Consider the following 57,671-nt stretch of genomic DNA (forward strand, 5'->3'; position numbering starts at 1 on the left):
TTAGATAACTTTGTAGACACATTAGGCAAGCGCATTGCCCACTACCCTGCCCATGCGTTACAAGCTACAAAAGCCTTAGTGAACGAAATGGAGCAAATCCAGCCACAGGATTTTGGCCGTGAATATGGGCAGTTTTATGCCACTGCTACAAAAAACGGCATGGCTGAGCGCATGCAACAAGCCTTAGACAATGGTTTGCAAACGTTTGAAAAAGAAGTGGATGATTTAGCGAAGGTGACCGACCCGCTGCCGTATATGAATTAATATTCTTTTTAAATCATATGCAAAAAAATAACGACCTAAGTATGCTTAGGTCGTTATTATTAAATTATTTATGCGCTATCACCATTATGACATCCATTTTCTCACTCCCTTTTTTTATAGAAAAAGGCAAAGATATCGAACTAGAAATATAACCAGCCTGCTGTAAAGAAACCTCAACCTCTTTTTTTGAGAACCCTATATCGGAACTATCTGTAGTTTTTAACCAATCCCACTGAACAAGCAAGCCACCTTTTTTTAGTAACTGGTTAAGTAATTTTAGCGTTTGCTGGTAGTTAGGCACAAAAGCCAAAGCAGATGAAGCCACTATAAGATCAAAGCTCCCGTGTAAGCCTTTATTTGTATCAATAACGTTTTGGGTAAGCTCACTATTCATGATGGATACATTTGTAAGGCCTTTACCTGAGAGTATCGCAATCATTTTTTCAGATGGATCAACAGCTAATACAGATTGCGCACACTTAGATATTTTTTCAGTCAGTAGCCCCGTTCCACAGCCAAAATCCAACACGTTAAGGTTCTTTAACGTTACGCTATCTATTAGGGATTCATATGCCTTTTCACAATAGAAAACCACAGCTTCATTGGTGTCCCAGCCACCGGCATAATCATCCCAACTATTACTCATAACCTCTCCATTACGATATTATTTTTTGAGTCTAAACGTTATCAAGCTACCATGTATCGACAAAACGCATCTTCTTGCCGTCACGTTTTTGAGCCGGTGCAGATGAACGTAAACCGCGCAAAATACATTGGCGAGTCTCTGCTGGGTCAATCACTTCATCTAACTCCAAGGTGGCTGCCATACTGGTAGCCTTGCCTAACTCATAGGATTTATTTACTAATTTATCGAACAAGGCTTTTTGTTCTGCTGGGTCTTCAATAGCCGCAAGTTCTTTTTTGAAGCCTAAACGTACAGCCCCTTCAAGCCCCATGGCACCAAATTCACCCGTTGGCCATGACATGGTAAATACGCCTGCGTGGAAGCCGCCACCCGCCATTGCCATGGCACCAAGGCCGTAGCCTTTACGAAGTACAATGGTAAATTGAGGAATGGTCATATTGGCCATAGTCACAAACATGCGCGAAAAGTGACGTACCTGTGCGTTTTTCTCCGCTTCTGGGCCCACCATGAATCCCGGTGTGTCACATAAACTAATCAATGGAACATCAAACGCATCGCATAATTTAATAAAGCGCGAAGCTTTGTCAGCAGCTGGTGTATCTATAGCGCCGCCTAAATGTTTTGAATTACTGGCAATTAAACCAAATGGACGGCCTTCAATACGGATAAACGCAGTGATGATACCGTGACCAAAATTCTCACGTAATTCCAATACAGAATCGACGTCAGCCACGTATTCAATTACTTGGCGAATGTCATAACTGCGTAAACGGTTTTCAGGAATACAATGACGTAATAATTTTGGATCATGCTGCTGCCATTCATTCACACTACCTTGGAAATATGAAAGATACTGTTTGGCTTTGGCTACCGCTTGAGTTTCATCTTCGACTAAAATATCAATAACGCCATTAGTGGAATGTACTTGGCTGTCGCCCACTTCTTCTGGTGTATATACACCTAACCCCCCCCCTTCGATCATAGCTGGCCCTGCCATGCCTACATTGGAGTTTTTAGTGGCAATGATGACATCGGTACATCCTAATAGTGCGGCATTACCTGCAAAACAACGACCATTCACAATCCCCACTAATGGCACTAAACCCGATAGCGTTGCCATGGATGACCATGTGTCTAAATCTAATCCAGCCACCACTGGGTAGTCACTATCACCCGGGCGACCGCCACCCCCTTCTGTAAAGAACACAACCGGTAATTTTTGCTCGTTGGCCAGTCGTAACATGCGGTCGGTTTTTTTATGGTTCATCACCCCTTGAGTACCTGCAAATACGGTGTAGTCATAACTCATGACAATGCAGCGGGTTTTATCCTCGCTGAATAAATGCCCATTAATTGAACCAGTACCCGCAACCAAACCATCCGCTGGGCTCAACTGAATTAACTCTTCTTGCGTACGGCGGCGGCGTTGAGCCGCTAACGCTAATGAGCCATATTCTAAAAAACTATTGTCATCGAGTAAGTCATTAATATTTTCACGGGCCATACGCCCGCCTTTTGCGTGACGTTTCTCAACCGCCTTAGGGCGACTGTTATCTAAGGTTTTTGCTTTACGACCCAGTAACTCTTCTAGGTCTGGGCGAATATAGTCAATATCAAATTGTGCTTCTTCAGAGGTGCTTTGACCTAACTCCTCTGAAATTTCAATAACCGCTAACGCGTCACCTTCGAACGCAGCACTTCCCACTTGAGCTAAAACGTCTATCACTCTACCACTAGCCGGAGCGGTGATAATGTGCTCCATTTTCATGGCCTCTAATACAGCAACTTGTTGCCCTTTCAAAACAGTTTCATTGGGTTCTATACACAACTCAACCACAACGCTTTGCATAGGTGCTTCAACCGCCACCTCATAATCTTGCAATGTTTTTTGTTCACTGGCAGCTTGTTGATGAGCTGCGTGCTCACCCTGAGCTTCGATAAATAAAGGGTGATGGTGATCTATTGTATTGAGTAGACGTTCTAAATTTTGATCAATATACTGAGTTGATACTTTGTTTTCTTGCACCGCATTTTGACTTAACAAGCTTTGTAAAAAACGAATATTTGTTTCAACGCCGTTAATATGACATTCACGTAGTGTGCGTTGTGCTTTTCGTACTGCTTTACCAAAATCATCACCCGTTGTATAAACAATAAGTTTAGCTAAAAGGGAGTCGTAATACGGGCTGGTGGTAAAGCCTGCAAAGCCACAACCATCCACACGCACACCTGGGCCACTTGGCATTTCAAAATGCGTTAACTTTCCAGAAGTGGGAATAACACTACCATCAGCTTTTTGTTGTTCTGTGTTTATGCGCAGCTGGATGGCATACCCTTTTGGTTTAGCAATTTGGTTTTGAGTTAAATTTAATTCAATTAAACTTTCACCCCCTAATACACGTAATTGGCTTTGTACTAGGTCAACACCTGTAATGGCTTCGGTAATGGTATGCTCAACCTGCACGCGAGGATTGGCTTCCATAAAATAAAAGTCATCATGTGCATCTAATAAAAATTCAAACGTTCCTAAGCCTCGGTAATTTAATGCGCTGGCTAATTTCACAGCACTGGCACAAATGGCATCACGGGTGGTTTGTTTTAAACTTGGGCTTGGAGCAATTTCAATCACTTTTTGTTGGCGACGCTGCAACGAGCATTCCCGCTCACCTAGGTGTGCAACATTTCCTTGGCCATCTCCAATAATTTGAATTTCGATATGACGCGGTTCTTGAATTAATTGCTCAACGTAAACGGCGTCGTTTCCAAACGAGGCCAACGCTTCTGACTGGCAACGTGCAAATCCGTCATCTAACTCGACTGCACTTCTTACTGGGCGCATGCCACGACCACCGCCACCAGCAATGGCTTTGATCATAATTGCAGCATTGTCACCTAGGCTTTGATAAAACGCTTTAGCTTCATCCAACGTTACTTGATTTTTAGAGCCTTGCGGCAACGGAATATGATGTTTCATGGCTAAATCCCGTGCTTTGGCTTTATCCCCTAATGCATCTAGGGTGTCAGGGGTTGGGCCAACAAAGGTAATACCTGCGACTTCACAAGCCAAAGCCAACTCTTTGCTTTCACTTAAAAAGCCATATCCTGGGTGGATGGCATCACAACCATGGGTTTTAGCCCCTTGAATCATTTGGGCAATATCTAAATAAGCGGTAACACCCTTGCCTTTTAGAGCATAAGATTCATCAGCTTTGCGCACATGTAAAGCACCTGCATCATCCTCAGCAAATATCGCCACACTCAGCATTTCAAGCTCAGCTAAGGCACTGGTAATACGAATGGCAATTTCGCCTCTGTTGGCGATTAATACTTTGGATAAGGCCATCTTAGTTGCTCCTGAATCTAATAACAGCCAACCAGTTTACTTACTAGCCAGCCTAGAAATGCAAAAGCGAGATTATAGCATTATGGATAATAAATAGTCATTTTTAGCCGCCACACAATAAGCCAAGACTAGATGAGCCATATTTTAAAAATAAGCAAAGGTGAATCTTAAATTTGAAGAAATGAGACACTGGAATTAATAGATATATAGCAATAATTGGTGAAAGTAAGTCTTAAATAAGTGCTGCTAGCGTGAGTTATTGTGGTTATAAATAATCGGGATACCCCTAAACCACAATCACAAAATTAATACACAGGTTGTGCTAGAAGGTGATCGGCGATGGCAGAGTCCTTATCTATTTTTCCACTACACAAAAAAAGCATGAATATCATGCTTTTTTAACAAACGCAGCCGTCACCATCATTTCACCTGCACCTTCAACTTTACAATCTAACTGATGATCTTTTCCCTCTACTATTGTGCGGATTAATGCCTTGGTTCCGATTTTTAATACCTGAGAACTACCTTTTACTTTTAAATCTTTTGCCAGAGTCACTTTATCTCCTTCGCTCAGCAAGGTGCCATTTGCATCTTTAATATTTAATCTGGCATCCTCTAATTGCTCCTCTGGGTTCCACTCATATGCGCATTCAGGGCAAACTAAGTTAGCTTGATCTTGATAAACATATTCGGACTGACAACTTGGACACAGGGGTAAGGACATAACAAATCTACTTAATTTAACTATCTTTTAATAAAATATTTTACTTAATCATCATCTTGCATTGGGATTGAGCACTTACCAGAGGCAAGATCTAACAATTTCTGTTCGATACTTATTTTTTCAGCGTCAGACATAGATATTGATGCATTGTCAGCTTCGAATTTGAAAGCACCTTGAGAGTGATCAAATTTAATTTTCCCAAGAATTGTCCCGTTATTATTAATACAATCAAGTTCCTGCTGAATGGATAAGAACAACACCATCTCCAACCTCTTTTACTTCTAATATGATTTTTTTGCTATTTCAAAGTGATATCTACGCACTGCCTAGCTTCAAACACTAAAACGCAGAGTCAAAAAAAGCGAATCTAAGATTCGCTTATAGAAAACAAATTTAACTTGAAGCCTAAGCTTCTAAACCTTGTGATTTAAGGTAATCATCATAACTACCATGGAAATCAACAATGCCTTGCTCGGTGATTTCGATAATACGCGTCGCTATGGAACTTACAAATTGACGGTCATGGGATACAAAGATCAACGTGCCTTCATAGTTCTCTAGGGCAAGGTTTAATGATTCAATGGATTCCATATCCATATGGTTGGTTGGCTCATCCAATAATAAAATATTTGGAAATTGCATCATCAACTTACCAAATAGCATACGCCCTTGTTCACCACCTGAAATCACTTTAACTGACTTTTTAATATCGCTAGCACTGAATAACATACGACCAAGTTGACCACGAACTACTTGTTCGTCATCACCTTCGTTTTTCCATTGATCCATCCAGTCATATAGGTTCATATCTTGTTCAAAGTCACTTGAGTGATTCTGAGCATAATAACCAATATTTGCGTTTTCAGACCATTTAATGGTGCCGCTCTTTTGCTCCATTTTACCAGCAAGAGTGTGCAGCAAAGTGGTTTTACCAATACCGTTTTGACCAATCACGGCGATTTTTTCGCCTACTTCTACCATTAAGTTTACTTGTTCAAACAAGGTGTTGTCTTCGTAGCCTTGCTTTAACTCTTCAACCACCAAGGCATTACGAAACAGTTTTTTCTCTTGTTCAAAGCGAATAAACGGTGATTGACGGCTAGAAGCTTTCACTTCATCAAGCTTAATTTTGTCTAATTGTTTCGCGCGACTGGTTGCTTGCTTGGCTTTAGATGCGTTCGCACTAAAGCGGGATACGAAAGTTTTAAGCTCCGCAATTTGTGCTTGCTTCTTAGCGTTATTGGCCAGCATACGCTCACGGGCTTGTGTCGCAGCTGTCATGTATTCATCATAGTTGCCGGGATAAACACGTAATTCGCCATAATCTAAGTCGGCCATGTGAGTACATACACTATTTAAAAAGTGTCTATCGTGCGAGATGATGATCATAGTGCAATTACGATCATTCAGTACGCCTTCTAACCAGCGAATGGCGTTAATATCCAAGTTGTTGGTTGGTTCGTCTAAAAGTAGGATATCTGGATCAGCGAATAGTACTTGCGCTAACAATACTCGCAGCTTCCAACCCGGAGCGACCGCACTCATAAGGCCGTAATGCTGTTCTATGGGAATATCTAGACCTAAAAGCAGCTCCCCTGCACGAGCTTCTGCGCTGTAACCATCCATTTCAGCAAATTCTGTTTCTAAATCGGCCACTCGCATACCGTCTTCTTCGGTCATATCTGGGTTGGCATAAATGGCGTCACGCTCACTTTTCACTTTCCAAAGCTCGGCATGGCCCATTAGTACAGTGTCGATAACTGAATATTCTTCATAAGCGAACTGATCCTGATTCAACTTCGCCATACGCTCGTTAGGATCAAGGCTAACCGTACCTGTGGTTTGCTCTAGCTCACCGCCTAAGATCTTCATGAATGTGGATTTACCACAGCCATTGGCCCCGATCAGACCATAGCGGTTGCCTTCACCGAATTTAACTGAAATATCTTCAAATAGGGGTTTATCCCCAAACTGCATGGTGATGTTAGCCGTTGAAATCAAGTTAGACACCTAAAGGGTTAATTAACGTTTAAAATGGGCGCGAAGGTTACCCTTTGTTGCCTATTTGATCAAATGGTAATGGCATTTAGAAGGGTTTTTGCTCGGTTTCTAAGAATGTAGCGTAATATGCAATCCTCCCTTGAAAGTATACGCACTAAGTATTAACTTGAAGGGGTAGGCATCGCCTATTTTGTATTTACGTTTGCTAATGGATTAAATCATGATCAAAGTTATCATTGAGCGCAATATCGCAGAAGGCCTTGAGTTAAATTACTTAGATGCAATCCGCACCACTTTAAAAGCTGTACTGGAAGCACCTGGTTATATTTCGAGCGAATCTTTGACAGATATTCACCGCCCGAATCACAGAATCATTGTCACTAACTGGACATCTGTTCAAGCTTGGGAAAAGTGGCATCACTCTGAAAACCGCAAAAACTCACTCGCGGGCATTACCCCCATTTTAAACGGTGACGAAAAAGTCACTGTGGCTGAAATCCGCTAACCCTATAGGGTAACCATATGTATAAGGTTACCCTTTTAGTATTACCTCTTGTGGTAACCCCCGTTACCCCTTATATTGCCACCATTATTTTAAGTAGATGCTAGGTTTGTCTTTGCATGCATGCACTATCTGAACCCACTGTTGGATTAGCTTCAGCCAGAGCCATTATTGATTTTTTCCAGCAATTTAATATGGATACAAAAGCCTTAGCTGCTGAGCTTGGGGTTGAAGAATCTGTATTAACTGAGGCTGACCATCGCCTGCCCATTAGTATCTATCATGCAATTTGGGACTTAGCAGTCAAAAAAAGCAATCGCCCAGATATCGGCTTGACCATCGCACAAAACGAAGGCATTGAAGATTTAGGCTTAGTTGCTCATGTTGTATACAACAGCGCCACCTTAAAAGAAGGCCTAGAGCACTACATACGTTTATTTGGTGTAGTAAACGAAGCCATTGAACTTGAATACGAAAACATTGGTAATAATTGCCACCTGCGTTATATCTATAAGTCTCCAGAATATTACAACATTCCCGATATCGAGCGCACTATGGCTATTGTTGTACTGCGTACAATTAAGGCCGTTGGTCTTGAAACGTTATTTTACGAAGTGAATTTTCAACACAGTAAACCTGAATACTTTCAAAAATTTGAAGAAGTATTCCCATGCAAAGTTAAATTTGACCAAGCTTACTGCGAAGTGATTTTTGATAAAAAAATGCTAGGTTTAAAACCTAAGCGCCGCAATCCTCACATGCGAGTGGCGACACTTAGTTACGCCAACCAGATGCTATCACGACTATTCAAGCGCAGTATAACCAGCAAGGTTAAACGTTTAATTGAAAAGAATTTGAGCGATGGCGGGTTTGATGCTGATCAAACAGCCAAACAATTAAACATGAGTCGCCAAACCTTATACCGTAAATTAAAGAATGACGGCTCATCCTATAGCGATCTAGTAGACACCGTAAAACAAAATAAAGCCTTTTACTTGCTTAAGCAGACGCAACTGCCACTCACGGTTATAGCCTACGATTTAGGTTTTTCTGAATTAAGCGCTTTTACTCGTGCATTTAAACGCTGGACAGGACAAACCCCTGCGGATTACCGTAAGAAAAGCGTGAAAGAAAAAGGTGGTAAATGAGACCCCAAAGAAGCTCACTTATTATTAGAGGGTTAATACTAAGCGTTCTAACCCTTAACTCCTTTTCCACTTTTTCTCAAACAAATAAAGTCCAAGTATTTAATCAATATAATGATATATTTAGAGTTCAAAATATAAACTTTGACCATCAAGTCGTCTCATTTTCTGGGTCAATAAAAGTAAATGGTAAGGTTATTTTTGAGATTAGAGAGGATGAGCCCGGAAAACCCGAGTTATACAAAGCTGCTTTTATCCCATATGACATTGAATTTTTTCCATATATTACCGATGGATATTACCCAAAAAAACTAATCAAGATAGATTTGGTAAATCTTAACGACGCAAAGAAAATAATATTTTCTGAACAATAATGGCAAGATATTGTAAATCAACATAAGCCTTATATAACTAGATACGGAACTGTCGAGATCACCAATTACGCTACTTCAATTGAATGCGACTCACGACAGTACTATGCCAAATTAAAATCCTTCAAAGCTAAATTTAAGGAACTCGCTTTTTCCGAAAACAATAAGATTATGATTGGATGTTAAAGATCTCAATTAAATAACGTCTTCGGACTTTTTCACCACACAAAACTCACCATTTAAACTAGCTAAATGAATTTCATGTATTTGCTCTGCTGAATAATACACACCATCAGGGCCTGTTCGATCAAACGTAGCTACCGCATCACTCACTAAGATCACATTAAAGCCTAGGTTCCCTGCCATACGTGTTGACGTAGATACGCAATGGTCTGTGGTTAAACCCACGATAACAAGAGAGTGGATATTTTTGGCACGTAAATATTCCTCAAGCTCAGTACCAATAAAGGCGCTATTCACGGTTTTTTTAAACACAGGCTCGCCAACTGCAGGTTGCGCAAAACGCTTAAATTGATTGCCTTCAACTTCTGGGCGTAACGGCGAGTCCGGTTCGGTGGAGCAATGCTGAATATGAATTACAGGCCAGCTTTGTGTACGCCAGTACTCCAGCAATTTTTTCATATTCGCTTCAGCTTGAGAGTTATTTCTGACACCCCATTTAGGGTCATCAAATCCTTTTTGAACGTCTATCAACAATAATGCTGAGATTCCCAAGGGTATTTCCTTTATATTGCATTGCAAAGATATGATATCCCCCTAGTTTGCCATAGGCTAAACGTTTATTCCAAAACATGCTTTACACACAGGCTCAGTCTTTTAAAATTCGTTCCCTAATTTAAAATAACAACAAATGACGCATTATAACCATGACAAATGAACTACTCACTTGGGCTTGGATTTTCCTCATCGCCTACATCGCCGCCATGATTGGTATTGGTATTTACGCTGGTCGACAAGTAAAAAACGGGGATGACTATGCCGTTGCACGAAATGCTTATGGCCCTTTTCTTTTAGCATTGGCATTTGCAGCCACAACTGCCAGTGGTGCCACTTTTATCGGTATCCCTGGACTTGGTTATAGCTTAGGTGTGTCATCTCTGTGGTATCCGTTTTTATATCCTGTCGGGGTGTATATTGGGGTATTACTTTGCATGAATGCTGTTGCAAAAGGCGGTGCAGCATTTGGCAGCCGGTCTATTCCCGAATACTTAGGTGAGCGTTATAAAAGTGATTTCATTCGCTTGGCGTTTTCAATTTTCTCGTTAATTCTATTATTTTATTTAGCAGGCCAATTAGTTGCTGGTCTAGTGATGTTTGAGCAAATTTTAGGATTAGATAAAGAATACGCCCTTGCCTTAACTACTATTGTTCTACTTATCTATGTATCTATAGGTGGCGCACACGCCGATATTATCACCGATGGGGTACAAGGTTTAATGATGCTGGCCATTGCATTATTCATCGTATTTTTGTTTGTACGCGGCGTAAATATAGATGGAAACTTTGTACCAGTGTTGGATATATTAAAACAAAGCGACCCGTCATTAGTCACTCCTTTTAAAGAAGACAATGCCTTATTTGGCTCCCCGCTAACTATCTTTTTAATGGTGATAGCTCACATTCCTCTAGGCATGTTACCGCACATTGGCAATAAGATTTGGGCACTAAATAGCCATTCAGATCGTAAGCGATTCTTAATCATGGCGTTTATATTTGCCATGATTCTGCCATGCATGGCGTTAGGTGGGCTAATGGCCCGAGCCGTTTTAGGCGATGATTTACTGCAAACAGGGTTATCACCAAACGAATCTATTCCAGCCCTATTCATTGAAATTATGCCCGCTTGGTTTGCTGCATTACTTTCTGTGGCTATTATTTCTGCCATTATGTCCACGGCTGACGGCCTTGTGATTTCAGCATCACAAGTATTTGCTAACGACATTTATCGTTTAAGTATTGTGCCAAAGTGGCACGCACATTTAAGTGAAGAAGCAGTGGACAGGCAGGTTTTGAATATTTCACGTTACGCAACTGTGGCCGTACTTGTTGGCTCAGCGTTTATGGCTTGGGCACTATTAGATGTGAATATTGCTCTTATTGTATGGATAGGTATTGGCGGAATGACTTCAGCTCTGGCTGGTCCACTTGTACTGGGCAGTCAATGGAGTGGCGTGAATAAGTCCGGTGCCATCGCAGGCATGATCTGCGGTGCTGTTACCTTTATACTTTTACACTCAGGTATTCTTGCTTTCATTGTAGGTGCTGCACCTGAAAGCTGGTTGAGCATACAATCCTCCAATGCATTTACCTGCTCGGGAATTGGAGTAATCGTATCCGTTACGTGTACCGTAATCATGTCATTGATGTCATCTAGCAATAGACAGGTACTTGAAACTTAAATACTAGGCTATTGCTCATCATAAAAACTAAAAATGCCCACTGATGTGGGCATTTTTAGTAACAACAAGACGTTTCTTGTTTGGTCATTAAGTGCTTCGAGCAAGCTATCCTCAAGAGCGCCTCATTACCAAGCATTTCCGCTCCTATGAAGTTAACAAAAAATACTAAACGCCCTTCCAGCATTCAATGCTTTTTCGCCGTTACTTGAATCTCAACTTTCATATCATCATTCATTAATCGAGCTTCAAACATCATCGCCGCTGGTTTTACTTCACCTAACCACTTTTTAAATACTGGCCAGCAGGCTTTAAAGTCATCTCGGTTCGGAAAAATATACGTGGCGCGCACTATGTCGCTAATGTCGCTTCCCGCCTCCGCTAAGACATTTTGAATGTTAACGAAGCATTGTTCCGCTTGCTCAACCACATCATCACTAATAGTCATTGCGTCATATTGATAGCCTGTCGTACCGGAAACAAATACATAATCCCCATCAACTACCGCACGGGAGTAACCAATTTGATTTTCAAAATCAGAACCGCTAGATATCAATTTACGAGACATATAAGTCCTTATACAAATACAGTCAAGCCATCAGGTTATGCATAATACCACAACAACGCATATACAGCTTTTACACCCAGCCTATAAATAACTGGAGTATAACACCTAAAGACCTGCCTAAAAAACAGTCAAGAAGCTACCTACTTTAAGCTTAAATAGATATAATCCCCCTGTTTAGTAAGGGTTATGTATGGGTTTATTGAGTATTTTCACTTCAAGTAAGAGTTTCGCCCTTCCGATTATAGGAAGCACGTTGTTAAATGGTTTGGGTTTACACGTTTTTCGCATTCGTTTAGCCAATGCTTTTCTTGCGTTACGCCGCGTTCAAGTCGGCGGGCTTTCTCGCCCTATAGAGTATAAAACTTTTAAAAAAGACGGTGTGCTTGTACTTGAAAATTTTCTGCCTGAAGATCAATTTAAAACTCTTACTGCAGAAATAAAACAAACCATGTCCGCAGCGGATCAAACAACCCCTATACAAAACTACGGAGATTTAGGCTTCGGGCAAAAACACAGCTTTGATTGGGGTTTTGATCGCTACGATGGTGATACTCTCAATCGTTTTTACAATATTGATAGCAAGCAAACATCGGTACAGGGTTTCTTGGACAACCCAAAACTCAAGCAGTTAACATCCCTATGTGCAGGTACATACCACGATAAAGATAAATACTTTTTATATAAGCTACTTCACGGTGAAGAAGCTCAAAATCAGGACATTCAAAAAGCCATTCATCGCGACACATTCCATAGTGCCATTAAACTTTGGTATTTTATTGAAGATGTAACACCGGAGCATGGTCCTTTTTCCTATGCTAAAGGCTCAAATCATATGGATACACGCCGTTTATCATGGGAAAAACGAAAAAGCATAGAGGCTAGCCAAGCGAACAAAGGTGGCGCTTTTAGAATTACACCTGAAGAGCTAAACCAACTTAATAGTGGTGAGTTAAGTTCATTCCCCGTAAAAGCCAATACTTTAGTTTTAGCCGATATCCGTGGATTCCATTGTCGAGGCCAAGCCTTAGCAAATCAACAGCGGCTTAGTATTTATGCTAACATCCGCCCCGCACCATTTTTACCTGCCTTTCATACTGGCAAACTTAAACAACTGCGCAGTCGCATTACGGGTTTCCTTACTAAGTAGCGACAACCTCTGCCATATATTGTATTTTTTTGTGCACTGGCTTTCACTTTTAGGTATTACTCAGCAACATATTAGGCATACTTCCCTCTAAGCATTTTCAGGCATCCAATACATATTAAATACGGATAACATATGGATATTACTTGGCCATTTTGGGTATCAGGGCTTTGCGGACTATTATTTAGCCTAATTATCATAGCGTTAATTTTTAACAGTCAATTTAGACAAGACATGGCCGCCTCAGAGGGTAAAGCAAATCTATTTAATGTGATATCCATTGAAGGAGCCTTTATATTGGTACTATGTGGGTTACTATTCACTGGTTTAATATACCCTGTCGCATTCCCACAAAACCAATTTAAACATACCTTAGAAGCCCACTCACTTTCTCCATTAAGTGAAAAAGCCTTTGTTAAAAAATTCATTAAAATGAAGCATGATTTTGACCAGCTAACTGCCCAAGTTGATTCAGAATATATTAGCCTTGAAAGTTTAATAGACTTCATAAAAGATCTATCTCCTGAATCAGAGCTTGCTAAAAACCTATTTCCTATGCCTGCTAAAAAAATGGGGCCATGGAGTCCTTTTCCAAACTCAAAGAAAATTCGAGTCTCCATACCCTCATATAAAATTAAGGCTGGTCATGCACTTTCATGTCAGGAATTCTATGGCGAACGATTTCAATTAATTGGACAACCTGGGCAAAGTACCTCTCCTGTAACAGTGGTAACTGATGGCTATATTTTTAAAACAGCTGATTGCCACCGACTGGTCAGTTATGATCTACAAATATCATGTGAAGATGCCAAAATATTATTTGGTGAACGCACGCTCACCTGTGATAAAAATGGTGAAGCAAAGTGGTTTAATAAACCCAAGGACCTTAGCGTGTACCTTACGCCTAGCCATGATCATTCAATAATTAGTAAAATGTAATATTCTTATGCCTAAATACTCAAAAAAATCGATCTCAGATAAATCCCTAGACGAGGCTACAACCATAGCTAACGGAACAAAAAAACAGGGGCAGTCTAAAGAACAGAGCAAGTTAATTGCTCAAGGAATTGCAAAAGGCATAGAACAATACAAAAAACAACAAAAAGCTAAAGCCCGAGAAAAAGATAAAGAACTGAAAAAACAACTAAAACAGGAACAACAAAACCAAGAGCCAGAAATAGCACAGGTACAACCAAGACGCTCCATGCTTCTCTTGCCTTGGCTACTATTAACCGTATCTTGGGTTGGCTTTATTACGTACTATAGTCAAAATTAACCTTTAGAATTTATAATTGTGTATCAAACAGTCATCCATAATATGGTGTATTCAAATCATGATCACATCAACAGGTAACCTTAGGCACTGTTATGCAAAATAAAGCCTTTGATCAAGTCATTGGAGTTGTTAGTGCGCTCGCTTTGCTGGCCCACACCTTCATTTTAGGAACTTTCTTATATCTTGCTATAGTTCTGAAGGTTATCTCACCTAAGTGGCTAGTGCTTAAAATCTTTGATCCTATTATCGTTTTCATTGCCAGTATGTGGTTGGAAGGAATTTTATGGTGGATTGACTGGGTATATCGTCCTAAGTGGAATATTACTGGTGTCGACAACCTTCACAAACATAACTGGTACTTGTTGACCGCTAATCATCAAAGTTGGGTAGACATTTTTGTCTTATATAAATTATTTCACCAAAAGGCCCCTTTTCTAAAATTCTTTATTAAAAAAGAATTGCAGTATGTTCCCATTGTGGGGCAAGCATGGTGGGCATTAGACTTTCCATTCATGCAGCGTTACTCAAGGGAGTTTTTAAAGAAATACCCTGAAAAAGCAGGTGATGACATGAAGGAGACTCAAAAAGCGTGCGAAAAATTCTCGGTAGTTCCTACCAGCATTATGAATTTTTTAGAAGGCACTCGATTCACCTCTGAAAAGCACACAAAACAACACTCCCCATACAAACATTTGCTCAAACCTAAAGCGGGAGGCTTAGCGTTTACGATTCAAGCTTTAGGCGATAAATTCTCTTCTATTAGTAACGCCACAATTGTTTACCCTGATCATACACCGACATTTTGGGATATGATGTGCGGTAAAATTGACCACATACTCGTAGAAGTAAACTCAATCCCAATTCCCGCTCACTTTAGTCAGGGAGACTATCAGACTGACCGACAACTAAAGCAAGAGATACATACTTGGGTTGCTCAGCTTTGGCAGCAAAAAGATCTCGATATTGAGCGGATGCTCTGTGAACACGGGCAAAAGCAACTGGCATCAAGCAGATTTGCCAAGAATTAGCCCTTTTGAATCAAGCCCAATTACCAACACAACACCATTACAAATAGGTTAAAAAGTGAGTATTTTTGATGTTTTTTAATATTTAGCGGTATATAGAAGATAAATCGAAATTTATTCCATTTAATAGCTCGTTTAAGCCAAGGATTCGTTGACAAGTATCCTGAGCGGCATATAATTAAATCTAGCTTGAAAGTAAGTCTTATATTTATGTACACCACTGCGATGTCCTGTTTTTAGTCTTCGTACCTGTTTTCATAATTCAAAGCAAAAACTTCCAGCAAAACCCGTCTGCTTGCAGACTAAATTACTCTGAAAAAATCTGGATATTATTATGTCTACTGTTACTGGCACTGTAAAATGGTTCAACGAAGCTAAAGGTTTCGGTTTTATCGAACAAGAAAATGGTCCTGACGTTTTCGCTCACTTCCGTGCGATCACTGGTACTGGCTTTAAAACTTTGGCTGAAGGCCAAAAAGTTGAGTTCACTGTAACTCAAGGCCAAAAAGGTCCTCAAGCTGAAAACATCGTTCCTCTATAAGGTTCAGTGTTTGCCGTAAGGCATAGCTAATAAAAAAGGTAAGATGAAAATCTTGCCTTTTTTTGTGCCTATAAAAAAGGGTTGAAAGGTTTACCCCCTTCAACCCTATTCTAATTGGTCAAATTTGACTTTATTTAGGCACATTCAAAGGTTGACGTCTTCGGGCCTGTGGCTTACCTGTGTTTCCCCCTTGTGATGTTTTTTTTGCCTTACTTGAAGGTTTATTGTTACCGCCTGTTGTTACGTGTTGCTTGTTTTTACTAGGTGGCTTATGACCTCGTTTTGCATCACCACTGCGCTGACCGTCTTCATGAGGTTTTTTCGGCTTTTTGTTCTTAATTGGGCGCGTATCTAAACGAGAATCAGGGAGCGTATTCACTGGCTCATAGCCAATGATGTACTCACGATCCAATACCCGGCCGATCAATCTCTCTATAGCACTTAACTCTTTAAACTCATCATGACTAACCAATGAGACGGCCTGTCCTGTAGCCCCAGCTCGGCCCGTTCTACCAATACGATGCACATAGTCTTCAGCGACATTCGGTAAGTCAAAATTCACTACCTGAGGCAGCTGATCAATATCAATACCTCGTGCTGCAATATCCGTAGCCACCAATACTCGAACTTTACCACCCTTAAAGTCTTCAAGAGCTCGGGTTCTGGCACCCTGACTTTTATTACCATGGATAGCAGCAGCACTAATGTCTTCACTTTCTAAAAATTTAGTGAGCTTGTTAGCTCCGTGTTTTGTTCGAGAAAACACTAAGACTTGCTGCCAATCATTGGTTTTGATCAAATAAGATAACAATGGTGACTTAGCTTTACGATCACTAGGGTAAATCCATTGTTTAACGGTTTTAGCTGTGCTGTTTGCTGGAGACACAGAGATTTCGATAGGCTGATGAACTATCGTTTTAGCCAGCTCTTTGATAGCCCCCGAAAAAGTAGCTGAAAATAGTAAATTTTGACGATCTTTTGGTAGGAGTTTCATGATTTTCTTGAGGTCATGAATAAAGCCCATATCTAACATACGGTCTGCTTCATCCAATACCAGTACTTCTAAGCGATCAAACTTAACAGCATTTTGGGCATGTAAGTCTAATAAGCGTCCCGGTGTCGCAACTAAAACATCAACCCCGCCACGCAGGCGCATCATTTGAGGGTTAATTTTTACCCCACCATAAACCACCGTACTTTTTAATGGTAAATATTGACTGTAAGTCGCTACATTGTCGGCTACTTGTTGTGCAAGCTCTCGAGTTGGCGTTAATATCAAAGATCGAACTTGATTGCCTTTAGATTTATTCCCACCCAATAGGCGCTGCAGGATTGGTAATGTGAAACCAGCTGTTTTACCTGTGCCTGTTTGAGCTGCAGCCATAATGTCTTTGCCACTCAGTACAGCTGGTATTGCTTGGCTTTGAATTGGGCTTGGCGAACTATAACCCTTCTCATTTAACGCTTGAAGAATTTTGGGGGATAACCCTAAGGAATCAAAGCTCATAACATCTCTCAACGAAGGCTAAAAATCAGCCAAAAATAGCGGCCGTGAAGCTTATCGGATTCCTATGTCACATGCTAGAAAATCCGCATGAAATATGGGTTTTTCGTCATAGCGGATCAGATTCAAGGTAAAGCGCTATCATCGCCTGTAATTCTTGCACCGATATAGGCTTACTCAGGTACTCACTCATACCTGCAGCAATACAGGTATCTCTATCCCCTTTCATTGCGTTAGCCGTCATTGCGATGATCGGCAAACTAGCATTAAAGGACCCAGCCTCTCCATTGCGAATTGCTTTAGTCGCCTGATAACCGTCCATCTCCGGCATTTGGCAATCCATCAGTACTAAGTGAAAATAGCCATCTGGGTGATTATTTAGCTTTTCTAGTGCTTTTCTCCCGTTATCCGCTATTTCAACTAAAAGACTTAGGTCTGATAGTTGATCTTTTGCCACCTCTTGGTTAATAAGGTTATCTTCAACCAACAAAACACGTTGCGAATGAAAGTCCCTTAACTCCTGTGAAGACTGTATATTTAAATTTGATTTCAAACTTTGCTTTTTTGTTGATTGCTTAAGATTCAACGTAACACAAAATTCACTTCCCTGATTTAATGTACTTACAGCTAGAATACGACCACCCATTAACTCACATAATTGTTTGGTAATAGCCAACCCCAAGCCCGTCCCTCCGTATTTACGGGTCGTTGAATTATCCGCTTGAGTAAAAACCTCAAATAAGTGATTTAATTTTTTTGATTCTATTCCAATACCCGTGTCTTGAACGCGAAAAACACACTGAATGTTTTGGTCACTCAATTTACTTTCAATAATTAAGCGAATTGAACCTTGGTGAGTAAATTTGAGTGCATTACCGACAAGATTGATTAATATTTGTTTAATACGGTGCTCATCTCCCAATACAAATTCAATCTCTATACCTTGTGTATCTACTTCAAACTCTAAACCTTTGCTTTCAATACTCGGTCGCATAGACAACTGAAAATCTTCGATGAACAGTTTTAAATTAAAATCGTGCTCATGAATTTCTAACTTACCTGCATCTACTTTTGAAAAATCCAAAATATCATTAATTAAAAACAATAAGGACTCAGCACTTTTATAAGCCAGTTGTAGACGATAGCTTTGCTCTTCGTCCATATTTGTATTAAGTACAGACTTTAACATACCCAGAACACCATTCATGGGGGTACGAATTTCATGAGACATATTTGCTAAAAACTCACCTTTAGCTTGAGTAGCTTGTTCTGCTTCTTGTTTTGCTCTTGCAAGTTCAATATGTGTTTTAACCCTGCTATCTATATCTTGAAATGATCCATATAAACGTACACATTTATTGCCATTAAATTCAGCCTGCCCCATAGCATTCACCCAAATACAACGATTAGATGCTGTGATAATTTGAACGTCTAAGTCCCATTTTTGCCCTGTTTTAATTGACGTATTAATCGCTTCTCTAACACTATCTCTACTTGTACCTTCTTTATAAAAGTTAAATGTCGTTTCCAACCCTGGTTGATAGTCTGACTCAACCTCTAGAATTTCTCGAGTCATGTCGGACCAATAAAGTTTTTTATCAATAAAATCAAGTTCCCAAGTACCAATGCGAGCTTGCTGACTCATAGACTCCAGAAGTGTTTTTTGAAAACTAAGAGAATGATTCGACTCATAACGGCTTAACTCATTTCCAATCCATTGTGAAAGTAAGCGGATTAACGAAAAGTCATAATCATTAAATGGTTTTTCTCGAATGTTTGAGCTTGAAAAATTTAATGTCCCATAGCGAACATTATTTACAGTAATTGGTATACCGATATAACTTTCTAAACCAAAATTTTGATAACAAGGATGCTTATTAATTTCGCTTTCACCAGTATGGTGAAAAGCTAAAGGACCATTAGCAGCTAAAGTATGAATACAGTAGGTCGCTCCTAACTCAAATTCAGTGCTTGGCTTAATAGCATTTTCGGGAGATATGGCATACTTGACGATATATCTTTCATGTATAATTTCACTAACAATTGCGATTGGTAAATCAAATACCTTCGTTCCTAGATCAAGAATCTTCATAACTTTTTCATCAAGATTAAGCGCTCCATCCGAGGTGATTTCATGTAGCTTTTCAAGTGTTGCTATCGCTTTTTTATCGTCCGTATGATCTAAATAAAACACGTAAAACCCAATAACTTGATTTTGATGAAAGTCAGGTATGAATGTGGCTTGAACATAGGATATTTGATCCCCCCCCACTCGAATAAGCTGGGTTTCAAAGCTGACTTCATGCCCCTCAAGAGCTTGCTCCCAATACGGTAATAACCTAAGAGCCGTACCAGTAGACACAACCTGTGCCACTTTCCGCCCTAATACTCTATTTTCATCAGTTTTATGCCACTTACAATACTGGCTACTTACCTGACGATATATCAAGTTCGTATCCACATAAGCCCACTTGAGATCCATAGCATTAGCGGCTTTTAGTAGCAAAGTACGGGAATTTGGCACTCAATCCCTCCCCTTTATAATCGTATCTCCAAAGTATAGAGTTCAATCAAAAGAATGCAGAAATACTTGATAACCTACTATGATTATTTTAAGCCTGAATCGACCATAATATTCCGTTATAATCGGCAGGCTTTTTATTAGTGAGAAACATAGTGACCTTATTTCGACCTTGCATTGATTTACACAACGGCCAAGTAAAACAGATTGTAGGCGGCACGCTGAATGATCTAGGCGCTAAAACCAACTTTGTAAGTAGCTATGACAGCGCCTATTATGCAGATTTATACCATAAGCATCACTTAACCGGTGGCCATGTCATTGCCCTTGGACCAGACAATGAAACAGCTGTTTTAGCTGCTCTCAAAGCCTGGCCAAATGGATTGCAGTTTGGTGGTGGCGTAAACCAATCCAACGCCGAACACTATCTTAGTGCTGGAGCTAGCCATGTAATTGTGACATCCGCACTATTCGATAATGGCGAGTTTAGCTTCAATAAGCTAAAGGATATAAAAGTCGAAACAGGTAAAGATAGGCTAGTATTGGATTTAAGCTGTCGCCGTACAGCATCCGGATGGAATATCGCCACTAACCGCTGGCAAACTGTTACCCAAACTCAGATTACCCCCAGCACACTCCATGAACTAGCTGAGCACTGTGCTGAGTTTTTGATTCATGCCGCTGATGTAGAGGGATTACAAGCAGGTATAGATGAGGATCTCGTTTCGTTTCTGGGTGAGCATTGTCCCATTCCCGTAACCTATGCTGGCGGCGCCCGCTCTATTGATGACTTAAAACTGGTTGAAAAACTATCTAAAGGCAATGTAGACCTCACAATAGGCAGCGCATTAGATATTTTTGGCGGCTCAGGAGTGACATTGAAACAATGTACCGATTGGAATCAAGATAAAGAAACATAGTATGAATTGAGAAATAGCAGGCCACTACTTAGTTGCTTGCTATGACTGGTAATAAGCTGCCACATATACATCATTTATCTTCTTACCTATAAAAGTCATTGCATGATTATAATTCCTTGTTAATATCTAGTGAGCAAATGCTCATATAAAAAGATGATGTTTTTGGTTATCTAACCATCAAAAAAAGGCCAAATAACCAAAGCTAATAAAATATTCATTAAAGCAATTAATTACTTAATAATAATAAAAGGAAAACTTATGGCACCATTACTTTCAACCAGTCAAATAATCAAAGTATTTACCACTCTTATAGCTTCTATATTTTGCGTAAGTGCTTTCAGTGCAATGAAGGATGACAACATGGCCCTCTCAAATAAATGGACCGAGATCATTAATAGCGGTAAATCTCACACAACTAATGAACTAATGCCCCTATTTCTAGACTTAGAACCCATCAAACCAGAGGCTATGTTTGGCCAATGGAAAGGTGGAAAATTTGACGGTGGCAAACCTGATGTCATTAATTGGTACGGCAAACGCTTTGTATCACGAGAATATGTAGAACCTCTATTGGTCACCGCTGCGGATGGCTCGGTTCAAGTGTTTGATAAACTAGGCTCTGCTCGCTTACGTGAAATGGTTTTCGGTGATGTTGTATCTACTGGACTGATTTATGATAACCAACCTATTTTAGACTACTTCCGTAAAATCAACGACGATCTAATCATTGGCTACGGAGAGACAAAAGGAGACACTCCTGACTTTTTCTTTTACCTAGCTCGTGAAAAATAATTCCTTTTAATCTGGGAACTCTTTGGCGGCAGCTTGTGCCGCCTTTTTTACTCTACGTCAGTATTGCAAACTTCATTAGCTAATTCCCTAAATCTTAAAGTACAATGCATTTATGCATGACTTATTCTCAGATCCAATTAATCAGGCCCAGACGTCCCCTATTGTTATTCACCACGGGCAAGGTTTAGTACAAATTAAGCATCTAGCCCCTAGCCAGCTGTGTTTATTCCATATCCAACAAATATCCCAATATTCGCCATTTCGAAAAATGATGACGCCAATGGGACATCCCATGCAAGCAATGACCACAAACTGCGGCATTTATGGCTGGATATCAGATAACAAGGGCTATCACTATAGTGAAATTGACCCTGAAATTAATAAACACTGGACTACTATTCCTGCAGAGTTCTTACAGCTTCACAAATATGCATGTGAATTGGCAAACATTCCTTTATTTAACCCAGATGCCTGCTTAATTAATCAATACCAAATAGGTCAAGGAATGGGGTTACACCAAGACAAGGATGAGATGGACAGGAATTCTCCAATTATCTCAATTTCTCTAGGACTCAATGCTATTTTTCAAGTTGGAGGAAAATCACGAAAAGATCCTATAAAAGAATATCTTTTAGAGGATGGCGATGTGGTCATATTAAGTAATGAGTCGCGTCACTTTTATCACGGAATTAAACCAATAAAACCGAATCCCCTATCCCCTAATTGCTTGTTTCGTTACAACTTAACACTTAGAAAAAGTCACTAGTAAAACAAAACAACCAAACGATTATAACTACGTTTAATTGACCGCTCATCACTTTTAAAACGCTACAGTTATTAGCGATTACTATAACAAATTAATATTTTTATTGAGGCCTCACAGTACTCAACCCACCTTAAAGAAATCTAAGACTTAAGGTACATCCATGGAGCCAAACTAACTTTAGCCTCCTAAAGTCCTGTATATTTTCCAATAAATGTAAATACCATCGGTAATAAAATAGCGACAAACACAGACCAATAAGCTAGCGTCATTTAAAATTTTTTTATTTATTATGAATAAAATGAAAAGGTGTAATGTATTTATACTATTATAAAATACTAGAAACAGACTTATATTTGATTTTCTTTAAGCACTCATGAATACTCCAGTTTATACTCTAATTAAAGTGATACTATGCAGAACTTTAAACACTACCTCACTTGTGCAAAAAAAGACGCCCCTTTTCAAATTGATGATTCATGGGCACAAGGCCGGAGTGTCTTTGGTGGCCTAAGTGCCGCAATGTTACTGACCCATGTTGAAGAAAATACTGAATTTTCAGACCGCGATTTAAGATCCATTAATATTCAATTTTGTGCAGCATTAGTGACAGAAGAAGATGTACATTTAGATTTTGAAATATTAGCAAGCGGTAAATCTATTACCCATATTCAAGCTAAACTTAGACAATCAGGAAAAATTAAAACCATTATAAATTGCTGCTTTGCCAATGAACGTCCTTCCAATATTTTAGTTAACCCGCCTACTATCACAGCTGAAGATATAAATAATGCGCAAAAATTTCCTTTTATAAAAGGTATTATGCCTAATTTTATTCAACATATTGATATGCGAATGAACAGCAAAAATATGCCTTTTAGTGGTTCTCAACCTCAGACAATTAAGGGCTGGGTGTCTTTTGAAAACCATGAAGATCCATTATGTGATAGTGCAATTATTGCTTTAATTGATGCATGGCCACCTGCTACCTTATCACTCCTAAACTCTCCAGCCCCCTCTAGTAGCGTCACATGGAATATTGAGTTTATCCACCCTAGAAAAAAACTCCCTTGTGGTGAAATGTTATATTATGAATGTGACTTAATACAGGCGGCGGTAGGCTTAGCCCATACCGAAGCAAGAATTTATTCGTCAAGCGGTTCTCTTTTAGCTTTAAGCCGACAAGTAGTCGCCACATATGACAAAAAAAATAACTAAAATTCTGTTTAATTTATATCTTTATTATTACTAATTTCTAATAATTCTTTTATAAAGTTTTGGGTAACATCGAACCCATTAAAAACTGCATTAGATTTGGAAATAAGCTAGGGGGTATAGGACTGAGTATTATTGATCATTTATAAAAAAGCTCAGAAGACCCACTGAAAGAGATAAATAAAGATGGAGCGAATGCTGTATCTTGAACGAGTGAAACACTTATGAATTCATGCTGGTAGTAACACAACCAGCATTTATTCTAGCTTTATATTTATTATTAAGCTTTACCATATTAAAGAAGTAACCAGTTTCAACTGGCCATTTCTATGTTAGAGCTTATCTTTCATGCTTCTAAAGGCTTTAATTAAACCAGATGTAGAGGCATCAAACTGGTCACTAATATCATTATTAACGTCAGTTAATAATGCACTGTTGACCTTTTCACCTAATTTTTTACCTAACTCAACACCCCATTGATCAAAGCTATTTACTCCCCAAATTTGTCCCTGAACAAAAACCTTATGCTCATAAAGTGCAATTAGTGCACCTATAATTTTGGGGGTCGCCTTATCAAAATAAATAGTATTACTCGGGCGATTTCCAGGTATGACTTTTTGTGGAGCTAAGACTGATATTTCAGCGTCTGATAGACCTTCCGCCATTAATTCACTCTTGGCCTCTTGCAAGGTTTTCCCTTGCATTAAAGCCTGCGACTGACTCAAACAATTACTGGCTAATAATTCATGAAAGTGACCTACTGGGTTGTGAGTCATTAAAGGTAGGATAAAATCACAGGGGGCAAATTGAGTGCCTTGATGCAGCAACTGATGATAAGCATGTTGGCCATTACTCCCTACACCGCCCCAAATAATAGGGCCTGCTTGATAATCTAATGCCTCTCCTTGCTTGTTAACCGACTTACCGTTACTTTCCATATCCAATTGTTGGATATGTGCCGGTAAACCTCTAAGGTAGTGGTCATAGGGTAGTATTGCATGGCTTTGTGCATTGAAGAAATTTATATACCAAACGCCTAACAACCCCATAATTACGGGCAGATTCTTTTCAAACGGAGCTGTTTTAAAATGGCAATCCATTTCATAGGCACCTAATAATAACTGTCTATAGTTTTCGTGCCCTATTGTCAGCATCAATGGTAAACCAATTGCACTCCATAAAGAATAACGCCCACCAACCCAGTCCCACATAGGAAAGACGTTTTCTTCTGCTATACCAAATTCTTTAGCTTTAGCCACATTAGCCGTTACTGCCGTAAAGTGTCTAGGTAAGTCCGCTTCTTTACCACCGTTATCTAAAAACCACTGCCTGCATTCGGTGGCATTTTTCAATGTTTCTTGAGTACCAAAACTTTTACTTTGTACAATAAATACTGTGGTTTCTGGGCTAAGTCCCTGCAGAACTTCTGTCAGATTTGAGCCATCGATATTGGCTAAATAGTGACAGTTTATCTTCTTACTCCAATACGGTTTCAGCGCCTGAGAAGCTAATTTAGGACCCAAAAATGAACCACCAATACCTATGGAGACCACATCCGTAAACGGCTTATTGGAAAAGCCACGCCAGTGCTGATTACGAATACGCCAACAGAATTCTTTCATTCGGGTCAAGGTTGAACGAACCTCAGGCATAACATCCACACCATCAACAAACACAGGGTCATCTGAGAAATTCCTTAATGCTGTGTGTAATGCTGGACGATGTTCGCTTTCATTTATTTCTTCACCTGCAAACATCGCATTAATTGCTTGTGGCAATTGTCGAAAATGGGCTAATTGAGTCAGAAGTGGAAGCGTTTGAGAGGTAATACGATTTTTGGAGTAATCTAAGCTTAAGCCAGCAGCATTTACATTAAACTCATCAAAGCGTGTAGAAGACTGCTCGAATTGATCCCTCATTTTAATGGAAGATACTTCTTCGTAGTGTTGTTTGAGTGATTGAAATTCTTTGGAGGATGTCAGTAAACTTTCTAAGGTGTCTTCCATATATCCGCTCAATAATAATGGTTAAATATTCAAACCGTTACACTAATGCTCATTAACTTGCTCTCTTAATTCCTTGCCCGGCTTAAAGTGGGGCACGTATTTACCTTTTAAGTGAACTGACTCACCCGTTTTAGGGTTTCGCCCTACTCTAGGATTTCTAAAATGAAGAGAGAAGCTACCAAAGCCACGGATTTCGATTCGGTCACCTTGGCTAAGAGCTTGAGACATAGTGTCTAAAATTGTTTTAACAGCCAGCTCTATGTCCTTGCTGGACATATCAGGATGTTTTTCTGTAATGCGTTCGATTAGCTCAGATTTTGTCATAAAGGGCCACCCCCATAAGTTACATAAATCAGGCTTTTAAGATGTACAACTTTAAACCAGCTTTAGCCACTATTAAGACTTTGCCTCATTTTTATACAGGTTACAAGCTAAGTCGCTGAATTTATTAAAGTTCTTTACAGATATAGTGAGAAAACTACGCGTTTTCAATTAAATAGTCGACAATTCTCTTTGAAACCAAGCCATCAATAGGGCCAACATGGTCACGCGTGTATTGAGCTCTTTGTGCTTTATACGTTTCAGGGCAATTGAGCTCATCAAGAACAACCTCTCGTAACTTCTTATAGCTATTCACATGAGGCCCGATATCTTTATACAAAACATTGTCGGTCCCAAACCGTTTCTTAAACCTAAAGTGAAAAATACCGCGATAGGACCACTTTAATTTATAAAAATCACACACCACCACAGGCTTATCAAGAGCAACGAATTCGAATAGCGTACTGGAGGCTTCACTTAATAATATATCTGCACTAACCATATGCGGCAGTAGCGAAAGTTCTTCCGGACCTGCAACATACACATTTTCGTATGAGGCCCACTTCTTTAGTTTTTCCCTTTGCCCAGCATATTGATCAATTGTGTAAGTAAAAGAATGAGGTTTAATGAGAATGTTAAATTCAGCAAAATCTAATGGCCAATCATCAGGGAAACACTCTAAAGAACTGGGATTAAAAGTTGGTGCATATAAAATTGTTTTTTTCTCTGGATTTAAAGCTAAGTCTGCTAAATTTAAACCTTTCTCTAAACCATTAAATACTGGGTCTAATTTTGAATAACCTACTTGTATGAAGGTATCATCAGGAAACATACTTTGAATTTTTGAAAGACGTATATCACCCTCCATAAACCTTACAGTCATGGGTGTTGATGATTTATGATAATAACTCGGTTTCGGTCCAATTCCATGACCCAATTGTGCTGTCTTAGTATTCGCAGATAAACTAGATAAAAACTTAAATGAGTTTCCAAATAATATCCAATCTGGTTTTTCTTTTTTATAGGTATTTAACGCAGCGTAGTCATCTTCAACCCACACAAGATCAACTTTCAACTTATCAAATACACAACGATATTCGTGATCTATATTTGATTTATAAATAACTAATTTAACCTTGGAACTTAATTCAAGGCATCTTTCAATAACAGACATAAATTGAGGCAAATAATAAATATTTGCTATATCAAAAGCAACGAACACCTAATACCCACCCAAAAATAGAAAAATTTACAATCAAGTACTTGGCTAATCGTTAAGCTTTTGCTTAAGTACAGTGGAGCTTACATTTGGAGTGTAATCAAAATATACCATATCGCAAGCCACTGGCGGATACTTCCCAAACCAATCACTACCAACAGAAATTGCATCGATATTATACATATCCACTATCGATTGCTTATCCTTATTTACTTGAGGTATTACTTCATCAATGTACCTATTTGCTTCTAAAATCGAAACACGTTCTTCAAATGGAATCAATGGTAAACGACCTTTTGACTCAAGAATTAATTTATCAGTTGAAACACCCACAACCAGATAATCACAAAGCTCTTTGGTTTTTTTGATTATATTTAAATGACCTTGATGAAATATATCAAAACATCCTGACGTATACATTTTTGCATATTTTTTCCTATGCAAAGCCGTAGACTTATTATTAAAGTCCGTTCTCAATACTCTAATAAGCTCATCCTGAATTGCCTTATCTAGCTTTAAATCATGAGTTACATCAACTGGCTTTGGCCAGTAAACATCATTAAATTCAAAATTACAAAACATAGTATGGCTATCATAACGAGGAAATACATGAAAATGAACCTCAGGATCAACCATCATTAACATCTCATAATTAATTTTCGAATAATCAAAACGATGCTTTAATATACCTTCTATCTCACTTGTTATTATTTTTAATTCAGTAAATGCATCTTGATCTAATTTCGAGAAATTATGATCTAATCCCTTAGAAAAAAGTATCAATGATGCAAAAGTTGATTGATTTGGCCTCAAAAGTAAATACCAATGATTGTAACTTTTAATTAAAGTCTCAGGATAACCAAATTTTTTTAAAGTCAACATTTACATTTTTCCCAATACGTCTTTAACACGCTTATTATCAATCACATAACCCCACTCTTTAACTGGAGTTCGCCAATCCCCATATATCAATTCCAAATACTCATCCTTTTCACATGGAACATTAAATCCCCTCCAAAAAAATCAATATTTCCTGAACTTTCCATATTTTTATAGGGGAATCACACACAACAACTGTTTTTTTACCGGCAACATTTAAATACTCTTCACATTTTTTTATATTTTATAAATATACCCAACAACTCATATTTTTTTAAATATAACAAATGTTTTTTAATAACAATCATATCCCCTTTTTAAAGGGGCCAATATCCTTAATAAATCTTTTGATTCTAGCTCGATACCTTCGAAGCTAAAATTTCCAAAAGAATTCTTCTTACTTTTTCTGCCTAATTCGATTTAATACTAATGCCAGCTTCCCAAGACAATAAACGATTCTCTCTAACAACACCCAATAGGGCCACATCTTCAAAAACATAATCAGCACCATAAGCTTAAGGTGCTGCCCAACTAATTTAAATGGCCCTGCTATTTGTAATCCTAATTATTTTTTACAACTTCAATTATTTCTGTTGTAGATATCGATGGAGTTCTTGGTAAATAAATCACTTCACAATACTTCTCCATATCATCAAAGCGCCCCTTCCAATCATCCCCCATAACCAATATATCAGCACTAAACTGCCTAATGTATTCGACTTTCAACTCAAGTGATTCTTCGATAAATACATAATCAACAAATTTTAAAGATTTAACAATCTTTAATCGCTGATCCTGAGGATAAATAGGGTACCTTTGCTTTTTATTAAAGTTCAAAGCATCAGATGAAACACCCACAATCAAGTAATCACCCTCTGCTTTAGCCCGCTCAAGTATATTAATATGTCCTATATGAAATACATCAAAGGTGCCAAAAGTAATAACTTTTCTTTTATAACTCACAATTTTACTCTATGGTTTTTTAACAATGTATTGTGCAATCCTTTTACTAACCTTCCCATCAACTAAGCCAGCTAACTCTGCAGTATACTTTTTACGGATAGATTCAAATTCTTCAGGATTAGCGATCTGCCGTTGTACAACCTTCTTTAGCTCTCTATAGCCACTAGCATGCACTGAAATATCAGCGTATTTATAAAGATCTTGATCCATTCTTTGTTCAAACCTAAATTTAAATAAACCTCTATAACCTAACCTTAACTTATAAAAGTCACACCAAATGATAGGCTTATTTAATGCTGCAAATTCAAATAAGGTAGAAGATGCATCGCTGATTAGTAAATCTGAGATATACATAAATGGTAAAATATTAACTTCATCTATGGTTGCTAAATAAACGTTATTAAAACTAGACCAATGTTCTAATAATTTTTTTTGCTTCTTATACTTTACATTAGCTAATGAGAAATAATGAGGCTTCAGGATTATGTTATAATCTCCAAAATCCGAAGGGAAGTCTTTTGAAAAACACTCGATACTACTTGGGTAAAATGTAGGCGCATACAATACTGTCGGTTTTAAATTATCCAATCCAAGGTCATTAAGCGTCAGTTTCTCTTGATGATTTATGATTGGATCTAACTTTGCATACCCTACATCCACAAACTCTGATTCAGGGTACATACTTTTCAATCTTTTAGTGCGATATGGACCCTCAACAAAACGAACATAAGGCCTTGAGTCTGATACAGTGTAGTAGCATGCTTTGGGGCCAATTCCGTGACTCATTAGGCCTGTTTTACTGTATCTATGCAGTTCTTCTAAGTCATCAAAATAATTTCCGAGTATTACCCATTCCGGCTTTTCAGCCAAATACACAGCCTTTGCCTCGGTCTCATCCTCAACCCAGCGTATTGCACAACCTAAACTGGAGGCAACTTTAGCCTGCTGAGGATATAGCTCTGCATCACGGTAAAAAACATATACACACTTAACCCCAAGACCTTCTAGCTCATGTTGCAATGGGGTATATTGTGGAACGTAGTACAATTGCTGTACATCAAAAAAAATTTGCAAGCAGGTTTCCAGTCACTAAACTATCTAAACAATTGATAGTACTGATAAAACTCTTAATTATCAATTTCAGTATAAGAAACGACGCCTCAATTGTAGACTATGGCGCTAATAAATGACTTTCAGATGCAACACCTACCCGCTGGTTACTTCCCAAGCTCTCCCCCATCTTATTCACAAAACTTCTAATATGCTCATCATTTGGGTCTTTTAATTGCTTTTGCCAAGCCCCCCTCAACAAGTAGACATTAGATAGATATGACACGTACCCCTTCAAAGCCAACTCGTCATACTTCCAATCATTAATACCATTTATCACACTTACCAAGCCCTCAACAGTCGACGCAGATTGTGTAATCGAAGAAATCTTATAACAAGCCTCACCTAAAATGATGACCTTTTTCTTTAATGTAAGAGACTCCAGCCCCACACTGGAATTTATCGTAATGACAGCTTCACTATTCGTAATAAGCTCTTCTGTAGGTTCATTACTAAAGTAGATCCTAGGGTGACGAGCATAATATTCTTTAAAGTCTTTTGGATCTGAGGGATGCTCTTTAACAACTATTATTAGGTTTTCATTAATAATTCGATTTATCGCCACCTCCAGCACTTCAAAAAACTTCGACATTGAATTAATCCATGTCGAATTAATCAACACTTGACTATCGAAACCAACCTGAAATGGTACAAACAAGTATTTAACTCCTTCGGGACGTGTCATTTTCTGTTTATTCTTTTTATTCCTATGAGGTGTCCTTGGAACGATATTCACATCTAGTAGTTTTTCTGACTGATATTTCTGAGCATACTCCACATAAAACTCAGCACTTCGCACTAATGAATTTTTATCATTAACACCAGTAAAGTCCATAGTCGTTGAATTTGGAAGAAGTCCGTTTTCAAAAAAAATGACCTTTCCCCCTAATTCTCTCGCAGCTAACTTAACAGCCATCTCAGGAAGCCGGTGCCCGTTCCAAATACCAACATATTCCACTTTATGTTTTTTAAAGTGATTACAAAAGCTTAGAAAAATCATTGAAAAACGTAAATAAGCTTTTATCTTATATAGCCACCAAACCCAATTAGGTAGCCAATTAGCACCTATTTTTGCCTTTTTCCTAGACACATGAAAAGCAATGCCTTTATTTAACAATTGAAGGTTTAGATGCTTTAAATCCTTCAGTGAAGGAGCAGACGGGTAAAAGGTTGTAACACCGCTATCATATGGAAGCTTATTTGTTAACGCTTTAAAATAGCGATATTGAGATCCCCTTGAAGATGCAAACAATATATCCATAGTTGAACACCATTATTAAATAGTGCTGATAAATTTATCGGATTAAAGTTAATCAATAATTGCAACCTCATTTCAATTCAGTGACAAACTAACCATTCAAATAGACATAAAAAAACCCAGCCGAGGCTGGGTTTTTTAGCTAAATATCAATTAAATATCGATATTAGTCGTTTTGAGACTTAAGCTGCTCTTTGATCAAATCACCGATAGTGGTTGGACCAGCTGCTTCAGTTTCTTTTTCACGGTGAGCTTTAAGTGCTTCTTGCTCTTCAACTTCGTCTTTGCTCTTCACAGAGAGTGAGATATTACGGTTTTTACGATCTACCATAATGATCTTAGCTTCAACTTCGTCACCTTCTTTCAACACGTTACGTGCATCTTCTACACGGTCTTTGCTGATTTCAGAGGCTTTAAGTGTTGCTTCAACGCCTTCCATGATTTCAACGATTGCGGCTTTTGCATCAACTGATAGTACTTTACCTTTGATGATGGTGCCTTTGTCGTTTTCAGCTACGTATTCTGCGAATGGATCACGCTCCAGCTGTTTAACACCTAGAGAAATACGCTCACGTTCTGGGTCGATAGATAGGATGATCGTTTCTAGCTCATCACCTTTCTTGTAGTTACGAACGGCTTCTTCGCCAACTTCGTTCCAAGAGATATCAGACAAGTGAACTAGACCGTCGATGCCACCATCAAGGCCGATGAAGATACCGAAATCAGTGATAGATTTAATCTTACCGCTGATTTTATCGCCTTTATTACACTTGCTAGAGAATTCTTCCCAAGGATTAACCTGACACTGTTTAACACCTAGAGAGATACGACGACGCTCTTCGTCAATATCAAGAACCATAACTTCAACTTCATCCCCCACTTGCACCACTTTAGATGGGTGGATGTTTTTGTTAGTCCAGTCCATTTCAGATACGTGAACAAGACCTTCAACGCCTTCTTCAAGTTCTGCGAAACAACCGTAATCTGTAAGGTTAGTAACCTTAGCAGTCACTTTAGTGTTTTCTGGGTAACGAGCTTTGATTGCAACCCAAGGATCTTCACCTAGTTGCTTAAGACCTAGAGATACGCGGTTACGCTCACGGTCAAACTTAAGTACTTTAACTAGAGTCTCATCACCAACATTTACAATCTCAGATGGGTGCTTAATACGCTTCCAAGCCATATCTGTGATGTGTAGTAGACCATCAACACCACCTAGATCTACGAACGCGCCGTAGTCAGTTAGGTTTTTAACGATACCCGTTACTTCTTGACCTTCTTGAAGGTTAGCTAGCAACTCATCGCGCTCTTGGCTATTAGCTGTTTCAAGAACAGCACGACGCGAAACAACAACGTTGTTGCGTTTCTGATCAAGCTTGATTACTTTAAATTCTAATTCTTTACCTTCAAGGTGTGCAGTATCACGTACTGGACGAACATCTACCAAAGAACCTGGTAGGAACGCACGGATAGTTGCAACATCAACAGTGAAGCCGCCTTTAACTTTACCGTTAATAACACCGGTAACCACTTCTTGCGCTTCGAAAGCTTTTTCAAGTTCTTTCCAAGACTCAGCACGCTTGGCTTTTTCACGAGAAAGTTTAGTTTCGCCGAAACCGTCTTCTACGGCTTCTAGAGCAACGTGTACTTCGTCGCCAACGTTAACTTCTAGCTCACCTTTATCATCAAGGAATTGAGAGCGAGGAATAACCGCTTCAGATTTTAGGCCAGCGTTAACAATTACCCAATCAGAATCGATATCAACAACAGTACCAGTAACGATACTACCTTGTTGCATATCAAGGGTGCTAAGTGATTCTTCAAAGAGATCAGCAAAAGATTCAGACATTAAATTACCTAGAGGTTTCAACCATCATGCCAGTGGATGGGTCTGTTTTACATAGTGTCCGACGTTCCGCACCTGGCAAGGGTTGACGAACACAGATAGAATTGGGCGTGAATCATACAGGATTATTTCAAGAAAACCAAGCGGTTTTTAGGTCTAAATAAGGGCTTTATTGATTATAAAGCCCTTATTTTAAAAGAGATTAAACTAGATTGTTGCGCTTCAATTCAGTCATGACAATATCCAGCACCTGCTCGATGCTCATATTAGTACATTCGACGATTAAAGCATTATCAGCAGGCTTCAATGGGGCAACTTCTCGGTTCATATCACGCTCATCGCGCTCTTGAATTTCAGCTAGGATTTTAATGATATCCGCTTCAATACCCTTTTCTTGCAATTGAAGATAGCGACGCTTGGCACGTTCTTCCGCCGAAGCTGTTAAGTAAATTTTAACGGGAGCCTGAGGAAACACTACGGTGCCCATATCACGGCCGTCCGCTACCACCCCTGGGGCTTGAGCAAAGTCTCGCTGACGCTCCAACAAAGCTTCACGAACTTGTGGCAACGCAGCCACTTTACTAGCCATCGCACCTACTTCTTCAGTTCGGATATCCAAGCTAACATCCTCACCTTCTAATATAGTATTTACTAACCCATCATCCTGCGGAATAAATTGCACATCGAGATGCTTAGCCAATACAGATACAGAGGCTTCATTTGTTAGTTCAACTCCGTGCTTTTGCGCGGCAACCGCTGTTAAACGATACAAGGCACCACTATCAAGCAAGTGCCAACCAAGTTGCTTAGCAACCTTGTGACAGATAGTGCCCTTACCTGCGCCGCCTGGTCCATCAATGGTTAGAACCGGAACCGATTTAACCTGATTCATGATGTTTCCTTATCACTGGCTTAACCAGCAAGTGTCTTTCTTCAAAATGTACTGATTATTCCACTGTGACATTCATACCAGAGCTTTGTGACAATTCAATAAAGCTTGGGAATGACGTGGCCACATTGGCACAATCTAAAATTTTAATCGGTTTAGATGCTCTTAAAGATGCAACAGCAAACGACATGGCAATTCGATGGTCATGATGTGTGACAATTTCGCCACCACCAAATGCCCCTTTCGCACCGAACCCTTCAATAACAGCACCGTCTTCAGTGCCTTTAATGTCGACACCTAAAACTTGCAAGCCATCTACCATGGCTTGAATACGATCACTTTCTTTAACGCGCAGTTCTTCTGCACCAGTCAATACGGTTGTACCCTCAGCACAAGCCGCTGCAACAAATATCGCAGGAAACTCATCAATGGCCAGAGGCACTTGATCTTCAGGAATGTTAATACCTTTTAACTGAGCAGAACGTATACGAATATCTGCAACTGGCTCACCACCAACTTCTCGTTCGTTTAATAATTCAAGATCGGCGCCCATTAAACGAAGGATATTAATAATACCAATTCGTGTTGGGTTAATACCTACATGCTCAAGAGTGATATCACTATCTAATGCAATACTTGCTGCCACCATAAAAAACGTAGCTGACGAAATATCAGATGGCACATCAATATTAGTTGCCGTTAACTCACCACCAGACTCGACTGTTACAGTATCTCCATCCACTTGAACCTTATAACCAAAGCCTTTTAACATGCGCTCGGTATGATCACGGGTTGGTGCAGGCTCTGTAACAATGGTTTTACCGTCGGCATACAAACCAGACAATAATAAGCATGATTTCACTTGCGCACTGGCCATAGGTAAGGTGTAGGTAATCCCTTTCAATGGCTTACTACCTTTAATCAACATAGGCGGACGACCTTCGGCAGAAGTCTCAATTTCTGCCCCCATTTCACGAAGGGGGTTTGCAACACGATTCATTGGACGCTTTGAAAGAGACTCATCTCCTGTCATTTCCACATCAAAGTTCTGCCCTGCCATCAAGCCAGCTAACAAGCGCATAGACGTGCCTGAATTTCCCAAATAAAGAGTATTGGGTGGTCTTTTTAAACCATGTAAACCTACTCCGTGAATGGTTACACGGCCACGGTGTGGCCCTTCTATTACCACTCCCATATCACGAAACGCTTGCAAAGTAGCAAGACTGTCCTCGCCTTCTAAAAAGCCAGTCACTTCTGTGGTGCCATTAGCCAATGAACCCAGCATGATGGAGCGATGACTGATGGATTTATCACCCGGCACTCTGAAGGTGCCTGTTACACAGCCGCCAGGGTTGGCGATATAATTAATTTGTTGGTTTTTCATAGGTTCCACATAGGCTCTGCGGGCCAATATTTTTGAAAAGTGATCTCGTGCAACCTTGGCGCGGGTAAACACCCCCATCATGGTTGTACTATCAGAATTCGCCACGGCCTCTCGTAATTGGCTCAAATCATGAGCAAATAGATCTAGCGCGTCAAGAACGGCGGTTTTATTTGCGGTAAAAATGTCATGCCACATTTTTGGGCTACTGGCCGCAATTCGAGTAAAATCACGAAAACCACCTGCGGCATAATTAAAGATTTCTTTATTTTCATGGTTATGAGCAAGGGTATCGACTAATGAATACGCTAACAAATGCGGTAAATGACTGGTTGCGGCCAGCACCTCATCATGATGTGCCACATCCATTATTTCTACTTTTGCACCGACAACCTCCCAAAGAGAAGAAATAAATTCCACCGCACTAAGAGAAGTTGAAGGCAAGGGGGTAATGATCACTTTATGATTTTGAAATAGTGACTCATTCGCTGCTTGAATCCCACTTTTTTCACTACCAGCAATTGGATGACCCAAAACAAAGTTTGCTTGATCTTGCCCAAAAACAGCGCGGATATCATCAGCGACACAGCCTTTAACACTTCCAACATCAGTCAATATTGCATCTGGCTTTAAGTAAGGCCTAATCAGAGATAATATTTCACGACACGCTAAAATTGGAACAGACAAAATAACCAAGTCGGCATTTTTAACCACATTATCAACCGAACCTTCGTAGCTATCTATAATGCCAAGGGAATGAGCCTTAACCATTGAGTCTTGGTTACGATCAAAGCCAATCACGTGCCAATCAGGATACGTTTGACGCAGGGCCTTTATCCAAGACCCCCCAATCAAACCTAAACCCACAACTGCAACTGTGTTAATTGAAAATGACATTACTCGGCCAACAAATCTTTAAGCTCCAACAAAAAGCGCTGATTCTCTTGCTCTGTGCCTATGGATACACGCAAAAAATTAGGCATCTCGTAATTAGCAACAGGACGAACAATCACACCTTTAGATAACAATCCTTGATAAACTTCCATCGCTCTATTTGGTACTTCAAAACAAATAAAATTACCAACTGAAGGTATCCAATTCACATTAAGTTGATCGAAAGCCGCTTCTAATTGCGCCATACCTTGATCATTTAAAGCCTTACTCTGACGCACATAGTTTTCATCTTTAACACATGCTACAGCAGCCGCTAGTGCCAATGAGTCTACATTAAATGGAGGGCGAACCCGATTCATCAAGTCTGCTAATTGCTCACTGCTAACACCATAACCCACACGTAAAGAAGCCAAACCATAAGCTTTAGAAAAGGTCCGAGTCACAACTAAATTAGGGTACTGCGCAAGGTAATCGATACCATTAGGGTAATCCGGTTTGTCCACATACTCAAAGTACGCCTCGTCTAACAGCACTAAAACACGATCTGGTACGGCTTGTAAAAAAGCATCAAGTTGAGCTTTAGTATTCCATGTTCCAGTTGGGTTATTCGGATTTGTAACAAATATTACTTTCGTTTTTTCTGTTATGGCCTCAACCATGGCAGGTAGGTCGTGCCCCCAATTTTTTGCAGGAACTTGAATGGTCTTACCACCTTGCATTTGCGTGACCAAACCATAAATCGCAAAAGCATGCTGCGATACCACCACTTCATCGCCTGTATCCACAAAGGTTTTAACAATGAACTCTAAAATATCACTGGAGCCATTACCTAGTGTAATTTGCTTGGTAGTTACACCCAGCTTTTCACTCAAGACTTTTTTTAATTCAAATCCATTACCATCTGGATATCGAGTTAAATCTTTGAGCTCTTTCTCAATTGCCGCCAGTGCTTTATCACTTGGCCCCAACGGATTCTCATTACTAGCAAGTTTGATAATATCCGCTGGATTTAAACCAAATTCACGAGCCAACTCATCAATCGGTTTTCCCGGCTGATAAGGGTTTAGCTTTTGAACGCCTTCAACGGCTAGCTTTGAAAAATCAATCGTCATGAATATTCGCGAAAATCGCGCCTAAAATAATGTTATAAAACAGCTTTTGGATACGAGCCCAATATTTTTATTTCAGATGCAGAACCTGCAACCTGCTTAAGCACAGCGGCAATTTCAGTATCCGAAGCATGGCCTTCAAAATCAATAAAGAAATTATAATTCCAAGCACCATTACGTGAAGGTCGAGTTTCGATACGTGTCAAACTCACAGATGCTTTATGAAATGGTTCTAAAACGTGGTACAAAGCACCAGGTTGATTACGACTAGATACCATAATGGAGGTTTTATCTTCACCACTGGATTGGGTTTTATCAACACCTATAATCAAAAATCGAGTGGTATTATCAGGCATATCTTCAATATTATTAGCAATGGCCTGAATACTATAAAGCTCTGCCGCTGCATCACCCGCTATTGCCGCCGCACCTTTCTCTTTTGATGCTTTACGAGCAGCTTCCGCATTTGAACTGACAGGTATGCGCTCAATATTTGGCCAGTGAGTATCCAGCCATTGACGACACTGAGCTAAAGATTGCGGATGGCTATAAACAACTTTTATAGAGTCAGAAGATTCATTACTTAAAAAATGATGATGGATACGAAGTGCTACCTCGCCACAAATTTGCAATGTTGAATCCGCGAAGCTATCCAACGTATGTGTCACCACACCCTCTGTTGAATTCTCAACTGGTACCACCCCATAGTTAACCGCACCAGACATCACTTCACGAAATACATCCGAAATAGAGACTTGGCTTAGGCACTCTACGCTATGGCCAAAATGCTTAAGTGCTGCCGCCTGAGTAAAGGTACCTTTTGGCCCCAAATAAGCCACTTTTAAAGGCTCTTCAAGGGCAAGACATACTGACATTACCTCACGAAACAACCGAGCCATATCTTCGTTAGCAATTGGCCCTTCATTACGATCCATGACTTTACGTAAAACTTGCGCCTCACGCTCTGGTCGATAAAATTTAATCGCTTTTCCATTGGCGTATTTTTCTTTCACCACTGCGACATTTTGTGCGCACTTTGCACGTTCATTAATCAGCTTTTGAATTTGCTGATCCAAGGAATCAATTTGGTCGCGTAAAACGCCTAGCTCTTTTTCTTCACTCATTACAACTTGTTAACCGTTTTCACTTGCAAAGCGTTTCATGAAAGCAATCAGTGCATCAACCGCCTGCTCCGTTACCGCATTATAAATACTGGCACGCATGCCACCCACACTGCGATGCCCTTTCAAATTAAGCAAGCCCTGTTCATCCGCTTGCGCTAAAAATGCTTTATCCAATGCTGCATTTTTTAGTGTAAATGGAACGTTCATTATTGAGCGGTTAGCGGGCTTTACTGGGTTAGCGTAAAAACCAGAGGCATCAATGTAACTATAAAGTTTGGTGGCTTTGCGCTGATTAATTTTAGCCATTTCAGGTACACCCCCTTGCTGCTTCAACCAATCAAAAACCAAGCCTGCAAGATACCAAGAATAAGTAGCTGGCGTATTATACATAGAGCCATTATCTGCAGCGACTTTGTAATCCATTGCCGTTGGAGTACTTGGTAGCGTATCGCCTAAAAGATCTTCACGCACAATCACAATACACAGACCAGCAGGACCAATATTTTTTTGCGCTCCAGCGTAAATCAATCCAAATTTAGAGACATCTAATTCTTCACTTAAAATACTCGAAGAAAAATCAGCCACTAAAGGCACATCACCTGTATCAGGGATATAATCAAACGCCACACCACCGATGGTTTCATTAGGTGTATAGTGAACATACGCAGCGTCTGTATTCAATTTTAAATCTTGCTGAGTTGGCGCGTAGCTGAAATTATTATCCTCAGAATTCGCGACAACATTTACATTGCAGTAGCGTTTCGCTTCTTTAATAGCTTTTTCGGACCATTGCCCTGTATTTATATAATCAGCAGATGTTTTGCCACGCAGTAGGTTCATCGGAATCATCGCAAACTGGGCAGTTGCTCCACCTTGCATGAACAATACTTTATAGTTCTCAGGTATATTCAACAGCCCACGCAAATCCGCTTCTGCTTTTTCCGCAATAGATACATACTCATCACTGCGATGAGACATCTCCATTACAGATAACCCCTTGCCATTCCAATCAAGCATCTCAGTAGATGCCTTTTCTAAAACAGCTGTGGGCAATGCTGCTGGTCCTGCGCAAAAATTATAAACTCGAGCCATACTTCAAACGGGCAAACACCCTACCTCAAATAAAATGTAAATTAAGCTCTATTGATTTGAGCTTTAATCTTTGTCTTCATTTTCTCTTTATGGCGTTTAAATGCCGCCATAATTAACGCAAGCATTAATCCTGCGAACACACCTACAACTCCAGCCAGAGCTACAATTAACTTCTTCTTAGGTTTAATTGCAGAAACTGGAACCACCGCTTGCTCATCTATTACAGCCAAGTCCACTTTCGCGTAATTGATTTCTAATGTTTTTAGTTGCTCAATTTTAAAAAGCAGCTCAGGTAATTTATTAATAAAATGATCTTCACCGTAAGGAAGTGACTTGGCCAGCTTCTCTCGATTTTTTATCGCCTTCTCTTCAGCTTTTAGAGCTTTTGTACCAAACATATACAACGGCGGTTCGTATGTACCTACAATTTCGCTTTTACTAAATAAAGGCTGATCCTGACCAACAGCTTGAGCAATTGTATAAGCTTCAGATACCATTAAATTACGGCGTGTTTGTTCGCCCTTGTACTTTTCACGTAATTGCTTAGCATCGTATTCATACTTATCAATTTGAGCTCTAACTTTGCTTTCTAAAGTATCTTTTACGTCCATTAATTTAGCTGCTAATGCAAATTGTGCATAAGCATTTAAAAGCTGGGCAACTTTTTCAGCATCCGGCAATTCAAGACTAACTTGCAGGTACTCTTCTACATCTTTTTTAGAATTAGATACTTTGGACGAAAACAACTTATCGAACTCATTAAAGTTTTGATAAAGCGTCAGCTCATCATTATATAGGCCATTAATAGATTTTATCTCACTTATAAAGGCTTCATAAAAATGACGTCGATTCTCTTTAGACAATAACGATGAACGAGCATCCGCATATGCTTCTTCCACTGTCTTAGAATAAATTCCAGAAAGCTGAGGAACATTCAACTCGACAACACTATTTGCTGACGCAGGCTTAATAACTACCTTGCTTTCATAAATAGGTGTGGCCGTCAGTGCATATACCACTGCAAAAAGAACGCAGGATACAAAACCAAGAATAACCCATATTTTTTCTTGAAGAATATCGTCCCACAGATCAAATAGATCAATTTCATCCTCGCGCCCAGTTTCAACGCGCAACTCTTCATTCATTGAACTCATACCCATATCCTTATACGTCTACTTCTTCTGGTGAGCCTTCTTCACCAGCACTTTTATGGCTACCATCTAATTCATCGTCAGCATCTAAAATAGGCGCGACACCCACAAGACGCTCACCTTCCTGCACCTTAATTAAAGTCACACCCTGAGTATTTCGACCAAGGGTCGACACTTCACTGACACGGGTACGCACTAAAGTTCCCTGATCACTAATAAGCATAATCTCATTACCGGCATGAACCTGCACAGCACCTACTAATTTGCCGTTACGTTCATTTACAACCATACCTATCACACCTTGTGTACCTCGTCCCTTAGTTGGGAACTCAGTAATATCAGTACGCTTACCAAAACCATTTTCACTAGCCGTTAGCAATGTTCCACCTTCTTCAGGAATAATAAGTGAAACGACTTTTTGATCACCCGCTAATTTAATGCCACGTACACCACGAGCTGTACGACCCATGCCTCGAACGTTTTCTTCTGCAAAGCGTACAGCTTTACCCGCATCACTCATTAAAAGAATATCTTTAGTGCCATCGGTTATGGCTGCACCCATTAAGGTGTCATCCTCATCTAACTCAAGGGCGATTAAACCGCTTGAGCGCTGACGAGAAAAAGCGGTTAAATCTGTTTTCTTGACCGTGCCTTTTTCAGTGGCCATAAATATATAATGACCTTCTGTGTATTCACGAATCGGTAGAATAGTGGTAATTCTCTCTTCACCCTCTAAGGGCAATAAGTTAACCACTGGTCGACCACGGCTTTGACGAGATGCCACTGGAATATCATAGACCTTCAACCAATATACTTTCCCGCGATTACTGAAACACAAAATAGTATCGTGAGTACTGGCTACCAAAAGATGCTCAATAAAATCCTCATCTTTAATGGCGGAGGCTGACTTTCCTCGTCCACCACGTTTTTGCGCTTGGTAATCTGTAACAGGTTGGATTTTGGCATAACCACCATGAGACAAGGTAACCACCATGTCTTCTTCGGCAATTAAGTCTTCCAATGTTAAATGACGACGAGCCTCAATGATTTCTGTACGACGCTCATCACCATAGTTTTCACGAATGGTTTCTAATTCTTCACGAATCACACCCATTAGGCGCTCTTGACTGGCCAAAATATCCAAATATTCAGCGATTTCTTCAACTTTAAGTTTGTATTCATCAATTAATTTTTCATGCTCTAAGCCTGTCAGTTTTTGCAAACGCATATCTAAGATGGCTTGCGCTTGCACTGGCGACATGTAGTAGTTTCCATCACGGAAACCATACTGCGCTTCAAGATGATCAGGGCGGCAAGCATCTGAGCCGGCACGCTCTAACATTTCAAGCACATCGCCCGGTTGCCAAGGTGTATTGATCAACTTCTCTTTTGCTTCCGCGGCAGCTGGAGAGGCTTTAATAGTTGCAATAACAGGATCGATATTAGAGAGAGCTACCGTTAAGCCTTCTAGAATATGGCCACGCTCACGAGCTTTACGCAGCTCAAAAATAGTACGGCGTGTCACCACTTCACGACGGTGACGAACAAACGCCTCAAGCATATCTTTTAAATTAAGAATCTTTGGCTGACCATCAACTAACGCAACCGTATTAATACCAAATACGGTTTGTAATTGAGTTTGTGCAAATAAATTATTTAACACAACTTCAGGCACTTCATTACGACGAAGCTCAACTACGATACGCATGCCGTCTTTATCAGACTCATCGCGTAACTCAGTTATACCTTCAAGTTTTTTATCTTTAACAAGCTCTGCGATTTTTTCAATTAATCGAGCTTTATTCACCTGATATGGAATTTCAGTAAAAATTATTGATTCTTTACCGCTTTTATCATCCATTTCAAAGTGATGTCGAGCACGCATTTGCACGCGCCCGCGACCAGTTTGGTACGCATCAACAATACCATCACGTCCGTTAATCAGTGCAGCTGTAGGGAAATCCGGGCCTGAGATGTATTGCATTAAATCTTCAATGGTAAGCTCAGGGTTATCTATTAACGCCAAGCAACCATTTAGCACTTCTGTTAGGTTGTGAGGCGGGATATTCGTCGCCATACCAACAGCAATACCACTAGAACCATTAACCAATAACGCAGGAATTCGAGTAGGTAAAACTTCTGGGATTTGCTCAGTACCGTCATAATTATCAACAAAATCGACGGTTTCTTTGTCTATATCTGCCAGCATCTCATGGGCAATTTTATCCATGCGTACTTCTGTGTAACGCATAGCAGCTGCACTATCGCCATCGATAGAGCCAAAGTTACCTTGGCCATCTACTAACATGTAACGCATGGCGAATGGCTGTGCCATACGAACAATGGTGTCGTATACCGCACTGTCACCATGTGGGTGGTATTTACCAATCACATCACCCACCACACGGGCAGATTTTTTATATGCTTTATTCCAGTCGTTACCAAGAACATTCATGGCGTGTAACACACGACGGTGAACTGGTTTCAAACCATCGCGTACATCAGGCAAGGCACGACCTACAATTACGCTCATAGCGTAATCCATGTAGGACTGTTTCAGCTCGTCTTCGATATTTACGGGCAGGATTTCTTTGCTTAAATCACCCATGCAGGCATCCTTTTTATTCCACCATTAATTGGCGTTATTGTTATGTAACAAGAGCCGCTCAAAATATGAGCCGTATCACTCTCAAATCGGTGCTCTTGTAGGCCCCAATAAAGCCCATAACTTTACCATAATTCAAAGCGTTACCACTAATCAAAAGGGCCAAATTCCTCTCATTTCAGTTATACTGGCAAGTCTTTACATAAATACGTTCACTTTTTAATCAAAGGGATGATCATGCAGACTGAGCAAATGAGTTTAATCACTCCCAAATGGATTCTTACACTAGAAAATGACGACCTATTAGAAAACCACAGCCTGCTTATTGACCAGCATATAATCAAAGATATTTTGCCAACCACGGACGCCCGTGAAACCTACCCTAGCACTAAAGAAATAGAATTACCCAATCAACTATTAATGCCTGGCTTTGTGAACTGCCATGGTCATGCTGCCATGAATTTATTCAAAGGCTTAGCCGATGATTTACCACTAATGACCTGGTTAGAAAAACACATCTGGCCAGCTGAAGGGCAATGGGTCAGCGAGGAATTTGTAAAAGATGGTACCAAATTAGCTATTGCTGAAATGCTAAAAAGTGGAACCACCTGTTTTTCTGACATGTACTTTTTTCCAGAACAAGCCGCCGACGTAGCCGCTGAATATGGCATGCGTGGAGTGTTTTACGGCCCTGTAATGGACTTTCCTACCCCTTATGGTTCCGGCCCTGATGAATACATAGAAAAAATAATTAAAGCCCATGACCATTTTAAACACCACCCTTTGATTGATATCGGTTTCGGCCCTCACGCTCCATACACAGTGAGTGACGAACCCATCAAACAAGTGCGCGCACTGGCCGATCAGCTGAACATGCCTATTCAAATTCACTTACATGAAACAGAATTCGAAGTCATAGACGCGGTTGAAAAAACAGGGCATCGCCCAAGTGAACGCTTAAGAGACCTAGGACTTTTTGGTGAAGATGTTCAGGCTGTACATGTGACTCAAGCCAACCAAACAGACATGGATATATTTCATAAATATGGCGTACACGTGATTCATTGCCCTGAGTCCAATTTAAAGCTAGCTAGTGGTTTTTGCCCAATCTATGCACTGCAACAGAACGGTGTAAATGTGGCATTAGGTACCGATGGCTCAGCCAGTAATAACGATTTAGACATGATGGGCGAAATGCATACTGCCGCATTACTTGCTAAAGCGGTTGCCCAGAATGCCAGTGCCATCCCTGCATTAGAAGCCGTAAAAATGGCCACCATTAATGGGGCCAAAGCACTTGGAAAAGAAACTGAAATCGGCTCGTTAAAAGTTGGTAAACAAGCAGACATTATCAGTATTGATTTTAACGATATTGCCTGCACACCAGTCTACGATCCTATATCCCATTTAGTATATAGCAGCTCGCGCTCGCAAGTGGATCATGTTTGGGTGGCTGGTAAACTACAAGTTAAAAATAAGCAGCTATGCCATTTTAATGTACAGCAATTAATGGATATGTCTCAGTCGTGGGCTGAAAAAATTCAAGCATCAAAGTAATTAATTTTTTGGAAACAATATGAGTAACGTCGATCAAGCAGAAGTGGCCAAATTTGAAGCGTTAGCCAGCCGCTGGTGGGACAAAGAAAGTGAATTTAAACCTCTTCACGACATCAACCCCCTACGAACAAATTTTATAGATGGTCACGCATCCCTGTCAGGTAAAGCAGTTCTAGACGTAGGCTGCGGCGGTGGTATTTTAAGTGAAGCCATGGCTCAACGAGGTGCCACAGTAACAGGCATTGATATGGGTGAAGCACCACTGAAAATTGCTAAACTTCATGCCTTAGAAAGTGAACTTAATATTGAATACAAGAAAACCCCAGTTGAAGAATTAGCTGAACAACAGCCTGAGTCCTTTGACATAGTAACCTGCTTGGAAATGCTTGAGCACGTACCCGATCCATCCTCAATTATTCGCGCCTGTTATCAGCTATGCAAACCCGGCGGACAAGTATTCTTCTCTACCTTAAACCGCAACCCTAAAAGCTTTTTATTAGCTGTAGTTGGAGCTGAATACATTTTAAATATGTTACCAAAAGGCACTCACGATTATAAAAAATTCATCCGCCCAAGTGAATTAGCGGCTTGGTCTCGACAAGCTGGACTTAGTATTGGTGAAATGACCGGAATGTCTTATAACCCGCTTACTAAAACCTACAAACTGGGTAAAGACACAGACGTCAACTATCTACTGCAAACTCGTAAGGACGCCTAATGACATCACCAGTATATAATGGCGTACTTTTTGATTTAGATGGCACCTTGATTGATACCGCCGATGACTTTGTTATGTGCTTAAACGATTTACGTAATGAGGCAGGTCTGGCGGCACTTCCTGATAACGAGATTCGCAAGGTTGTCAGCGACGGCGCTCGCGCCATGATCAAACTGTGTTTCAATCTAGCCGAAACTGACCCTGGATTTAACGAGTTACGCCATAAGTTTTTAGATTTATACCTAAACAATATTGCTCGTAAAAGCCGTCTATTTTCTGGACTAGAAAACACACTAACTTGGTGTGAAAGCCAGCAAATTCCTTGGGGGATTGTCACCAATAAGGGCCGCGTATACAGCGAAGCTCTTCTAAAGGCACTTAAACTCGATACAAAAATTGCCACGCTTGTTTGCCCTGACGATGTCACCAATACCAAACCTCACCCTGAACCGATTTTAAGAGCATGCGCAGAAATCAATCTAAGCCCTGAGCAATGTGTCTATGTGGGTGATCACGCCCGTGATATCGAATCCGGTAAACGTGCGAACATGGCCACAATCGCAGCTGCATATGGTTATGTTCATAGCGAACAAGAAGCTAAAAGCTGGCAAGCTGACTGGTATACAAACACACCAGAAGAATTAAACACCCTACTTCAGTCCCTTTTACGGCAAGCCAGCGGCAACGACTCGCCGCTACCGGCGAGTAACTAGCACAATGGATACAAGCATGAGTCAAAAAACACTACAAGATAAAGTCATTTTAGTCACAGGTGCCAGCTCAGGCATTGGTGAAGCCGCGGCTTATGGGTTTGCAGAAGCAGGGGCGACCGTCATTTTATTAGCCCGATCAGAAGAAAAATTAAACCAAATATATGACGACTTTTTGGCGAAAGCACTGCCTGAACCTGTAATAGTCCAATTTGATCTAGAATCCGCTCCAGAAGAAGCCTACTTTCAACTCAGAGACCACATAGGTAAAGAGTTTGGTAAGTTAGATGGTTTACTACTCAATGCGGCCGTACTTGGTCAGCGCACGCCTATCTCCAATTATAATTGGCAAACATGGAGCAAGGTCATGAATATCAACGTGAATAGCCAGTTCCTAATGGCCAGAACCCTACTTCCACTGCTGGAATCCACGCAAGAACACGCCAGTATTCTATTTACATCCTCCAGTGTTGGCCGCAAAAGCAAAGCCTTTTGGGGAGCATATGCTGTTTCTAAGTTTGCTATTGAGGGTTTAATGCAAACCATGGCAGAAGAACTTGAAAACACCTCCAAGGTGCGTGTAAATAGCTACAACCCAGGTGGCACCCGCACGGCCATGCGCCAAGAGGCCTATCCAGCTGAGAACCCTGAAGAAGTTAAACTGCCGCAAGCCATCATAAGCGATTACATTCACTTAATGAGTAATGCCAGTCACGACACACATGGCCAAGCCCTCACCCACCAAAGCTAATACCATTCCCGCTTTCCGGCCCGATTGGTCGGAAAGCGTCAATTAATCGTATTTGAACCTCAAAAAACGATTCAATTTACTGTCACATCCGCTTTTGTATTTCCCCGTACTTTCTTTTAACCGCAACTAAACCGCCTAACCTATTGTATTAAAAGGCTTAATAAATAATTTTTTAATTTGGCATAAATATCGCTTTATCAAAACTGATCTTATAATTTTTGAGGCCGGATTATGGCAACTCAGTATTCAAACATCAGCGAAGCACAAGAAGAAAAACTGACATCGTTTTCTCAGTTAGCACCTAAACCTCAAATTAAATCAGAAACCTTAATTCGTCTTTCTACGTTTCTACAAACCACTCTGGATTACCAAACCCTACTGAGCATTTTTCAGCGAGAAATAGCCAGTGCCGTTTTAGTTGATGGCATTGTCTTTGAAAATGCCAATTTAGAAATCAATTTCACCCTTGGCCAACTCGGCGTTCATAGCAGTAATTACCAATTAAAAGCACAAGGTGAATTTTTGGGCGATATTACATTTTATCGCTCCACTCGGTTTCGCGAACACGAACTAGCCAATTTAGAAGCCTTACTAGGGACCTTGGTTTATCCGCTACGCAATGCTATGCGATATAAAGGCGCGCTAAATCAAGCCTACCGCGACCCATTAACAGGGGCAGGAAATCGAATATTATTAGACGACAGCCTAAAACGAGAAATGGGACTAAGTAAACGCTTTGGCTACGACCTAAGTATTTTAATGATCGATTTAGACCACTTTAAAAGCATCAATGATGGCTTTGGCCATGTGATTGGTGATGATGTTCTAAAGGCCGTAGTTCAACAAATCAAAGCCTGTATCCGACAAACAGATATTTGTTTTCGCTATGGCGGGGAGGAATTTATCGTACTGTTAAACAATGCGAATATTGCGAATGCTCGATTAATTGCTGAACGCATCCGCATGACAGTATCAGAGCTCTGCATCGAAAGTGACAAAGGCCCATTACAAGTGACATTAAGTACTGGTTTGGCCATGCTCAAGCCAGACGACGACAAACAAGACTTGATCCATAGGGCCGATAAAGCCCTTTACCAAGCCAAACACACTGGACGAAACAAAGTCTGTGTATGTAAAGAGTGTCATACCGCTGTTTTAGAATAAAATGATTGGAGCGTTGAATGTTAGTGGCTAGAATGCAGCCATGAAAATAGACATAAATCCAATAGCGTATGTACGCTCATGCTACAAAGAAAAATTCGCAACCCCCAGACAACCCGGTTTAGTACCTGCGGCCCAAGGGGAAATTGAACTCATCGCACCCTACAACGACCCGTTAGCCGTTGAAGGACTACACGAGTGTAGTCACATCTGGTTACAGTTTGTTTTTCACCAGTGCCTTAATCAAGATTGGAAAGCTAAAGTTCGTCCGCCTCGCTTAGGCGGCAACAAAAAAATGGGGGTCTTTGCAACGCGCGCAACTCATCGACCCAATGCCCTTGGCTTGTCCGTGGTTAAACTTGATAAAATTGACACAAACCATGGAGCGGTTATTTTACACGTCAGTGGGTTAGACTTAATTGATGGCACGCCTATTTTGGATATTAAGCCCTATATTCCATACAGTGACTGCATCGAAGGTGCCCACTACCCTTTTGCTCAACAAGCACCAAGCGCTATTGAAGTGATGTTTGATGATGCACTGAATATTGAAAAAGAACCAAAACTTCATGACTTATTAGTTCAAGTTTTATCCCAAGATCCAAAACCAGCTTTTCATAAGATCGACAGCCAAAGAATATACGGCGCCCATCTAGCTGATTTTAATGTGCAATGGGTTTATGAAACCACGCAAAATAGCTACCGAATTAGGGTGATCCAAATAGATCCTGCCTAATATTTACCCACGGTTTTTTGCGTTTACTCGAGTCAATAGCCTCTGATTTACCCGCCTGAGGGGCTTCTCGCTGTAGCTCCTATAAAACAAAACGCCCCAAGAAGCCATCGCATCAATAATTAAGACACGTTTCATAAAAATAACTATACCAAAGGTAATTAAGATACTTGATTCATGGGAATGCCTGTATGTTATTATTTTACTATTCAGCCCAAATAATTAGGCCTATTTGAGCTTACATTGATCATTATGGCGCAATACACCCAATCAATCGAACTATCTGAAATTTAAATAGCTAGCTGAAACAGCTCTTTAAGCCTAACCTTTAAAAGTTAGAATAGAAAAATTGGTCATATCCAGTAAGGCTTTCATTTGCCAAATTTATTCACAAAAAACAGTCTAGTTAAACGACTTTTTTTCATATCACTACCGTTCACATTATTGGCCGGCGGGCTTTATGCTGCAGCTATTATTTATATTGAAAGCAAAAGCCTTAAAGAGACCCAGTTAGATCAAATCAAGATCCAAATGAGCCAACTGGCAGAAGTACTTGCCATTCCCACTTGGAACTTAGACCAGCCGTTTATCGTCAGTTATTTGAATCAATATTCAAAAGACCCAAGAATCCTGTGCATCGAACTTATGTCCAATGCTAACTTCCCAGAGAGGTCACCGCCGGATTGTAAGCACCCAGAGTCAGACCAAGTTGAAATATTCAGTGAGCCCATCATTCATAACGGTGAATACATAGGGGTTGTTGTCGCTACTTTTGCTATTCATTTAGACAATCAACGACTCAAATTCATTCTATTAAGTCGTATCCCCACTGCCTTAATCGCCTTATCTTGTATATTTTTTGTGGTGTTTTTCATATTCAGGCGCTGGGTGGTTAGTCCAATTGAATCCATCATGAAAAGTATTGAAGCCTTTCAAGCTGATGGCCAACACCACCCTGTAAATTGGGAAAGCTCTGATGAAATAGGCACCTTAGTCGAAACCTTTAATCAAGCCCAAATACACCAAGTTGAACATGACGCATTACTACGCTCAGAAAAAGAGAAAGCAGAGCGTGCCCTTATCAATCTCAAGCACGCTCAAACTCAACTGGTTGAAAATGAAAAAATGGCCTCTCTGGGCTCACTCGTTGCAGGTATCAGTCATGAAATAAATACACCCTTAGGCGTAGCACGTACCAGCGCAAGTCACGTTGAAGAGATAGCAAATAAACTAGAACAGAACTTTAATGCCGGCACCCTCACAAAGAATGAAATGAAGCAGTTTTTAAATTCACTTAATGATGGTGTACACCTCATGACCGCTAACTTAATAAGAGCCAGTGACTTAATGCACAGCTTTAAGCAAGTAAGTGCAGACCAAAGCTATGATGAAAAACGCTTGTTCAATTTAAATGAATATCTACAAGAAACACTTTACACATTAAAGCCAAACCTTAAACGATATAAAGTAGCTATTTTACTTGATTGCGAAGAAGACGTATTCATAAAAAGCTATCCTGGCGCCATCTCTCAAGTATTTACTAATTTAATTATGAACAGCTTGATGCACGCTTATAATGAAAATGATAACGGTCAAATAAACATCAAAATCAAAAACTTTAAAGAAAGAATCGAATTAACTTATTTTGATGACGGCGCAGGAATGACTGAAGAAGTTCAAAAAAAGGTATTTGATCCCTTCTTTACCACTAAACGTGGAAATGGCGGCACTGGACTGGGGATGCACATCATTTACAACATCGTCAGCCATAAACTTCAAGGCAGCATAGAAGTTAAATCTACCCTAGGTAAAGGCAGTGAATTTAACATCATATTGCCAAAAAGTATTGCTGACACTTAAAAACTACACAGACCAAACGCCCCATTCGTTACCGCAAGGATCTAAAAACTGAAACCTTTTTCCCCCTGGAAAGTTAAAAATAGGTTGAGTTATCTTACCCCCTGCTTGCTCAACCTTATCAATTGAGTGCTGCAGATTTTCACTAAATAAAACCACTAAAGCAGCCCCTTGCTTAGTCTGCGATTTAATATCCGCTTTATAAAAACCACCATCAACTCCTGAATAAGTAAAAGCCGTATATTGAGAACCATAATCTGTAAACTTCCATGAAAAAGCCTTAATAAAAAAAGTTTTTACTTTATCTAGATCTGACGCAGGAAATTCAACATAATTAATTTTTTCATGGGCCGACATTAATACGCTCCTATCATTAATGTATTTTTGTGAAATTAAGTCATAAAAAAGGCCGCTTAGCGGCCTATTAACTAAATTAAGTTTTTGGTGTGACTTTATAAAATAAACTATAAAGTACCGGCACAGCTATCATCGTTAGTACGGTAGCAAAAGCCAATCCACCCATTATTGTCACAGACATATCAGCGAAGAAAGCGTCTGTTAATAATGGCGCCATACCCAGTATTGTTGTAATAGCTGCTAATGATACAGGTCGCAAACGGCTAAGACTTGCTTGGACAATTGCTTCATACTTATCCATACCGGTTTCAATTTGAATATCAATCTCTTCAAGCAGCACTATAGCATTTTTAATTAACATACCAAATAAACTTAAAAAGCCCAGTAGTGACATAAACCCAAAAGGCAAATCCGCTATTAATAAACCTGCCACCACACCACACACAGCCATAGGAACAATCAACCAAATAATTAGTGGCTCACGTACTGTACCAAACAAGAAAATGGTAATTAAAATCATCACCAAAAAACCCAATGGCAATCCGCCTCCTAGGGATTTTTGTGCTTTTCTTGAGCTTTCAAATTCGCCACCCCATTCTATTCGATAACCATCAGGTAATACCATTGCATCAATTTTAGGCTGCACACGACTTAATGCAGAACCTGCCGTCTCATTTAAACCCGGTTCAGCAAAGACACTAATGGTACGAATTCGATCTCGACGATAAATCAGTACGCCCTCAGATTCCACTTGCATACTTGGACTGATCTGCAATAACGGTACATAGTTTCTTTGATAAGAACTCCAAACCTGAGCGTCTTTTAATTGCTGCACTTCATCCGTTTTAGCTTTACCCTGATTTGGAGACTGAGCTTTAGCTATGATGTCATAACTATAATCACCATCACGTAGCTTACCTAGATTTAATCCATTACTAGAAAATTGAACGGCATCAGAGAAATCAGCCCGAGTAACACCTGCCACACCCGCCGCATATTCATCATACTGAGGCACAAATACCAGTTCCTTCTGACGCCAATTTTGGCGCACATCGCGAAGACTTCCGTCTTGCTTAAGTAGCTCTTCAGCCTCATGAGCTAACTGACGTAATACAGTTTGATCTGGGCCAATAAAACGAGCTTCTAATTTAGCCCCCACACCTGGGCCAAATACAACACGAGTATTATAGATACGGGCATCGGGATCGTTGGATTTTAACTCTTCAGTTAAATTGTCAATAAGCTTAGGTATTTGATCACGCTCATGTGTGCGTATGATCATTACGCCATAACTTTCATTCCCTTGCTCTGGTGAATACGTCAATGTGTATCGCGTGGCACCTTTTCCAACAAAAGTTGTTACAGCTGCAACTTCTTCGTAAGCTTGAGCAAAACTTTCCGCTTGCTTTAGGTATTCCGCCGTTTCACGAACATCTCGAGACTGAGGCCCCCAGTAATGCACGTAATAAATTGGAGTATTTGAAGCTGGGAAAAAACCCTGTTTCACAAATCCAAAACTCATATAACTAATTACTGTCACTGTCATCAGCAATAATACTGTACGCCCACGGTATTTAAGTGCCTTTAATAAAATGCTTTTGTAGGTCTGATGCAGTTTGCTATCAAATGCTTCGCCAGCCCCTTCTTTGCCTACTTTAAAAAAGTAAGAACCAAACAAAGGTGCAACCGTAATCGCTAACACCCAAGATAAACATAATGATATTAAAATAACGGCGAATAATGAGAATAAAAACTCCCCAGTAGAATCATTCGATAAACCAATACCTGAAAACGCCGCAATGCCGATCGCCGTCGCCCCAAGCAATGGCCATTGTGTTTGTTTCACCACAAAACTAGATGCTTGAATTGCGTTGTACCCCTTTTGCATTCTTAGCATCATGCCTTCTGCCACAACAATGGCGTTATCGACTAACATCCCCATGGCAATGACCAACGCACCAAGTGAAATGCGTTCCAAATTTAACCCATATAACCACATGACTAAAATGGTACCTAAAACCGTGAGTAACAACACCGCCCCCACGACGACACCGGCGCGCCAACCCATGAATACACATAATGTGGCGATTACAACCGCAACCGATAATATTAAGTTGGTAATAAAGCCACCCACTGCCTCATCAACCACTTTTGCTTGATCATAAATAGGCTGAAGAATAATGCCCGCAGGTAATTCAGATAAAATTTGGTTAATGCGCTCACGCACGGCTAACCCAACATCCACTACGTTCGCTTCTTTATTAGCAGAAACAGCAAGAGTGATGGCGGATTCGCCATTATGTCTGATCAACACATCTGGAATATCTACCACATCAAAGGTCACGCTAGCAATATCACGTATACGTATTTGACTCGTAGAACCTGGCAGTCCAATCGTGATGTTTTCTATGGCATTCACATGGGACTCACCGCCAGCAATGGGAATTCGAATACGTTGGCCATCTACATACAAACGGCCACTACCATATGGACGCAAATTATAAGCTAAAGCGCTTTTTACATCCGGTAACGATATCCCCAAATTAGCCAATTGCGAGGTGTCCATATGTACCGTAATTTGTTGTTTAAGAACCCCTTCTACAGATACCTTAGTTACATTAGGTACGGTCAATAAATCTCGACGAATAATGCGAGAAAATTCCCGTAATTGATAAGGCGTAAAATCTGGAGCCGTAAGCGCATAATACAGACCGTAAACATCGCCAAAATCATCAACGACTTTTATCGGTCGCACACCAGAAGGCAATGTATTCTGCGCATCAGTCATGCGCTTACGTAACTCATCCCAAATCTGTGGTAGCTGATGGCCATCAAATGTATTTTTCATTTCAACGGTAATTTCAGACACACCCGGCTTTGAGACCGAACGAACCTGATCCAACTGGGACATTTGTTGAATAGCTGTTTCTAAAGGTTCTGTTACTTCTTTTTCCACTTGCTCTGCACTGGCTCCAGGGTAGGCTGTAATCACCAATGCTTGCTTGATCGTAAAAGAAGGGTCCTCTAAACGACCGATCTCTCCTAAACCGATTAATCCACCAATAAGACAGATAACAACTAACAGCCAAGTATTCACTGGCGTTTTGATGGATGCTTTTGCAATATCCATTATATTTGCCCCTTACTGATGACTGTAAGGGCGAACAAGCAACCCTTCTTTCATTTGATTCACACCGGCAGACACCACCTTTTGGCCTTTTTCTAGTCCGGATAAAATAACTACCCAGCCTTCTATTATGGAGCCAACGGTGACAACTTGATTAGAAATACGCTCAGTAGTTGGGTCATATACCCAAACAGCCATTTCTTCGTTTGCACCTGTAACAAGCGCATTTACCGGCACTCCTAATGCTTGAGGCAAATCTTCGTCACTACCACTTAATTTCACAGTGGCGTATATCCCCGGGGTGATCTCCACCCCTTTAGGGGCATCCATAGCGTACACAACACCATATGTCTGGCTTATTGGGTCTGGTTCAGTTGAATACTCAACAAACTCAATCTCAAATTCTTTATTAATAGCCCCATCCATAAAGGCTGTTGCCTTAGCAACTTGAGAGCGACTATAAGCATTTATTAAACGTTCGGGGATATCGAACTTGAAATGAATACGCGATAAATCTTGTAAGCGAGCAATGGCAACACCGGTTTTAATAAATCCTTTATTTTCAATAAGACGTTTGGCAACAAGTGCATCAAAGGGGGCCTTAAGTACACTGTATTCTAGATTCGCTTTAGCAATTTCGAGCTCAATTTCTGCCAGCTCAAAATTCACTTGAGCATTATCAACAGATTTCTCAGAGCCAATACCCTTAATCGCAATAGCTTTAACTCGTTTTAACTCTAACTCCGCTTGCTTAACCTTAACTTCAGCCATACGAACTGCCCGTTCGAAAGGTTCTGGCTCTAATTGAGCAATAATCTGACCCTTTTTGATTTCTTTACCTTCAGGTAAATAAATAGACTTTAATCGACCATTAATACGAAAGGACAGGTCAACTGTGGTTTTAGCTTTGACTTTAGCTGGGAAAGAAAATTCATGCTCAGTAATAGCCGTTTTGACCTCAGCTAACTGCACCACCACTGGCTTTTCTTCGATCACTTGCTCATTACTATTATCACTACAACCAGCGATGACTAAGACCACAAGCAAGCCACAAAAGGCACTTTTGATTAACATTATTTATCACTCCAAGGTTTTCAATATAAGCATAGTCACCGCTCATTATTCGACCAGCTTTAAGATAAGACATCATTTGTATCACATTGACACCTTTACACAAAGTGTTAATCTGTCAACGTAAGATAAAAGGTAAGCATTTCACTTATCTATATTTGCAACAATCGAGGTTTTTAAGCAAATATGCACACATCAGTAGAACAAAGGGTCATTCAGGCGTCTAGGGAGTGTTTTTTCCAGCATGGATACCGATTAAGTAACATGACTCTGATTAGTGAATATGCAGGAGTCTCAAGAGCCACTGTTCACAAATATGCACGCAACAAAGAAGATGCCTTCAGGAAAGTATGTAAACAATTTCAAGTTCAGGCCCAAGAGGCATGTACACCTTTTGAAGAGTTAGACTTGGAGTGCTGGCAAGCAATCGATTTGATCCTTCAAATTTGGCTAAAACCGACATTTGATGAAGTAAGCGAGTCGCGGGTATTGAATGATTTGAAATACCATATTCAACATATAGCACAGGATATATTCAAAGAGGCCCGTCAGATACTTGAAGATATGATTAATAAGCAAATTACAAAAGGTATCGCAAAACAACAAATTAGCCTAGAGCAACTAGGTTATACCAGCCAAACACTTACTCAATTAATTTTAGCTAGTTTAGATGGATTGAGAGGTCACTACGAAAAACAGGATTTAAATCAAGCAAGCCAAAATATGCTAACGGTATTTAAAGTGGCCTGTAAAGTTAACTGATTAATCTTTTGGTATTTTTTGCTGACGCCTAGAAAGTGCATACAAATGATTAAAGCGCTGAAAATACGCCTCTAATGCTCGCCCTGCACCTTCCTGCTCATGTTGCATTAATAATTCAATGGCAACTTCTACTGTGCACAAGTGAAATTCATCCGGCGCCTTTCTCAACTTATAACTACTGTGCCTTTGGGAAGTTAACGGTAATACCGGTAACGTTTGCAAATACTGGCTTAAACGGAACATACGGCCAGCTTGACGCCAACTACCATCTAAAATAATAAACAAAGGTGCTTTACCAGTATTTAAGTCTGCCTTTTCTACCACCCTATCATCATAACCACCGCGGTCACCCGGAAAAATAATATAAGGCTGATAATCTGAGTGATTAATTAATTGAATAAATTTTGGGTCTGGCTCAGTGCGATTCCAATAAAATCGATGTGTATTTTCAGGTAAAATATGTTCGATTAATCTACCGGTATTACTTGGTTTGTAACTCTCTTCTTTATGCATTAACAAGCAAAATTGAACAGAACCTTTTTGCGTAAGAAAGATAGGAGTTTGATCTGCGCACAAGCAATAGTCTTGGGCCATTTTACATTTTGTGCAGCGCTTTACGTTACTGCCCTTAGCCAAATAAGGCTTACGAGGCGCATTAGGATCAAACATACAAGACCATATTCAAATCAAGAATCCTGTAAAAAACAGGAATCTTAATAAACCTACAACTCAGTATTAATAGTCAATGCCACTTTTTTAGATTGACTACTAACGACGTCACTATCCCCTTGTAAATCACCAGGTTTAGCATTCCCCACACCACTTTTACTGATGCGAGCTGTGATTATAATATCTTCAAACTGACTTAAACGCAGTGCTGGCATCATTGCCATTGAGTCATCTAGTACAACAGTTATAGGCCATTCATTAACGGATATCCGTTGTACCGCCAACGGCATAGCTGGCCCTTTATCTGCTTTAGCTAAAATAAACACATCAGCATTTTTAGGTACTTTTTGTTTCACATCCACTGATACATCAACCGTTACCTGAATAACCGCAGGTTGAATTGCTGCTTGAGCATGCTCAATTTTCTCACGCTCTGCTGGTGCCATACGCTCAAGCGCAGTATTAATCCCGCCCTGTATAGCCGCTACATTCGGATTATTAACTGGCATCATGCTCAATAATTTTTGCCAATAACCCACCGCTTCAACATATTGCTTAGCATCGAAGGACGATATCCCTAATAAACCTAGTGCAGTCTCATCGTTTGGATTTATATTAAGTACGTCTTTAAGTAGTGACTTAGTAGCTGAATCTAACTGACGATCACTG

Annotated in this window: 51 protein-coding genes (2 of these 51 cut by a window edge); 22 read left to right on the forward strand and 29 right to left on the reverse strand. The window is 40.1% G+C overall.

What is annotated here, in order from left to right:
- Nucleotides 1–264, forward strand: partial view of an enoyl-CoA hydratase/isomerase family protein gene (locus ABWV45_RS05505; RefSeq protein ID WP_353349505.1) — the 3' portion only. Its footprint begins 573 nt before the window's first position; the window shows 264 of its 837 coding nt (coding positions 574–837); its start codon lies beyond the left edge, outside the window; the stop codon is at nt 262–264.
- 64 nt (nt 265–328) lie between these two features.
- Here ABWV45_RS05505 and ABWV45_RS05510 read toward each other — a convergent pair whose 3' ends face one another.
- The 5 genes from ABWV45_RS05510 to ABWV45_RS05530 form a co-directional block, all read right to left on the reverse strand.
- Nucleotides 329–910: a class I SAM-dependent DNA methyltransferase gene (locus ABWV45_RS05510; protein WP_353349507.1), complete on the reverse strand. Its 582-nt coding sequence runs from the start codon at nt 908–910 to the stop codon at nt 329–331.
- A gap of 46 nt (nt 911–956) precedes the next feature.
- Complete coding sequence (locus ABWV45_RS05515) at nt 957–4,253, reverse strand: carboxyl transferase domain-containing protein (protein WP_353349509.1); 3,297 nt, start codon at nt 4,251–4,253, stop codon at nt 957–959.
- Nucleotides 4,254–4,641: 388 nt separating this feature from the next.
- The gene (locus tag ABWV45_RS05520; RefSeq protein ID WP_353349511.1) at nt 4,642–4,977 is read right to left on the reverse strand and encodes a zinc ribbon domain-containing protein YjdM; all 336 of its coding nucleotides are present in this window, start codon (nt 4,975–4,977) and stop codon (nt 4,642–4,644) included.
- Between the two features lie 44 nt (nt 4,978–5,021).
- Nucleotides 5,022–5,240: a hypothetical protein gene (locus ABWV45_RS05525; protein WP_353349513.1), complete on the reverse strand. Its 219-nt coding sequence runs from the start codon at nt 5,238–5,240 to the stop codon at nt 5,022–5,024.
- A 142-nt stretch (nt 5,241–5,382) separates the two neighbouring features.
- Complete coding sequence (locus tag ABWV45_RS05530; RefSeq protein WP_353349515.1) at nt 5,383–6,978, reverse strand: ABC-F family ATPase; 1,596 nt, start codon at nt 6,976–6,978, stop codon at nt 5,383–5,385.
- A 220-nt stretch (nt 6,979–7,198) separates the two neighbouring features.
- On the opposite strand from ABWV45_RS05530, the gene ABWV45_RS05535 reads away from it, so the two are divergent.
- The 3 genes from ABWV45_RS05535 (at nt 7,199) to ABWV45_RS05545 (ending at nt 8,999) form a co-directional block, all read left to right on the forward strand.
- Nucleotides 7,199–7,483, forward strand: coding sequence for an antibiotic biosynthesis monooxygenase family protein (locus ABWV45_RS05535; protein ID WP_353349517.1), 285 nt, complete (start codon nt 7,199–7,201; stop codon nt 7,481–7,483).
- A 116-nt stretch (nt 7,484–7,599) separates the two neighbouring features.
- Complete coding sequence (locus ABWV45_RS05540) at nt 7,600–8,628, forward strand: AraC family transcriptional regulator ligand-binding domain-containing protein (protein WP_353349519.1); 1,029 nt, start codon at nt 7,600–7,602, stop codon at nt 8,626–8,628.
- Entirely contained in the window at nt 8,625–8,999 is a 375-nt protein-coding gene (locus tag ABWV45_RS05545; RefSeq protein WP_353349521.1) for a hypothetical protein, read from the forward strand. The genes ABWV45_RS05540 and ABWV45_RS05545 overlap by 4 nt, the downstream gene beginning before the upstream one ends.
- Before the next feature lie 192 nt (nt 9,000–9,191).
- Here the strand turns inward: ABWV45_RS05545 and ABWV45_RS05550 are convergent, their stop codons facing one another.
- Nucleotides 9,192–9,731 carry a cysteine hydrolase family protein gene (locus ABWV45_RS05550; protein WP_353349523.1) on the reverse strand — a complete coding sequence of 180 codons (540 nt, stop codon included), beginning with the start codon at nt 9,729–9,731 and terminating at the stop codon, nt 9,192–9,194.
- Between the two features lie 152 nt (nt 9,732–9,883).
- Here ABWV45_RS05550 and ABWV45_RS05555 point away from each other — a divergent pair, with 152 nt between their 5' ends.
- Complete coding sequence (locus ABWV45_RS05555) at nt 9,884–11,416, forward strand: sodium:solute symporter family protein (RefSeq protein WP_353349525.1); 1,533 nt, start codon at nt 9,884–9,886, stop codon at nt 11,414–11,416.
- 184 nt (nt 11,417–11,600) lie between these two features.
- Here ABWV45_RS05555 and ABWV45_RS05560 read toward each other — a convergent pair whose 3' ends face one another.
- Entirely contained in the window at nt 11,601–11,981 is a 381-nt protein-coding gene (locus ABWV45_RS05560) for a RidA family protein (RefSeq protein WP_353349527.1), read from the reverse strand.
- 190 nt (nt 11,982–12,171) lie between these two features.
- Here ABWV45_RS05560 and ABWV45_RS05565 point away from each other — a divergent pair, with 190 nt between their 5' ends.
- From ABWV45_RS05565 to ABWV45_RS05585, 5 genes are all read left to right on the forward strand, one after another.
- On the forward strand, nt 12,172–13,128 hold the full coding sequence (locus tag ABWV45_RS05565) for a phytanoyl-CoA dioxygenase family protein (protein WP_353349529.1): 957 nt from the start codon (nt 12,172–12,174) through the stop codon (nt 13,126–13,128).
- A gap of 132 nt (nt 13,129–13,260) precedes the next feature.
- Nucleotides 13,261–14,064 carry a hypothetical protein gene (locus ABWV45_RS05570; protein ID WP_353349531.1) on the forward strand — a complete coding sequence of 268 codons (804 nt, stop codon included), beginning with the start codon at nt 13,261–13,263 and terminating at the stop codon, nt 14,062–14,064.
- Between the two features lie 7 nt (nt 14,065–14,071).
- The gene (locus ABWV45_RS05575; protein WP_353349533.1) at nt 14,072–14,401 is read left to right on the forward strand and encodes a DUF2956 family protein; all 330 of its coding nucleotides are present in this window, start codon (nt 14,072–14,074) and stop codon (nt 14,399–14,401) included.
- Between the two features lie 92 nt (nt 14,402–14,493).
- The gene (gene yihG, locus ABWV45_RS05580) at nt 14,494–15,429 is read left to right on the forward strand and encodes a 1-acylglycerol-3-phosphate O-acyltransferase, YihG family (RefSeq protein WP_353349535.1); all 936 of its coding nucleotides are present in this window, start codon (nt 14,494–14,496) and stop codon (nt 15,427–15,429) included.
- Nucleotides 15,430–15,760: 331 nt separating this feature from the next.
- A complete protein-coding gene (locus ABWV45_RS05585) occupies nt 15,761–15,967 on the forward strand; it encodes a cold-shock protein (protein ID WP_353349537.1) in 207 nt (68 codons plus the stop codon).
- 130 nt (nt 15,968–16,097) lie between these two features.
- Here ABWV45_RS05585 and ABWV45_RS05590 read toward each other — a convergent pair whose 3' ends face one another.
- Both ABWV45_RS05590 and ABWV45_RS05595 read right to left on the reverse strand, forming a co-directional pair.
- The gene (locus tag ABWV45_RS05590) at nt 16,098–17,474 is read right to left on the reverse strand and encodes a DEAD/DEAH box helicase (protein WP_353349539.1); all 1,377 of its coding nucleotides are present in this window, start codon (nt 17,472–17,474) and stop codon (nt 16,098–16,100) included.
- 106 nt (nt 17,475–17,580) lie between these two features.
- Nucleotides 17,581–19,995, reverse strand: coding sequence for an ATP-binding protein (locus ABWV45_RS05595; protein ID WP_353349541.1), 2,415 nt, complete (start codon nt 19,993–19,995; stop codon nt 17,581–17,583).
- Between the two features lie 152 nt (nt 19,996–20,147).
- Here ABWV45_RS05595 and hisA point away from each other — a divergent pair, with 152 nt between their 5' ends.
- The 4 genes from hisA to ABWV45_RS05615 all read left to right on the forward strand — a co-directional run bounded on the left by hisA (nt 20,148) and on the right by ABWV45_RS05615 (nt 23,685).
- On the forward strand, nt 20,148–20,912 hold the full coding sequence (hisA, locus tag ABWV45_RS05600) for a phosphoribosylformimino-5-aminoimidazole carboxamide ribotide isomerase (RefSeq protein WP_353349543.1): 765 nt from the start codon (nt 20,148–20,150) through the stop codon (nt 20,910–20,912).
- 258 nt (nt 20,913–21,170) lie between these two features.
- The gene (locus tag ABWV45_RS05605) at nt 21,171–21,704 is read left to right on the forward strand and encodes a DUF4334 domain-containing protein (protein WP_353349545.1); all 534 of its coding nucleotides are present in this window, start codon (nt 21,171–21,173) and stop codon (nt 21,702–21,704) included.
- Nucleotides 21,705–21,816: 112 nt separating this feature from the next.
- Complete coding sequence (locus ABWV45_RS05610; RefSeq protein ID WP_353349547.1) at nt 21,817–22,470, forward strand: alpha-ketoglutarate-dependent dioxygenase AlkB; 654 nt, start codon at nt 21,817–21,819, stop codon at nt 22,468–22,470.
- Nucleotides 22,471–22,881: 411 nt separating this feature from the next.
- Nucleotides 22,882–23,685 (forward strand): thioesterase family protein, encoded by an 804-nt coding sequence (locus ABWV45_RS05615; protein WP_353349549.1) that lies wholly within the window; start codon nt 22,882–22,884, stop codon nt 23,683–23,685.
- 329 nt (nt 23,686–24,014) lie between these two features.
- Here ABWV45_RS05615 and pgi read toward each other — a convergent pair whose 3' ends face one another.
- From pgi to gyrA, 15 genes are all read right to left on the reverse strand, one after another.
- Entirely contained in the window at nt 24,015–25,688 is a 1,674-nt protein-coding gene (gene pgi / locus ABWV45_RS05620; RefSeq protein ID WP_353349551.1) for a glucose-6-phosphate isomerase, read from the reverse strand.
- A 42-nt stretch (nt 25,689–25,730) separates the two neighbouring features.
- Entirely contained in the window at nt 25,731–26,012 is a 282-nt protein-coding gene (gene ihfB, locus ABWV45_RS05625) for an integration host factor subunit beta (protein ID WP_353349553.1), read from the reverse strand.
- A 154-nt stretch (nt 26,013–26,166) separates the two neighbouring features.
- Nucleotides 26,167–27,183, reverse strand: coding sequence for a CDP-glycerol glycerophosphotransferase family protein (locus ABWV45_RS05630; protein ID WP_353349555.1), 1,017 nt, complete (start codon nt 27,181–27,183; stop codon nt 26,167–26,169).
- Nucleotides 27,184–27,276: 93 nt separating this feature from the next.
- On the reverse strand, nt 27,277–28,110 hold the full coding sequence (locus ABWV45_RS05635; RefSeq protein ID WP_353349557.1) for an adenylyltransferase/cytidyltransferase family protein: 834 nt from the start codon (nt 28,108–28,110) through the stop codon (nt 27,277–27,279).
- 558 nt (nt 28,111–28,668) lie between these two features.
- Entirely contained in the window at nt 28,669–29,070 is a 402-nt protein-coding gene (locus ABWV45_RS05640; RefSeq protein ID WP_353349559.1) for an FAD synthase family protein, read from the reverse strand.
- Nucleotides 29,071–29,079: 9 nt separating this feature from the next.
- The gene (locus tag ABWV45_RS05645) at nt 29,080–30,144 is read right to left on the reverse strand and encodes a CDP-glycerol glycerophosphotransferase family protein (protein WP_353349561.1); all 1,065 of its coding nucleotides are present in this window, start codon (nt 30,142–30,144) and stop codon (nt 29,080–29,082) included.
- 97 nt (nt 30,145–30,241) lie between these two features.
- Nucleotides 30,242–31,441, reverse strand: coding sequence for a capsular polysaccharide export protein, LipB/KpsS family (locus ABWV45_RS05650; protein WP_353349563.1), 1,200 nt, complete (start codon nt 31,439–31,441; stop codon nt 30,242–30,244).
- Nucleotides 31,442–31,604: 163 nt separating this feature from the next.
- On the reverse strand, nt 31,605–33,287 hold the full coding sequence (gene rpsA / locus ABWV45_RS05655) for a 30S ribosomal protein S1 (RefSeq protein WP_353349565.1): 1,683 nt from the start codon (nt 33,285–33,287) through the stop codon (nt 31,605–31,607).
- 199 nt (nt 33,288–33,486) lie between these two features.
- Nucleotides 33,487–34,176 carry a (d)CMP kinase gene (cmk, locus tag ABWV45_RS05660; RefSeq protein ID WP_353349567.1) on the reverse strand — a complete coding sequence of 230 codons (690 nt, stop codon included), beginning with the start codon at nt 34,174–34,176 and terminating at the stop codon, nt 33,487–33,489.
- Nucleotides 34,177–34,231: 55 nt separating this feature from the next.
- A complete protein-coding gene (locus ABWV45_RS05665) occupies nt 34,232–36,451 on the reverse strand; it encodes a bifunctional prephenate dehydrogenase/3-phosphoshikimate 1-carboxyvinyltransferase (RefSeq protein ID WP_353349569.1) in 2,220 nt (739 codons plus the stop codon).
- Nucleotides 36,451–37,560 (reverse strand): histidinol-phosphate transaminase, encoded by a 1,110-nt coding sequence (gene hisC, locus ABWV45_RS05670; protein WP_353349571.1) that lies wholly within the window; start codon nt 37,558–37,560, stop codon nt 36,451–36,453. The genes ABWV45_RS05665 and hisC overlap by 1 nt, the downstream gene beginning before the upstream one ends.
- A gap of 32 nt (nt 37,561–37,592) precedes the next feature.
- The gene (pheA, locus tag ABWV45_RS05675; RefSeq protein WP_353349573.1) at nt 37,593–38,681 is read right to left on the reverse strand and encodes a prephenate dehydratase; all 1,089 of its coding nucleotides are present in this window, start codon (nt 38,679–38,681) and stop codon (nt 37,593–37,595) included.
- A gap of 9 nt (nt 38,682–38,690) precedes the next feature.
- Nucleotides 38,691–39,773 carry a 3-phosphoserine/phosphohydroxythreonine transaminase gene (gene serC / locus ABWV45_RS05680; protein ID WP_353349575.1) on the reverse strand — a complete coding sequence of 361 codons (1,083 nt, stop codon included), beginning with the start codon at nt 39,771–39,773 and terminating at the stop codon, nt 38,691–38,693.
- A gap of 41 nt (nt 39,774–39,814) precedes the next feature.
- A complete protein-coding gene (locus ABWV45_RS05685; protein WP_353349577.1) occupies nt 39,815–40,927 on the reverse strand; it encodes a Wzz/FepE/Etk N-terminal domain-containing protein in 1,113 nt (370 codons plus the stop codon).
- 10 nt (nt 40,928–40,937) lie between these two features.
- A complete protein-coding gene (gene gyrA / locus ABWV45_RS05690; protein WP_353349579.1) occupies nt 40,938–43,532 on the reverse strand; it encodes a DNA gyrase subunit A in 2,595 nt (864 codons plus the stop codon).
- A 234-nt stretch (nt 43,533–43,766) separates the two neighbouring features.
- Between gyrA and ABWV45_RS05695 the strand changes: the two genes are divergently transcribed.
- The 7 genes from ABWV45_RS05695 (at nt 43,767) to ABWV45_RS05725 (ending at nt 51,019) form a co-directional block, all read left to right on the forward strand.
- Complete coding sequence (locus ABWV45_RS05695; protein ID WP_353349581.1) at nt 43,767–45,086, forward strand: TRZ/ATZ family hydrolase; 1,320 nt, start codon at nt 43,767–43,769, stop codon at nt 45,084–45,086.
- 19 nt (nt 45,087–45,105) lie between these two features.
- Nucleotides 45,106–45,804: a bifunctional 2-polyprenyl-6-hydroxyphenol methylase/3-demethylubiquinol 3-O-methyltransferase UbiG gene (ubiG, locus tag ABWV45_RS05700; protein ID WP_353349583.1), complete on the forward strand. Its 699-nt coding sequence runs from the start codon at nt 45,106–45,108 to the stop codon at nt 45,802–45,804.
- Nucleotides 45,804–46,517 (forward strand): HAD family hydrolase, encoded by a 714-nt coding sequence (locus ABWV45_RS05705; RefSeq protein WP_353349585.1) that lies wholly within the window; start codon nt 45,804–45,806, stop codon nt 46,515–46,517. The genes ubiG and ABWV45_RS05705 overlap by 1 nt, the downstream gene beginning before the upstream one ends.
- Nucleotides 46,518–46,533: 16 nt before the next feature.
- Nucleotides 46,534–47,265, forward strand: coding sequence for a YciK family oxidoreductase (locus ABWV45_RS05710; RefSeq protein WP_353349587.1), 732 nt, complete (start codon nt 46,534–46,536; stop codon nt 47,263–47,265).
- Nucleotides 47,266–47,496: 231 nt separating this feature from the next.
- Complete coding sequence (locus ABWV45_RS05715) at nt 47,497–48,429, forward strand: GGDEF domain-containing protein (protein ID WP_353349589.1); 933 nt, start codon at nt 47,497–47,499, stop codon at nt 48,427–48,429.
- 40 nt (nt 48,430–48,469) lie between these two features.
- Entirely contained in the window at nt 48,470–49,162 is a 693-nt protein-coding gene (tsaA, locus tag ABWV45_RS05720; protein ID WP_353349591.1) for a tRNA (N6-threonylcarbamoyladenosine(37)-N6)-methyltransferase TrmO, read from the forward strand.
- A gap of 372 nt (nt 49,163–49,534) precedes the next feature.
- Nucleotides 49,535–51,019: a sensor histidine kinase gene (locus tag ABWV45_RS05725; RefSeq protein WP_353349593.1), complete on the forward strand. Its 1,485-nt coding sequence runs from the start codon at nt 49,535–49,537 to the stop codon at nt 51,017–51,019.
- Nucleotides 51,020–51,022: 3 nt separating this feature from the next.
- Here ABWV45_RS05725 and ABWV45_RS05730 read toward each other — a convergent pair whose 3' ends face one another.
- The 3 genes from ABWV45_RS05730 to ABWV45_RS05740 all read right to left on the reverse strand — a co-directional run bounded on the left by ABWV45_RS05730 (nt 51,023) and on the right by ABWV45_RS05740 (nt 55,574).
- A complete protein-coding gene (locus ABWV45_RS05730) occupies nt 51,023–51,373 on the reverse strand; it encodes a VOC family protein (protein WP_353349595.1) in 351 nt (116 codons plus the stop codon).
- Nucleotides 51,374–51,449: 76 nt separating this feature from the next.
- Nucleotides 51,450–54,503 carry an efflux RND transporter permease subunit gene (locus ABWV45_RS05735; RefSeq protein WP_353349597.1) on the reverse strand — a complete coding sequence of 1,018 codons (3,054 nt, stop codon included), beginning with the start codon at nt 54,501–54,503 and terminating at the stop codon, nt 51,450–51,452.
- A 12-nt stretch (nt 54,504–54,515) separates the two neighbouring features.
- Nucleotides 54,516–55,574, reverse strand: coding sequence for an efflux RND transporter periplasmic adaptor subunit (locus ABWV45_RS05740; protein ID WP_353349599.1), 1,059 nt, complete (start codon nt 55,572–55,574; stop codon nt 54,516–54,518).
- Nucleotides 55,575–55,757: 183 nt separating this feature from the next.
- Between ABWV45_RS05740 and ABWV45_RS05745 the strand changes: the two genes are divergently transcribed.
- Entirely contained in the window at nt 55,758–56,333 is a 576-nt protein-coding gene (locus ABWV45_RS05745; RefSeq protein ID WP_353349601.1) for a TetR/AcrR family transcriptional regulator, read from the forward strand.
- Here ABWV45_RS05745 and ABWV45_RS05750 read toward each other — a convergent pair whose 3' ends face one another.
- On the reverse strand, nt 56,334–57,002 hold the full coding sequence (locus ABWV45_RS05750) for a tRNA-uridine aminocarboxypropyltransferase (RefSeq protein ID WP_353349603.1): 669 nt from the start codon (nt 57,000–57,002) through the stop codon (nt 56,334–56,336).
- 53 nt (nt 57,003–57,055) lie between these two features.
- On the reverse strand, nt 57,056–57,671 hold the 3' end of the coding sequence (ccmI, locus tag ABWV45_RS05755; RefSeq protein ID WP_353349605.1) for a c-type cytochrome biogenesis protein CcmI. 626 nt of this gene lie beyond the right edge of the window; the window shows 616 of its 1,242 coding nt (coding positions 627–1,242); its start codon lies beyond the right edge, outside the window — the gene reads right to left on this strand; the stop codon is at nt 57,056–57,058.

Source organism: Oceaniserpentilla sp. 4NH20-0058 (assembly GCF_040371755.1).
Classification (GTDB): Bacteria; Pseudomonadota; Gammaproteobacteria; order Pseudomonadales; family Oceanobacteraceae; genus Bermanella.

Coding starts and splice junctions, on each gene's coding strand:
- ABWV45_RS05510 (WP_353349507.1), bottom strand. CDS start 910: ATGAGTAATAGTTGGGATGATTATGCCGGTGGCTGGGACACCAATGAA.
- ABWV45_RS05515 (WP_353349509.1), bottom strand. CDS start 4,253: ATGGCCTTATCCAAAGTATTAATCGCCAACAGAGGCGAAATTGCCATT.
- ABWV45_RS05520 (WP_353349511.1), bottom strand. CDS start 4,977: ATGTCCTTACCCCTGTGTCCAAGTTGTCAGTCCGAATATGTTTATCAA.
- ABWV45_RS05525 (WP_353349513.1), bottom strand. CDS start 5,240: ATGGTGTTGTTCTTATCCATTCAGCAGGAACTTGATTGTATTAATAAT.
- ABWV45_RS05535 (WP_353349517.1), top strand. CDS start 7,199: ATGATCAAAGTTATCATTGAGCGCAATATCGCAGAAGGCCTTGAGTTA.
- ABWV45_RS05540 (WP_353349519.1), top strand. CDS start 7,600: ATGCATGCACTATCTGAACCCACTGTTGGATTAGCTTCAGCCAGAGCC.
- ABWV45_RS05545 (WP_353349521.1), top strand. CDS start 8,625: ATGAGACCCCAAAGAAGCTCACTTATTATTAGAGGGTTAATACTAAGC.
- ABWV45_RS05555 (WP_353349525.1), top strand. CDS start 9,884: ATGACAAATGAACTACTCACTTGGGCTTGGATTTTCCTCATCGCCTAC.
- ABWV45_RS05560 (WP_353349527.1), bottom strand. CDS start 11,981: ATGTCTCGTAAATTGATATCTAGCGGTTCTGATTTTGAAAATCAAATT.
- ABWV45_RS05565 (WP_353349529.1), top strand. CDS start 12,172: ATGGGTTTATTGAGTATTTTCACTTCAAGTAAGAGTTTCGCCCTTCCG.
- ABWV45_RS05570 (WP_353349531.1), top strand. CDS start 13,261: ATGGATATTACTTGGCCATTTTGGGTATCAGGGCTTTGCGGACTATTA.
- ABWV45_RS05575 (WP_353349533.1), top strand. CDS start 14,072: ATGCCTAAATACTCAAAAAAATCGATCTCAGATAAATCCCTAGACGAG.
- yihG (WP_353349535.1), top strand. CDS start 14,494: ATGCAAAATAAAGCCTTTGATCAAGTCATTGGAGTTGTTAGTGCGCTC.
- ABWV45_RS05585 (WP_353349537.1), top strand. CDS start 15,761: ATGTCTACTGTTACTGGCACTGTAAAATGGTTCAACGAAGCTAAAGGT.
- ABWV45_RS05590 (WP_353349539.1), bottom strand. CDS start 17,474: ATGAGCTTTGATTCCTTAGGGTTATCCCCCAAAATTCTTCAAGCGTTA.
- ABWV45_RS05605 (WP_353349545.1), top strand. CDS start 21,171: ATGGCACCATTACTTTCAACCAGTCAAATAATCAAAGTATTTACCACT.
- ABWV45_RS05610 (WP_353349547.1), top strand. CDS start 21,817: ATGCATGACTTATTCTCAGATCCAATTAATCAGGCCCAGACGTCCCCT.
- ABWV45_RS05615 (WP_353349549.1), top strand. CDS start 22,882: ATGCAGAACTTTAAACACTACCTCACTTGTGCAAAAAAAGACGCCCCT.
- pgi (WP_353349551.1), bottom strand. CDS start 25,688: ATGGAAGACACCTTAGAAAGTTTACTGACATCCTCCAAAGAATTTCAA.
- ihfB (WP_353349553.1), bottom strand. CDS start 26,012: ATGACAAAATCTGAGCTAATCGAACGCATTACAGAAAAACATCCTGAT.
- ABWV45_RS05630 (WP_353349555.1), bottom strand. CDS start 27,183: ATGTCTGTTATTGAAAGATGCCTTGAATTAAGTTCCAAGGTTAAATTA.
- ABWV45_RS05635 (WP_353349557.1), bottom strand. CDS start 28,110: ATGTTGACTTTAAAAAAATTTGGTTATCCTGAGACTTTAATTAAAAGT.
- ABWV45_RS05650 (WP_353349563.1), bottom strand. CDS start 31,441: ATGGATATATTGTTTGCATCTTCAAGGGGATCTCAATATCGCTATTTT.
- rpsA (WP_353349565.1), bottom strand. CDS start 33,287: ATGTCTGAATCTTTTGCTGATCTCTTTGAAGAATCACTTAGCACCCTT.
- cmk (WP_353349567.1), bottom strand. CDS start 34,176: ATGAATCAGGTTAAATCGGTTCCGGTTCTAACCATTGATGGACCAGGC.
- ABWV45_RS05665 (WP_353349569.1), bottom strand. CDS start 36,451: ATGTCATTTTCAATTAACACAGTTGCAGTTGTGGGTTTAGGTTTGATT.
- hisC (WP_353349571.1), bottom strand. CDS start 37,560: ATGACGATTGATTTTTCAAAGCTAGCCGTTGAAGGCGTTCAAAAGCTA.
- pheA (WP_353349573.1), bottom strand. CDS start 38,681: ATGAGTGAAGAAAAAGAGCTAGGCGTTTTACGCGACCAAATTGATTCC.
- serC (WP_353349575.1), bottom strand. CDS start 39,773: ATGGCTCGAGTTTATAATTTTTGCGCAGGACCAGCAGCATTGCCCACA.
- ABWV45_RS05685 (WP_353349577.1), bottom strand. CDS start 40,927: ATGAGTTCAATGAATGAAGAGTTGCGCGTTGAAACTGGGCGCGAGGAT.
- gyrA (WP_353349579.1), bottom strand. CDS start 43,532: ATGGGTGATTTAAGCAAAGAAATCCTGCCCGTAAATATCGAAGACGAG.
- ABWV45_RS05695 (WP_353349581.1), top strand. CDS start 43,767: ATGCAGACTGAGCAAATGAGTTTAATCACTCCCAAATGGATTCTTACA.
- ubiG (WP_353349583.1), top strand. CDS start 45,106: ATGAGTAACGTCGATCAAGCAGAAGTGGCCAAATTTGAAGCGTTAGCC.
- ABWV45_RS05705 (WP_353349585.1), top strand. CDS start 45,804: ATGACATCACCAGTATATAATGGCGTACTTTTTGATTTAGATGGCACC.
- ABWV45_RS05710 (WP_353349587.1), top strand. CDS start 46,534: ATGAGTCAAAAAACACTACAAGATAAAGTCATTTTAGTCACAGGTGCC.
- ABWV45_RS05715 (WP_353349589.1), top strand. CDS start 47,497: ATGGCAACTCAGTATTCAAACATCAGCGAAGCACAAGAAGAAAAACTG.
- tsaA (WP_353349591.1), top strand. CDS start 48,470: ATGAAAATAGACATAAATCCAATAGCGTATGTACGCTCATGCTACAAA.
- ABWV45_RS05730 (WP_353349595.1), bottom strand. CDS start 51,373: ATGTCGGCCCATGAAAAAATTAATTATGTTGAATTTCCTGCGTCAGAT.
- ABWV45_RS05735 (WP_353349597.1), bottom strand. CDS start 54,503: ATGGATATTGCAAAAGCATCCATCAAAACGCCAGTGAATACTTGGCTG.
- ABWV45_RS05740 (WP_353349599.1), bottom strand. CDS start 55,574: ATGTTAATCAAAAGTGCCTTTTGTGGCTTGCTTGTGGTCTTAGTCATC.
- ABWV45_RS05745 (WP_353349601.1), top strand. CDS start 55,758: ATGCACACATCAGTAGAACAAAGGGTCATTCAGGCGTCTAGGGAGTGT.
- ABWV45_RS05750 (WP_353349603.1), bottom strand. CDS start 57,002: ATGTTTGATCCTAATGCGCCTCGTAAGCCTTATTTGGCTAAGGGCAGT.